This window comes from Microcoleus sp. Pol17C6, assembly GCF_036701145.1.
In the GTDB taxonomy this organism is placed as follows: domain Bacteria; phylum Cyanobacteriota; class Cyanobacteriia; order Cyanobacteriales; family Microcoleaceae; genus Microcoleus.
In genome coordinates this window covers 1-54,939 of record NZ_JAUBQH010000045.1, presented here as the reverse complement: position 1 = coordinate 54,939, position 54,939 = coordinate 1, and the positions used below count along the sequence as shown (strand labels likewise).

General features: G+C 46.6%; 40 protein-coding genes, 1 rRNA gene, 2 pseudogenes and 1 CRISPR repeat array. Of the genes and pseudogenes, 19 read left to right on the top strand and 24 right to left on the bottom strand.

Annotated features, from left to right (window positions below; genetic code table 11):
* Together QUA25_RS20675 and QUA25_RS20670 are read left to right on the top strand one after the other, a co-directional pair.
* Positions 1 to 332: ribosomal RNA gene (locus tag QUA25_RS20675) — 23S ribosomal RNA — on the top strand; the annotation flags it as partial.
* A gap of 261 nt (positions 333 to 593) precedes the next feature.
* On the top strand, positions 594 to 1,511 hold the full coding sequence (locus QUA25_RS20670; RefSeq protein ID WP_333040975.1) for a fructosamine kinase family protein: 918 nt from the start codon (positions 594 to 596) through the stop codon (positions 1,509 to 1,511).
* A 78-nt stretch (positions 1,512 to 1,589) separates the two neighbouring features.
* On the opposite strand, the gene QUA25_RS20665 is transcribed toward QUA25_RS20670, so the two are convergent.
* A complete protein-coding gene (locus QUA25_RS20665; RefSeq protein WP_333040974.1) occupies positions 1,590 to 3,290 on the bottom strand; it encodes an ABC-F family ATP-binding cassette domain-containing protein in 1,701 nt (566 codons plus the stop codon).
* A gap of 144 nt (positions 3,291 to 3,434) precedes the next feature.
* On the opposite strand from QUA25_RS20665, the gene QUA25_RS20660 reads away from it, so the two are divergent.
* Entirely contained in the window at positions 3,435 to 3,563 is a 129-nt protein-coding gene (locus QUA25_RS20660) for a hypothetical protein (RefSeq protein WP_333040973.1), read from the top strand.
* Positions 3,563 to 3,876: pseudogene (locus tag QUA25_RS29550) on the top strand (element excision factor XisH family protein). The gene QUA25_RS20660 and the pseudogene QUA25_RS29550 overlap by 1 nt, the downstream one beginning before the upstream one ends.
* A gap of 719 nt (positions 3,877 to 4,595) precedes the next feature.
* Positions 4,596 to 5,916: a CRISPR direct-repeat array (repeat unit 36 nt; unit sequence GTGATCAACGCCTAACGGCATCAAAGGTTATTTCAG).
* Positions 5,917 to 6,134: 218 nt separating this feature from the next.
* Here the strand turns inward: QUA25_RS29550 and cas5 are convergent.
* From cas5 to QUA25_RS20615, 7 genes are all read right to left on the bottom strand, one after another.
* Positions 6,135 to 6,779 carry a type I-MYXAN CRISPR-associated protein Cas5/Cmx5/DevS gene (cas5, locus tag QUA25_RS20645; protein WP_333040969.1) on the bottom strand — a complete coding sequence of 215 codons (645 nt, stop codon included), beginning with the start codon at positions 6,777 to 6,779 and terminating at the stop codon, positions 6,135 to 6,137.
* Positions 6,776 to 7,723, bottom strand: coding sequence for a DevR family CRISPR-associated autoregulator (locus QUA25_RS20640; protein WP_333040967.1), 948 nt, complete (start codon positions 7,721 to 7,723; stop codon positions 6,776 to 6,778). Before QUA25_RS20640 ends, cas5 begins: the two co-directional genes overlap by 4 nt.
* A 43-nt stretch (positions 7,724 to 7,766) precedes the next feature.
* Complete coding sequence (cas8a1, locus tag QUA25_RS20635; RefSeq protein ID WP_333040966.1) at positions 7,767 to 9,458, bottom strand: type I-MYXAN CRISPR-associated Cas8a1/Cmx1; 1,692 nt, start codon at positions 9,456 to 9,458, stop codon at positions 7,767 to 7,769.
* Positions 9,439 to 11,913: a CRISPR-associated helicase Cas3' gene (cas3, locus tag QUA25_RS20630; RefSeq protein WP_333040964.1), complete on the bottom strand. Its 2,475-nt coding sequence runs from the start codon at positions 11,911 to 11,913 to the stop codon at positions 9,439 to 9,441. The genes cas8a1 and cas3 overlap by 20 nt, the downstream gene beginning before the upstream one ends.
* On the bottom strand, positions 11,910 to 12,551 hold the full coding sequence (cas6, locus tag QUA25_RS20625; RefSeq protein WP_333040963.1) for a type I-MYXAN CRISPR-associated protein Cas6/Cmx6: 642 nt from the start codon (positions 12,549 to 12,551) through the stop codon (positions 11,910 to 11,912). The genes cas3 and cas6 overlap by 4 nt, the downstream gene beginning before the upstream one ends.
* A 340-nt stretch (positions 12,552 to 12,891) precedes the next feature.
* A complete protein-coding gene (gene rph, locus QUA25_RS20620) occupies positions 12,892 to 13,605 on the bottom strand; it encodes a ribonuclease PH (protein ID WP_333040962.1) in 714 nt (237 codons plus the stop codon).
* Positions 13,606 to 13,728: 123 nt separating this feature from the next.
* The gene (locus tag QUA25_RS20615) at positions 13,729 to 14,295 is read right to left on the bottom strand and encodes a nucleoside monophosphate kinase (RefSeq protein ID WP_333040961.1); all 567 of its coding nucleotides are present in this window, start codon (positions 14,293 to 14,295) and stop codon (positions 13,729 to 13,731) included.
* 363 nt (positions 14,296 to 14,658) lie between these two features.
* Here QUA25_RS20615 and QUA25_RS20610 point away from each other — a divergent pair, with 363 nt between their 5' ends.
* Positions 14,659 to 15,186 carry a P-loop NTPase family protein gene (locus tag QUA25_RS20610; RefSeq protein ID WP_333040960.1) on the top strand — a complete coding sequence of 176 codons (528 nt, stop codon included), beginning with the start codon at positions 14,659 to 14,661 and terminating at the stop codon, positions 15,184 to 15,186.
* 128 nt (positions 15,187 to 15,314) lie between these two features.
* Here the strand turns inward: QUA25_RS20610 and QUA25_RS20605 are convergent, their stop codons facing one another.
* Both QUA25_RS20605 and QUA25_RS20600 read right to left on the bottom strand, forming a co-directional pair.
* Entirely contained in the window at positions 15,315 to 15,578 is a 264-nt protein-coding gene (locus QUA25_RS20605) for a hypothetical protein (protein WP_333040959.1), read from the bottom strand.
* A 317-nt stretch (positions 15,579 to 15,895) separates the two neighbouring features.
* Complete coding sequence (locus tag QUA25_RS20600) at positions 15,896 to 17,395, bottom strand: GUN4 domain-containing protein (RefSeq protein WP_333040958.1); 1,500 nt, start codon at positions 17,393 to 17,395, stop codon at positions 15,896 to 15,898.
* Positions 17,396 to 18,004: 609 nt separating this feature from the next.
* Here QUA25_RS20600 and QUA25_RS20595 point away from each other — a divergent pair.
* Complete coding sequence (locus tag QUA25_RS20595) at positions 18,005 to 19,456, top strand: hypothetical protein (protein ID WP_333040957.1); 1,452 nt, start codon at positions 18,005 to 18,007, stop codon at positions 19,454 to 19,456.
* On the opposite strand, the pseudogene QUA25_RS20590 reads toward QUA25_RS20595, so the two are convergent.
* Positions 19,456 to 19,576, bottom strand: a pseudogene (locus QUA25_RS20590) (IS5/IS1182 family transposase); the annotation flags it as partial. The gene QUA25_RS20595 and the pseudogene QUA25_RS20590 overlap by 1 nt on opposite strands.
* Before the next feature lie 286 nt (positions 19,577 to 19,862).
* Positions 19,863 to 20,030 carry a hypothetical protein gene (locus tag QUA25_RS20585; protein WP_333040956.1) on the bottom strand — a complete coding sequence of 56 codons (168 nt, stop codon included), beginning with the start codon at positions 20,028 to 20,030 and terminating at the stop codon, positions 19,863 to 19,865.
* A gap of 413 nt (positions 20,031 to 20,443) precedes the next feature.
* Between QUA25_RS20585 and QUA25_RS20580 the strand changes: the two genes are divergently transcribed.
* The 8 genes from QUA25_RS20580 to QUA25_RS20545 all read left to right on the top strand — a co-directional run bounded on the left by QUA25_RS20580 (position 20,444) and on the right by QUA25_RS20545 (position 32,994).
* Complete coding sequence (locus QUA25_RS20580) at positions 20,444 to 23,269, top strand: ATP-binding protein (protein WP_333040955.1); 2,826 nt, start codon at positions 20,444 to 20,446, stop codon at positions 23,267 to 23,269.
* Positions 23,266 to 24,657, top strand: coding sequence for a response regulator (locus tag QUA25_RS20575; RefSeq protein ID WP_333040954.1), 1,392 nt, complete (start codon positions 23,266 to 23,268; stop codon positions 24,655 to 24,657). Before QUA25_RS20580 ends, QUA25_RS20575 begins: the two co-directional genes overlap by 4 nt.
* 711 nt (positions 24,658 to 25,368) lie before the next feature.
* Positions 25,369 to 25,836: a ribosome maturation factor RimP gene (gene rimP / locus QUA25_RS20570; protein WP_333040953.1), complete on the top strand. Its 468-nt coding sequence runs from the start codon at positions 25,369 to 25,371 to the stop codon at positions 25,834 to 25,836.
* Between the two features lie 270 nt (positions 25,837 to 26,106).
* A complete protein-coding gene (nusA, locus tag QUA25_RS20565) occupies positions 26,107 to 27,396 on the top strand; it encodes a transcription termination factor NusA (protein ID WP_333040951.1) in 1,290 nt (429 codons plus the stop codon).
* Positions 27,397 to 27,490: 94 nt separating this feature from the next.
* Positions 27,491 to 27,805, top strand: a complete 315-nt coding sequence (locus QUA25_RS20560) for a YlxR family protein (RefSeq protein WP_333040950.1) — start codon at positions 27,491 to 27,493, stop codon at positions 27,803 to 27,805.
* A gap of 382 nt (positions 27,806 to 28,187) precedes the next feature.
* Entirely contained in the window at positions 28,188 to 31,382 is a 3,195-nt protein-coding gene (gene infB, locus QUA25_RS20555; RefSeq protein ID WP_333040949.1) for a translation initiation factor IF-2, read from the top strand.
* 405 nt (positions 31,383 to 31,787) lie between these two features.
* Positions 31,788 to 32,534 (top strand): low-complexity tail membrane protein, encoded by a 747-nt coding sequence (locus tag QUA25_RS20550; protein ID WP_333040947.1) that lies wholly within the window; start codon positions 31,788 to 31,790, stop codon positions 32,532 to 32,534.
* 235 nt (positions 32,535 to 32,769) lie between these two features.
* Positions 32,770 to 32,994, top strand: coding sequence for a hypothetical protein (locus QUA25_RS20545; RefSeq protein ID WP_333040946.1), 225 nt, complete (start codon positions 32,770 to 32,772; stop codon positions 32,992 to 32,994).
* Positions 32,995 to 33,409: 415 nt separating this feature from the next.
* On the opposite strand, the gene epsE is transcribed toward QUA25_RS20545, so the two are convergent.
* The 7 genes from epsE to QUA25_RS20510 all read right to left on the bottom strand — a co-directional run bounded on the left by epsE (position 33,410) and on the right by QUA25_RS20510 (position 41,842).
* Positions 33,410 to 34,678 (bottom strand): exopolysaccharide biosynthesis GT4 family glycosyltransferase EpsE, encoded by a 1,269-nt coding sequence (gene epsE / locus QUA25_RS20540; RefSeq protein WP_333040945.1) that lies wholly within the window; start codon positions 34,676 to 34,678, stop codon positions 33,410 to 33,412.
* A gap of 388 nt (positions 34,679 to 35,066) precedes the next feature.
* Positions 35,067 to 36,284: a DegT/DnrJ/EryC1/StrS family aminotransferase gene (locus tag QUA25_RS20535; protein ID WP_333040944.1), complete on the bottom strand. Its 1,218-nt coding sequence runs from the start codon at positions 36,282 to 36,284 to the stop codon at positions 35,067 to 35,069.
* A 623-nt stretch (positions 36,285 to 36,907) separates the two neighbouring features.
* Complete coding sequence (locus QUA25_RS20530) at positions 36,908 to 37,483, bottom strand: alpha/beta hydrolase (RefSeq protein WP_333040943.1); 576 nt, start codon at positions 37,481 to 37,483, stop codon at positions 36,908 to 36,910.
* Between the two features lie 692 nt (positions 37,484 to 38,175).
* The gene (locus QUA25_RS20525; RefSeq protein WP_242723760.1) at positions 38,176 to 38,484 is read right to left on the bottom strand and encodes a DUF3493 domain-containing protein; all 309 of its coding nucleotides are present in this window, start codon (positions 38,482 to 38,484) and stop codon (positions 38,176 to 38,178) included.
* A 169-nt stretch (positions 38,485 to 38,653) separates the two neighbouring features.
* A complete protein-coding gene (locus tag QUA25_RS20520) occupies positions 38,654 to 39,886 on the bottom strand; it encodes a DUF445 family protein (RefSeq protein WP_333040941.1) in 1,233 nt (410 codons plus the stop codon).
* 84 nt (positions 39,887 to 39,970) lie between these two features.
* Positions 39,971 to 40,678 (bottom strand): bifunctional demethylmenaquinone methyltransferase/2-methoxy-6-polyprenyl-1,4-benzoquinol methylase UbiE, encoded by a 708-nt coding sequence (ubiE, locus tag QUA25_RS20515; RefSeq protein WP_333040940.1) that lies wholly within the window; start codon positions 40,676 to 40,678, stop codon positions 39,971 to 39,973.
* A gap of 219 nt (positions 40,679 to 40,897) precedes the next feature.
* Complete coding sequence (locus QUA25_RS20510; RefSeq protein WP_333040938.1) at positions 40,898 to 41,842, bottom strand: response regulator; 945 nt, start codon at positions 41,840 to 41,842, stop codon at positions 40,898 to 40,900.
* A 156-nt stretch (positions 41,843 to 41,998) separates the two neighbouring features.
* On the opposite strand from QUA25_RS20510, the gene QUA25_RS20505 reads away from it, so the two are divergent.
* Positions 41,999 to 43,093 carry a RuBisCO accumulation factor 1 gene (locus QUA25_RS20505; RefSeq protein ID WP_333040936.1) on the top strand — a complete coding sequence of 365 codons (1,095 nt, stop codon included), beginning with the start codon at positions 41,999 to 42,001 and terminating at the stop codon, positions 43,091 to 43,093.
* Positions 43,094 to 43,172: 79 nt separating this feature from the next.
* On the opposite strand, the gene QUA25_RS20500 is transcribed toward QUA25_RS20505, so the two are convergent.
* Complete coding sequence (locus QUA25_RS20500) at positions 43,173 to 44,174, bottom strand: DUF4349 domain-containing protein (protein WP_333040935.1); 1,002 nt, start codon at positions 44,172 to 44,174, stop codon at positions 43,173 to 43,175.
* A gap of 283 nt (positions 44,175 to 44,457) precedes the next feature.
* Here QUA25_RS20500 and QUA25_RS20495 point away from each other — a divergent pair, with 283 nt between their 5' ends.
* On the top strand, positions 44,458 to 46,920 hold the full coding sequence (locus QUA25_RS20495) for an ATP-dependent helicase (RefSeq protein ID WP_333040934.1): 2,463 nt from the start codon (positions 44,458 to 44,460) through the stop codon (positions 46,918 to 46,920).
* Positions 46,921 to 47,093: 173 nt separating this feature from the next.
* On the opposite strand, the gene QUA25_RS20490 is transcribed toward QUA25_RS20495, so the two are convergent.
* A complete protein-coding gene (locus QUA25_RS20490; protein WP_333040933.1) occupies positions 47,094 to 48,821 on the bottom strand; it encodes a pseudouridine synthase in 1,728 nt (575 codons plus the stop codon).
* 296 nt (positions 48,822 to 49,117) lie between these two features.
* On the opposite strand from QUA25_RS20490, the gene QUA25_RS20485 reads away from it, so the two are divergent.
* Complete coding sequence (locus QUA25_RS20485) at positions 49,118 to 50,800, top strand: tetratricopeptide repeat protein (RefSeq protein ID WP_333040931.1); 1,683 nt, start codon at positions 49,118 to 49,120, stop codon at positions 50,798 to 50,800.
* A 324-nt stretch (positions 50,801 to 51,124) separates the two neighbouring features.
* Positions 51,125 to 52,336 carry a transposase gene (locus QUA25_RS20480; RefSeq protein ID WP_333040929.1) on the top strand — a complete coding sequence of 404 codons (1,212 nt, stop codon included), beginning with the start codon at positions 51,125 to 51,127 and terminating at the stop codon, positions 52,334 to 52,336.
* 11 nt (positions 52,337 to 52,347) lie between these two features.
* On the opposite strand, the gene QUA25_RS20475 is transcribed toward QUA25_RS20480, so the two are convergent.
* Together QUA25_RS20475 and QUA25_RS20470 are read right to left on the bottom strand one after the other, a co-directional pair.
* Positions 52,348 to 53,412, bottom strand: coding sequence for an aldo/keto reductase (locus QUA25_RS20475; protein WP_333040928.1), 1,065 nt, complete (start codon positions 53,410 to 53,412; stop codon positions 52,348 to 52,350).
* Between the two features lie 164 nt (positions 53,413 to 53,576).
* The gene (locus QUA25_RS20470; RefSeq protein WP_333040976.1) at positions 53,577 to 54,278 is read right to left on the bottom strand and encodes an MBL fold metallo-hydrolase; all 702 of its coding nucleotides are present in this window, start codon (positions 54,276 to 54,278) and stop codon (positions 53,577 to 53,579) included.
* On the opposite strand from QUA25_RS20470, the gene QUA25_RS20465 reads away from it, so the two are divergent.
* On the top strand, positions 54,168 to 54,521 hold the full coding sequence (locus QUA25_RS20465) for a hypothetical protein (protein WP_333040979.1): 354 nt from the start codon (positions 54,168 to 54,170) through the stop codon (positions 54,519 to 54,521). The two genes, QUA25_RS20470 and QUA25_RS20465, sit on opposite strands and share 111 nt — an antisense overlap.
* Before the next feature lie 112 nt (positions 54,522 to 54,633).
* On the opposite strand, the gene QUA25_RS20460 is transcribed toward QUA25_RS20465, so the two are convergent.
* On the bottom strand, positions 54,634 to 54,843 hold the full coding sequence (locus QUA25_RS20460) for a hypothetical protein (RefSeq protein WP_333040926.1): 210 nt from the start codon (positions 54,841 to 54,843) through the stop codon (positions 54,634 to 54,636).
* Positions 54,844 to 54,939 lie beyond the last annotated feature (96 nt).

Here is a 54,939-nt window from a genome sequence, read left to right as displayed (position 1 = left end):
CGGTACGTGAGCTGGGTTCAGAACGTCGTGAGACAGTTCGGTCCATATCCGGTGCAGGCGCAAGAAGATTGAGAGGATTCCTCCCTAGTACGAGAGGACCGGGAGGGACGCACCGCTGGTGTACCTGTTATCGTGCCAACGGTAAACGCAGGGTAGCCAAGTGCGGAGTGGATAACCGCTGAAAGCATCTAAGTGGGAAGCCCACCTCAAGATGAGTCTTCTCATGGAGTTATCCAGTAAGGTCACGGGCAGAACACCCGTTGATAGGCGTTAAGTGGAAGTCCTGAGAGGGATGAAGCTGAGGCGTACTAATAGACCGAGGGCTTGACCTCTGTTTCCACATGGTAATCATGATGACTTAATTCTGTGCAGTCTTCAGCGTTTTTCTCCCTGACAACTTTTTGCTTATTAAACGCCCATGTGGCGAAGATATTTGACCCGTCACTGCATCTCGAAAATATTTCGATGCTTGCGATTATATTTGACATTACACAGCCTCTTCTGAGCTTCAGATAGGGGCTTTGTTGTTTTTGCTGATTAAGTTGCCATACCTGTTAAACTAATTTCGATCGCCCTCAACACGATTTGATGCTATGTGGGACAAAATTGCCGCACAGATCTGTGAAACAACCGGAGAAACATTTTCTCTCGACAATCGACGTTCTGTCAGCGGTGGCTGCATCAATCAAGGCTATTGTATCAGCAGCAGTTCCCGCGCTTACTTCGCGAAAATCAATCAAGCTTCCCAAGTGCCGATGTTTGAAGCTGAAGCGCTGGGTTTGCAGCAAATGGGGGAAACCCAGACGATTCGAGTACCTCAGCCGATTTGCTGGGGAACTGAGGGGAATTCAGCTTATATTGTGCTGGAATGGCTGGATTTGGGAGGACGCGGGGGCGATCGAGCTTGGGAAGAAATGGGGCGAAAACTCGCCGCAATGCACAAATACACCCCCCCCAACCCCCCCTTGCTAAGGGGGAAAGAAGAGCCTAATTCGGGCTTGTGGAGGGGAGTTTTTGGGTGGGATATTAATAATACGATCGGCTCAACTATACAAATTAATAATTGGACAGCAAACTGGGCAGAATTTTGGGCAGAACATCGGATTGGTTATCAGTTAAAATTGGCTAGGCGTCGGGGCGGTCATTTTCCACAAGGGGAACGTTTATTAGAGATGATTCCTGAATTGTTAGCTGGTTATGAACCTCAACCCTCGCTAGTGCACGGAGATTTGTGGGGGGGAAATGCGGGGGTGACATCTGCGGGGGAACCGGTGATTTTTGACCCGGCGGCATATTTTGGAGATAGAGAAGTTGATCTTGCGATGACTGAGCTATTTGGTGGATTTCCGGCGCAGTTTTACCGGGGATATAATCAGGTTTGGCCTTTGGATTCAGGGTATGAAGAACGCAAAACTCTTTATAATCTGTATCACATTTTAAATCATTTTAATTTGTTTGGTGGGAGTTACGACTCCCAGGCGAATCAAATGATTAATCGAATTTTGGGTTAGTTAATAATCTTTTTTTTTAAAAGTGCAGCTACACGCAGATAAACGCGGATTTAAGGTTTATCTGCGAGGGATGCAAGTTTATTTTTGCTTAGCGGCAGCTTTTTTCTTTGCCTCTTTTTCGGCTTTTTTAGCCGCTTTTTCTGCTTCAATTTTTGCTAACTTGGCTAGCTCTTTTTCTTCAGCTATTTTATCGAGATAGTAGTGGTAATCTCCCAAATAAGGGCGAAACTCTCCGTCCCGAATCTCGACTATTTTGTTAGCAACTTGGGAGATGAAATAGCGATCGTGCGAAACGATAATTACCGTACCGTCATAATTCTGAATCGCTTCTTCCATCATCTCTTTCGCCGGAATGTCGAGGTGATTGGTCGGTTCGTCCAAAATTAGCAAATTCACGGGAGTCAACAGCATTTTTGCTAAAGCCAGACGGGCTTTTTCTCCGCCGCTCAAAGCGCCGACTTGTTTGAATACTGTTTCGCCGGTAAACAAGAACCGCCCCAACAAAGTCCGAACTTCTTCATTTTTCCAGTCCGGTACTTCGTCGTGAATGGTTTCCATCACGGTTTTATTCAAATCTAAGGCTTCTGCCTGATTCTGTTCAAAGTAACCGGGGATGACGTTGTGACCTCCCAATTTGACTGTACCTTCAGAAGGCTTTTCTAAACCCATAATCAGGCGCAGCAGGGTTGATTTGCCCGCGCCGTTGGGGCCGAGGAAGGCAATACGATCGCCCCTTTCAATTAACAAGTCGGCTCCCAAGAATAGGATTTTTTCGCCGTAGGTATGCACCAAATCTTCAATTATTGCTACTTCGCGGCCGCTGCGGGGTGCGGGGGGAAAGCGGAAATGCAAAGTTTTTAATCCGCCTGTGGGGGCTTCGATGCGTTCGATTTTGTCTAACTGTTTCTCCCGGCTTTTGGCTTGGGTGCTGCGAGTGGCGCTGGCGCGGAATTTTTCTACGAATGCTTGCTGTTTTTCGAGTTCTTTTTGCTGGCTTTCGTAGGCGCTGAGTTGGGCTTCTCTGGCTTCTGCTTTTTGCAGCAGGTAGGAGGAGTAGTTGCCAAGGTAAGTGCTGGAAACACCGCGTTCAGTTTCGACGATTTGAGTGCAGAGCCGATCGAGAAATTCTCGGTCATGGGATACGATTACCATTGGGGTTGTCAGCCCTTTGAGGTAAACTTCCAGCCATTCGATGGTTTCTAAGTCTAGGTGGTTGGTAGGTTCGTCTAGTAGGAGGATGTCGGGTTTTTGGAGGAGAATTTTGCCCAAACTCATCCGCATTTGCCAGCCGCCGCTGAAGGCGCTGACTAATCGATCGCCGTCTTCGGGTTCAAATCCGATTTCGGGCAGAATTTTCTCGATTTGGGCTTCTAAACCGTAGCCGTTTAAGCCTTCAAATTGCCGTTGCAGCCGATCCATTTTGTGGATCAGTTCGTCGAGATTTTCTGGGGAGGAGTTTTCCAAGTCTCGATGGACTTGCATTAGGGATTCATGGACTTCGTTGGCTTCGCTGAAGGCACGCCAAAATTCTTCTTTGACGGTGCGAGTCGGATCTACTTCAAATTCTTGGGAGAGGTAGGCGATGTGCAAGCTGGCGGGGCGAATAACTTCGCCGGCGGTGGGTTCGATTTCGCCGGCGATGATTTTGAGTTGGGTGGATTTACCGGCACCGTTAACGCCGACTAAGCCGATGCGATCGCCCGGTTTGACTTCCCAGGTGACATCTTTGAGTACGACGCCTGTGGGGTAAATTTTACTGATGTGTTCGAGTCGCAGCATTGTTGTGGGGACTGGGGAAGGGCAGGTTTAGCGGCGGATGGGATGCCGGCGCTGAGGTCGAGTTAATCTTAACAAATTTTAATTATATTTAGCGTATTGCCAGATTTTGATTTGGTAGGAGTTACGCGAAGAAACGGGGTTTCTATGAAAAATCGCAGATTCTGGGCTAGAGATATAGGAAGAAACCCGGTTTCTGGCCTCGATGTGGATTCAGGACTATTTGGGTGGGGCGATTGGGCGATCGTGTTGTTTCAGATTGAATTTCTCGAATAATGGTTGAGACTTCTGCACATTATAATAGTCAGTGTCAACCTCGATCGCAAAAGAGAGCGATCCTGCCAGCAAGAGACATTTATCATCAAGTTGTCAAACAGGCTCTGATTAAGGCTGGCTGGACAACTACCCAAGATCCGTATCCCTTGGCTTGGGCGAAGATAAACCTATCGATCTTGGTGCCGAACAGCTATTAGCTGCTGAGAACAACTATCGCAAGATAGCCGTTGAAGTTAAAAGTTTTATCCGAGAGTCTAGAATTGCCGATTTAGAGAAAGCTTTGGGTCAATATACTCTTTACTATGACATCTGAAAACGGACGTAATCAGAAAGACAACTGTATCTTGCAATTCTACTAACTGCTTTAACAGAGCTTTTTCAATGATCAAAATTTATTCAGATATGGCTAGAAAATAGTTGTCTCAATTGGGTTGTTTTTCACGCCAAAATAGAGGAAATATTACAAGGAATAGCTTAAATAATTTTCGCCAACTTGTTAATAAATTAAGAAAAAACAACTTAAGGAATTACTCAGGTTAGGGTATGGCTCGATAATTCCATTAGGCCAAAAATTCGTCAAAAACAATTTGCCTAGTATTTTTGAAATTATCAGCCACCTTTCGACCAGTTTTATAAACTTTGTTAAGAATATTTACAGCTACAAATAGTCCGGTTTTACTGTGAGTTTTTTCCACGAGAACTTTGACTAATTCTAAACTTGTAAAAATTCATCCTTGACAAGCCCTGGTAATATGAGGAAAAAGTCGATGTTCTCTGGGAGTATAGCAAGTCTATTTGAGTCGTGAAGGTAGAACAACCTGAAACGCTTGTGATGATTGAATCGATTGTTGACGAATCAAATGGTTTTGCTATATATTTAGATGTATAAGGAGGGTAATGAGCAATTTTGATCTCAATTACTATTTCATTAACTAATTTTTGGAAATCTTATTTGAAAATATAATTATTAGCATTATAACTACCACCATCACATTTTGTCAAGATAGAATTGTCTTGACGAGCGCGGTTGATGTGATCGACGCCTAACGGCATCAAAGGTTATTTCAGAGAACTTGCGTGGGGGAAAGTGCGATCGCTTGGGCGTGATCAACGCCTAACGGCATCAAAGGTTATTTCAGGCCCAAGGGTGAAGTCCTGAAAGTACGGTTTGCTTGGTGATCAACGCCTAACGGCATCAAAGGTTATTTCAGATTGATGTAAAGGTTGCGATCGCCTTAACAGCTTTTCTTAGTGATCAACGCCTAACGGCATCAAAGGTTATTTCAGGCCTTCAACGTTGCAGACATTTCCTTCTCTGTTTTGTGATCAACGCCTAACGGCATCAAAGGTTATTTCAGGGCAATCTTTCTTGTATTGCTCGTATCCGTAAGCGTGATCAACGCCTAACGGCATCAAAGGTTATTTCAGAGTGCGTAACTTACTTGGATAGTAGATTCAGCGCAGTGATCAACGCCTAACGGCATCAAAGGTTATTTCAGATCAGATCCCAAATACCGAGAACCCAAGCCTTAGTGATCAACGCCTAACGGCATCAAAGGTTATTTCAGAACTTGCGGCATCGGCGTTACCCAAGAAGTCACCAAGTGATCAACGCCTAACGGCATCAAAGGTTATTTCAGCGGCCGCTGAGATTGCTGCATGAGTAATTGCCATGTGATCAACGCCTAACGGCATCAAAGGTTATTTCAGACAACGGCAAAGCGGCCGACAAACTGGATGGAGAGTGATCAACGCCTAACGGCATCAAAGGTTATTTCAGCAAGGTTTTTGCCCTTCCTCTCCCCAAGTTTCGATGTGATCAACGCATAACGGCCTCAAAGGTTATTTCAGATGGTTACAGACCGCAATACAACACGCGGCATACCTTGTGATCAACGCCTAACGGCATCAAAAGTTATTTCAGATTGGGTTTCAGGTTTTCCGTCCTTGAAAGTCTGGTGATCAACGCCTAACGGCATCCAAGGTTATTTCAGTGAAGAAGTGGCTTGCCCTTGCATTACTTCTGCCGAGTGATCAACGCCTAACGGCATCCAAGGTTATTTCATAATCATGCAGCACGAAGCTGAGAATTGCGGGCTGAAGTGATCAACGCCTAACGGCATCAAAGGTTATTTCAGCGTCTTTTTTGACCAAGCGTTGATGAAAGTACGGTTCGTGATCAACGCCTAACGGCATCAAAGGTTATTTCAGCAACTGCCTTCCTTTCTATATGGGCCTATTAGTCCGTGATCAACGCCTAACGGCATCAAAGGTTATTTCAGGACGAATTTAGTTTGTGGCCCAACGGAGTGCTCGAGTGATCAACGCCTAACGGCATCAAAGGTTATTTCAGGCCGATCGCCCAACCCCTTAAAGAATAAACCGTCGAAACTATTTTTGCAAGCACCTTGCCCGACTAAATCCTTAAAACCTCCTTCCAACATCAAAGCAGTTCGATCGCAGTGATCAACGCCTAACGGCATCAAAGGTTATTAGTAGGCCGATCGCCTAACCCCTTCCACAATAGACCCTCCCAGCCATTTTTGCAAGCACCTTGCCACACTAAATCCATTACTCAGGCCCGATCGAACTCCAGCAATCAACCCCAGCCAACAAATCCGCCAGCAAAAAATCCCCAGCATCAGCCAAAACATAGCGCTGCCACCTAGTCTTTTTAGAACCCGCATGATCCACCCAGCAAGGCAAAGCCAAATACCCATTTCGATCTAAAATCAACCACTGACAAATATCAGCTTCAAACTCATCCCGCCACAGCAAAACAGAATTAATTAAATCCCGACTTTCCCCCAGCGAAACCCCACCAAATCTACTCACCGACTCCGGGCGCAAAATTGCCTCCCGCAATCTTTCCAACAGCTTGGGATTGCCAACATCCCCGCCAAAATCCACCCAAATTCCCAAATCAATACCAGTCAGCAACACCTGAAAATCCGGCCGCGCATTGCCTGCGGCAAACTCCTCCTTCGCAACTTTCACCCGCCGAACAGTCCGCAGCAAAGTCGAACTTTTGGGAGCAGACAAAAGGGCGATCGCAATCTTACAGCCACAGTGAGAATAGCGGTTAATTTCCCCCACCATTGACAGCAGCATTCCGTACACCGTAGCCGGCGGCGGCACCGGATAACTTTCCGCATATTCCCGCGCATAAGACTGCCGCCAACAAGCAATTGGCACTTCAATTCGCAACCCGATCATGCAGCCTCCCGATCGATATCCGACAAAATCACAGACTGCAAATCCCTCACCGCCGGCTTAATCCCCCGAAAAACTTTCACACCCAATTGCTCCAATTCTTCCACCTCCGGCTCCACAGAAATTGCACCGCCAATCCACACCTCATTCGGGTCAATATCTCCAGCCTCAATGCGGCGCACCAAATCCGATATTGAAATCTCCCCTTTGCGATTTTCCTCAAAGCAGTAAAGAATCCGGGGAGCAAAATCGTGAGTCCACCTGAGCACAATACTTTCAGGAGAAAAATCGTAAAGAAACCGAGCGTGATTTCCCGCAACACCTCCGAGAGAAGCCAAAGCATCCAAAACAGAAATCACCCGATTCGCAACCTTCAAACGGTGCGGAGTCATCGCAAAACCGTACTGATAGCGAGTAGCGTGAGCCTCCGTTTGATGAATAGATTTCCGGTCTTTTTTGCCGCTAGTCGAGCCAAAAAACAAATCGCCAGTATCCGCAGTCAAAGAAATCGCGCGAGTCACTTCTAGCACCCCCCTGCGAGCAATACTTTCCCCTTTTTTCAGTTTAGCTTTAGCCTTGCCGCCTTTAGCAGTTGGTTTGGTGTCGCTCGACTCTGGAACCCCATCATTATTGATATCTTCCGTTGCCGCTTTCGCATCCATGTAACCCAAAACATCATCATCAATGTAGATTTCAGGATCGAAAACACCTTCTTGAACGCGATAATTTTCATTTTTATCATCATCCCATTTGCGGTTGACATCTTCTCCTAAAAACTGCCACTGATAGCGAATTGCCCACCGAATAGCCTCAGCAGATACAGTAGTCCGCAGCGAATTTTTCCATGCTAAGCGCTGCAAAGTTGTGACGTTACGTTGGTTTTCACCCCTGTTGTTAGCAGCTATGCCGTAATTGGTCAAAATGTTGCCAAACAAATGATAAGTCATGGTATTTCCTCAGTTACAGATATAGTGTGTGTGTAAGTTCTGCCTAACGTAAATTGCGAAGGGATGATGGCAAAGGTACGCTTTCACCATCACCATCATCATCATCATCATCGTCATCTTCTTCTTCCTCATCCCCATCATCCTCATCTAAATCAACATCAGAATCTTCAGCCTGCACCCGATTGCTGCTTGGCAATTCAGGCGGCGATTCAGGAGATTTCCTGCCTTTGTAACTGACAAGGGAAAGCAAAACTAAATTTCTTGCCATTTCCCAATCATCTAATACTAAATTCCACAATTCTGCTTGATATTCTTGCTGCACTCGCGAAAAGCCTGCTTTCGACCAAAATTCCGTGATGAAAGAACAGAATGCGGAAAAGTTTTTGCAGCGAATCATTTTCGATCGCACTTTTTCCCGCTCATCTGATATCCGCTTTTCACCTAAATTTTTCCCGTGTTCTTCGCTAGCATTTTGGCGCTTGGCTTCAGCATTTCCTTGCTTAAAAGAACCAGCGTAAATTCCTCTCAAAGCATCGTGACAAGCCTCAACAAACCGCCCGTGGGATGCTTCTTTCCACTCCGCATATTCTACCATATCTCGAAATCCTTTACTTTCATAACACACTCGATCGAACAATTCTTTGCTAGTTATTTTCGCCGCCAATTCTCCGTACCAAGGAAGGTGTTTAATCAAAGCATCAGCGATTAAACCTTTAGCCAAGCTGGGGACAATGGCACTGCCCGAATCTCCGTAAACTACATACTTATCCTTGAAAGCATTTTGCGCTTTCTGATAAGCGGCACAGATTTTTGCATCCGCAGTTACGGAATACTTGTCCGTCGGAGATTTTTGCTTTTGATTCCACGGCGTTTTCCCAAAAATCACAGCGCGACAGCGGCTAACTTTGTAAGTTTTTGCAATCTCTACTGCGGATTCGTAAGTCACTAAAAAACGCAGCGCTGCATCTCCAATCCCGGAAGCATGAAAATTTTTGTACGCTTGATGGCGTTTGGCGTAACTCATTCTAGTTTCAGCAAACTGTTTGAGATTCAAGATTTCAGGAATTATCAAAGCTGCAGATGCTTTTTCTCCTTTTGCGAAGGATCGAATTTTGAAATAACAGCAAACTACGGGCGCGTAAAGCAAGACTAAAGCATCTAAAGCGTTTTGTTCGATGCTCGTTTTGCCTGTAAAAGCAGTGTGTTTGACTGTAGCGCCTGGATTCAGCCAGCCCGCTACTGCCAAGGGTTTCTCTAGCAGGAAACCCGCGCGATCGCACAAATTTTTAGCAAACTTTTGATGGCTGTATTCAGTTAGCGACTTGTAACTTACTATTAGCGGCAACTCGCCCTCATCAATCTCAAAAGATTGAGATTTTATGCCGTCGCTTTTAGAAAGTATCCCTTGCTGCAAAAAAGTATTCAACAATCCTTGATGCCGCGCCACTCTCGACTCCGCCAAGAGATTTCCCGAATCGATTGCCCGGAATCCAATCAATCCGTCATTCAGCAAAAACGACTGTTGAATCAACCATTCAATCGCCTCTAAATGACTCCCTTGAATATTCAGCACGACTTCATATTCGCCAAGCTCCCATTTCAGTTTATCATAACTAATTCCCTCCCGATTAAATTGCTTTAAAGTCATCCACAAACCAGCCAAACCCGCCGCGTGCATATCCGTATAATGCGGGCTGTGCAAGTTAAGAACAATTTCAACATTTGTACTGTTCACAAGCTCCCGTTACCTCACTGTAAATCACGGCATCTGTTGGGGCGATCGGATAAAATTTTTGAAATTTTTTCCAATCTGTGAGTTGAGAAATAGGACGGGGAAGCCGCACCGGAACTGCCCATTTTAGTGCTTCCTCAGCCAAAGCCTTATTTTTACTGATGCCTTTTTTCGCCCTTTTTTCCTCTGCAATTTTCTCAATATTTTGCCTATCTTCTGCTAAAATCACATTAATGGTATTACCAGGCTCTCGCAAAGATTCGCGACTGGTACACCACAAGCCGTCAAGCCATGCAGAGTCATATTCGGCGATCGGTTCGCCGGTGATTTTGAGAGCCGCATTCATTAAATCAGTCTGGGAAATCTCCCCCAAGTCTGCAAGTTCTCGAACGAATTCTTGACCAGATTTTACCTGCTCTTTCGTATAGGGTTTTTCCGTGTCAGGCGCATAAAAGATAGCTTGGCAAATTCGTCCCGATGCGAGTACCAAATTGCCAGCCACATCAAACTCAACTTGCCTGTTAAGCCGCCCCAGCCGCTGAATCAGCGCCGCAAAAATTGCAAATGGCGTTATCAGCAAATCGGCACTCAAATCGAGGGACATTTCGCAGATTTGATTGGTAACAGCCAGCACACCTTTAGTTTGCTGCGAAAAAGCTGACATGACTTGAAAATGGCGATCGACCCGATCTTTGTACCGATATCGAGCGTGGTAAACTAAAGGCAAAAAATCTAAATTCGGGTACTTAACTAACTCATTCACCGCAAAATTGTAAGTGTCAACGCAACTTTTTACAGAATTGTTGACCCACAAAACCTTTTGATTGGCTGCTAAAGCAGCCGCGACATCCACCATGACATCGGTGGAACTTTCAATTACTTGAAATTGATAGCGCGGCAAATCCTCCAAATCTTTGGGACCTTCTATCTCGGTCATCTCTTCGCCCAACTCCGCCACGGTAGCGTAGATTTTTGCCAATTGTTCCTGAGTGAAACTAGCGCTCATCAGCAAAATCGGGGCGCCTTTAAACGTCTGGATAAATCTCAGCAAAGCGCTAAACAATTTGTCATCGTAAGCGTGAACTTCATCAAAAACAAAAGCACCTTGGGCGATCGCAATCCACGCATAAATCGGCTTGCGGTTGTTCTGCATCAATCCCAAAACTGAATCTACCGTGCCGACGATGAGTTTGGCAATCCAAGCTTTGAAACTTTGCAGTCTCGACTCATTTTCAACGTGGTCGTCATTTTCATTAATCAAAGCTTGGTACACCTCTAAATCGATGTTCGATCGAGAGTGCATTAAAGCTGTTTCAGCTTCAGTCAAAGTGCCGTAATCCAAAAAGCCCTGAGTAGCCGTCCCCGTAGTAGGATAAAGCACAAACAGCTTTCTATTAATTGCCCAATTTAATCCCCACAAATAAGCAGCAATTGTTTTACCAGTTCCGCAACCAGCTTTAACTAAAGTAATTCTACTTTTGGTCGCAGCCACAGACTTTTGAAAACCCCGCGGGTGCTTTTTATTGAGCCGGGAATCGATAACCTGCTTTAAATCTTCCCGGCTCAATACTTGCTCCAAAACTTGCCTCAACCATTGCCGCTGATTTGCGATTTCGGGCACCGCAGAACCTGCGATATCCGCTGCAATGACAGTCGCTTTCACTGCGGCAATGAACCGCTGGCGATCGCTATTTCGCCCCACAGTTTTTGCCATTGCTTCGCATTCGTCCGTTACTGCCTCAACAGCATATTTTAGTTCCTCCTGCGTCCAATTTGATTTTTTGACATTGGGTAGTTGTGGCGGCAATTTTAACTGGCTGCCAGTCCCAATTTTGAGCAGCGCCCTAAAATCATCTCGGACGGGTTTTGAATCTGGTTTAGAAGGAATTTTGTGCTGGCAAAATACATAAAGCGGGGCATTGCCGCAGCCCTTAGTTTTGACAAATTTCTCTGTAGGCTCGACTTTGAGATGGTGTCCGATCGCCCCCCAAACAGCCACCAACAAATCGACATCTTCGGAACTTTCCAGCCACTGCCTAAGTTCGGGAACTTGCAGCACCAAAATCCCGCTCAAAATTTCGTGACGGATTATCTGTTCGACTTGATTTCTCTCGTTAGTTGGCAATTTTGGTTTAATCGTTTGCAACCATTCAGGCTCGTTTATTTTGAAATGCACTGACTCGGTTGCCATCAATCCCAAAAAGTGCTGGTTGGCTTTCCCCCAATCGTGAATGTAGCATCCCATCAAAGTTGTTTTCAGCAGCAATTTCGCCCATTCATCGCCCAAACCTAATTGACGCAACATAATCGGCAGCAATCGGTTGAGAATGATTTCAGCAGAACAGTACACCGCAGCAGTATGTCCGGGCAAAAAGTGAGCTGACTGAATTTCTTTAGGCAGCCGTGAAAAATCCTTGGGCAAAGACTTAGCAAAAAGTCGGGGAAAATTCACTTTCATTTAGCCTCCCAGTGAGGCACAAAAAAGCCACCTCCCATGTGTCCTTTGCCGCCAATACCGTTATGCTGCACCAACAAAGAATCTTCATCAGTAAGCCCGGATATTTTCACCGAATAACCTACTTTTGTATCGCCCTTAACTTTGATAGTTTTTCTGGCGATTTCGCCGTATTGATTGAGGGGAATTTCAGCATTGCCCGATCGCACTCCCAGCGCTTTCAGTTGCCGATTCACCGCCGCTAAAAAATAATCCTGCTGTTCGTAGCCAGAAATCACCACAACCCGAGCAAACAAGTCAGCAGCAGGCTTTAAGGGCAATATTGTCGGCACTCCCAGCACGACTTGGTGGATGCCCACAGACAATTGCCGGCCACCGAGTTTAAAGAAATGGTGCGCGTTTTCTGCAGCCACCCTGATCCGCATTCGCGACGATCGCCCGATCTCGCGCTTGAGAGTAATTTTCCCCTGTCTGTCTGGATATCCCGCCACCGTCAGCAGCCGAATTGTGCGATCGGCCCGCAACATCGGCACTACTTCACAAATCGCTGCAAACAGCCCGTAACCGTGGTCTGCTGGGAGTTCTAAGCCATTTACTCTGAAAGAAATGTCTGTCGAACTTGTTACTCGGAGTGCAGACATTTGATTTTTTAGAGAGGTAGTATTCACTAGCCTGCTCGGGAATAATTTAGTTAATCGCCTGACGGCATCAAAGGTTTTGGGGAGTTGAAAGCAATGGCTGTTCGCGTCCCTGCATTAATCACGTAGATTTTACTACTCGGAGGGCAGAGTGATCAACGCCCCGTATATTTTTCTAGATTTAGCATTTACCGCAACTTTTGTCAAGTGTAATGTAAATAAATCTGTAGGGGTGGCTTTCACCAAAAATATTTCCGGTTGCCATCAAGACCGGAAAACCCGTCCCCACCCAACGGTAAATTCAAACAGACATCTCCAACAATTGGGTTTAAAATCAATCGGTCTAAAGAGCTTGCCGCTGAGCCTCCAACAATTCCTGAATCCCAGTTTCTGCCAAATCCAAAATTTGATTTAACTGACTCCGGCTAAAACTTCCCTCTTCCGCAGTTCCCTGAATTTCGATGATATTCAAATCTCCATTCATTACCACATTACAATCAATTTCAGCGGCGACATCTTCAAGATAATTCAAATCTAAAAATGGCTGGCCTTCCAAAAGCCCCACAGATACGGCCGCCACTTGGCGAATCAAGGGCGATCGCACCAAATCACCTTTTTGCACCAACTTATTCAAAGCATCAGCCACAGCCACAAACCCGCCAGTAATTGAAGTCGTGCGAGTCCCCGCGTCAGCTTGCAAAACATCCGCATCCACAAGTATGGTGCGTTCCCCCAATAGTTGCATATCCAAGCACGATCGCAAACTGCGCCCAATCAACCGCTGAATCTCTTGAGTTCGTCCCGATAATTTCATAAATTCCCGCTCTTGTCGCTGCGGGGTAGAACCAGGCAACATTCGGTATTCCGCTGTCAGCCAACCTTGCCCGGTATTCTCCAGAAATCTCGGCACTCCCGGCTTGATTGTAACGCTGCAAAGTACCTGAGTATCGCCACTTTTTGCTAGCACGGAACCGCTAGCAAATTTAGTAAACTGTCGATCGAAACTAATCGGACGAAGTTGATTTGGTTGTCTGCCATCTGGACGCTGGAAAGACATAATATTTAGGTGATTGGTAATGGGTAATTGGGCATTAAAAATTTAAAATTGGTGATTAATCTTCCGGCTTTGTTGATTCGGTAAATATGCAGTCATTCAATCTACAATCTAAAATCTAAAATCCTATGACGATTGGCCCTTATCCTCGATCAATTGAAGAATATCCTGCTGGACTTTTTCAGGGGATTGATCGCCATCCACAGTTAACAGTTTGTTGCGGTATTCGTAATACTCTAAAAGAGGAATAGTGCGTTCGTGGAACAAATCGAGGCGACGCTGTAATATTTCAGGGTGGTCATCCGATCGATCGCGCTCGATCGACCTGCTCAGCAAAACCTCGATCGGCACTTTCAGCCAAACTGCCCAATCTAGCTCCTGAGCCAAATCCTCTAATAAAAAATCCAACTCCTCAGCTTGAAAAGCCGTTCGCGGATAGCCCTCCAACACCCAGCCATTAAAGACATCCCACAGCAGCAGCCGGCGGCGAAAGAATTCAATCATAGTTGCGTCGGGAACTAATTCCCCTCTTTCTACATAAGACACCGCCAGCTTGCCTAAATCTGTGTCTTCTGCGATCGCCTCCCGTAGAATGTCCCCCACAGCCAGCAAAGGAAGGCTCAAATTGCTGCACAGTAGTTCAGCCTGAGTTCCCTTTCCCGCTCCTGGCCCTCCCAGAATCACCACTCTCACAGTCCCTGCTCCTAGTGCCGCGACATTCAAATTTTACGCGATGTGTGTACATTTTCTTAAAAGCCCTGGACGCAGCAACACTCTCATCACCTTGGTTTTTCACCCTATAACTGTATAACTGTATAAATGTCAAGCTCCACGCCGTATTTTGCTAAAAAACCCGTTTTTGCGTAAGTGCTAATAGAGTTCAAAAATCGCACAAACGACTGCGAATGCCACTGCCGCGAGCTTTTGACAACTTGTATATATAGTGTTCGATCCGATGTGCACTCGGCCCCGTACACTATATATTGTCAAGCAGGCTTCAGCCACGCCAAGGTCGGAGCTGCACTCAAGACTTAGTTGCTGATTAAATATTGCCCTATGGTTGCTCAGTTACAAACCCCTAAACTAAATTTAAACCACAGCTTGCCCTACACAGTTCAAGGGCTGGTGCAAGTCTTTACAGGCCCGCACCGCTGCTTTTTTACCAGTGTCATGGCTCAAGCCCTCAGAATTGCAGGACAGGGAGCTCCCGTGCTAGCTGTGCAGTTCCTCAAAGGGGGAATTAATCAAGGGCATCAGCATCCGGTGCGGCTGGGGCAAAATTTAGATTGGGTGCGCTGCGATTTGTCACGCTCGATTGAGAATGCTGATTTAGATGAGCTGGAGACGCGATCGATCGAACAATTGTGGCAATATGTTCAAAATGCGGTGCGCGAAGGTCGTTATTCCTTAGTTATTCTCGATGAATTGAGTTTAGCTGTTAATTTGGGCTTGATTCCCGAAGCCGAAGTGGTGGCATTGATTGACAGCAAGCCGCATCATTTGGATATGATTTTTACCGGGCCATCCATGCCCCAAAGAATTTTGGATGTTGCCGACCAAATTACTGAAATTCGCCGCAGTTAAGGACAATGATTCAAGTTGCGATCGCCTGTTTAGCGGTCGCATTTTTTATGTCAAAAAATAGTATCTAAAAAAAGAGGCGATCGCTTAGCTCAAAGAGCGATCGCACGCTGATCAATTTACCAGCGACGTTACGCTTGAACTACCGGATCGAACACAACACTCAATCGATCCGCCGGCACCATCCGCTTGAGAATTTTCAAGTGACCGTCTGCATCAGACCAACTGCGAAACTCACCCACAACCACCTTTTCCACATTTGGAAGCGAGCGAACTATAGTCCACGGCTTGAGACGTTTTTCTTGCAACATACTAAATAAATCTCCTTGGTAAATTGGAGCAAAAGCCACTCCCCATGGTTGGACACCGCCGAGGACTGGCTTTTGACTTTGCAAACTTGCCCTTCTCTAAGAACATAGCACAAAAAAAAAGGTTTGTGATTATATCTTATTTGTCGCTTTTTTTAGAGCTATTTTCTACACAACAGATGATTAAACTCAAAACTTGTTAACACTTTAATTCCCAACTCAAAACTATAGCAGTTCTCAATAAAGTGAGGTATTCCCGATGCCCGATGCCCGATGCCCGATGCCCGCTTATCAAGCGTGCACCTCATGTTACTGAGAAAGGCTATATTTCATGACTAACACTTCGACTTCGCTTGGGGTGCAGTCTGACTAATAAATTTTGCCTTCTACCTTCTACCTTCCTTCTACAAATCCCGCCGCGACAGCAGAAACCAGATCCCACCCAAACCCAAAACACCGCACAAAACCCCGCCTTCCCACCCAAAAACAGTCCCCCCCGGCAAATGTCCAGGCTTTGCTTTAGAAGTAAAATTCAGCTCCGAATAGTATACCCACTGGCTGTTAACCCGCCAGCCCACGCGATCGCCAAACTTCTCCCAAACTGTAGCATCATAAACACCAGGCTTTCCCCCCAACTTGAGCCACAAACCCTTTTGCACAGAAAAACCGAATCTGCGGTGACTGTGCCGCACCCAAAGTTGATCGATAGTCTGCAAATCCTTAGCTGGAAACTTCCTAATATCTTCCTCACTCAAATAACCCCGTGAATTTTGCTGCATCACCTCCAGCATTTTCACAGAAGTTTCCTCATCAGCACCACGCCAATTTTTAGCAGCTAGCAGCCTTGCCAAGTGAGAATAATCAATACCTTTTTCCGACTCTAAATTCACAGAAACTAGCGGAGTATCAGTCACCGGTTGAGTCGGAACCGAAGGACTGATGACCGTTGTCGGCTGCGACTTTTCCATGACGGGGACAACAACAACAGGAGGTTTTAAAGCATCCAAAACTTCCACAGCCGATTTGTAGCGATCTTTAACATATTCCTGAATCAACTTATCCAAAACCTGACCTAAATCCTCGCTAATTTGTGTTCCTTTTGGCAAAGCCTCCCTCCAAAGCCACCGGCCTTCAAGCGGATCGTAAAGGTCATCGTGAATGTCCCCGTAGATATCCAGATAAGGCATAACAGAAGTCAGCAAGCGAATGCAAGTCACCCCCAAACTATAAAGGTCGCTAGCAGGAACCGCCCTACCGTGACGCTGTTCTAGAGCCGCGTAGCCGGGAGTTCCCAACTTCGTTCCTGTTTTGGTCGGAGCAGCAGCTACTACTTGTTTGGAAACCCCAAAATCTATCAGCACTAACTTACGATCGCGAGATCTGCGGATCACATTCTCAGGCTTAATATCGCGGTGAATTACATTTCTGTCGTGAACAAACTTCAATAAAGGCAGCAAATCTAACAGCAGTTCGCAAGTTTTAATTTCGCTATAAGCACCGTACTTATCTAACTCATCCTTTAAATTATTGCCATCAATAAACTCTTGGACTAAATACAATCGCCCATCTTCCTCAAAATAAGAAATTAACTGAGGAATTTGCGGGTGCTTCAGTTCGTATAACCGCCTTGCCTCTTGCTCAAACAGTCGAACATATTTTTTAAAATGACCGGGCTTCCGCTGAAACTCTTGAGGAGGTGACAACTGTTTGATTACGCACAATTCCTCAAATTTTCCATGATTAACAGCTCGGAAAGTCCTGCCAAATCCCCCATCGCGCAGCGGTTCAGTTGCTCCATAAAGGTCTTTTAGCAGCAGCTTGGAACCACAATTAAGACAATACTTTGTGCCTGGTGGGTTCTGACGCTTGTCTCTTGGGCAATCGAGATTAAGGCAGTATGTCATATATTAAAAAAATGCGAACAAAATTATACTCAGGGTTTTATATTATTCAAGAGTCCGATCGCGAGCTGGTTTTTGTAGAGGCGAGACCTCGAACCTTACGGAGGCGGCAGCCACCCTCGCCATCAGAGGGGGCGCTCTCACCAGACTGCCCCTGAGCAAGTATAACTCTCTTGAGGGTTTGACCTCAAACTCGAAGTCCATATCTAACCTTAGACTCCGATCCGTGCAATACATTTGATTTAGCGGTCAAAGAGCCTCCAGATCAAACAGAAATAGTAATTTATTACCAGCCCCGTGAGCTCTGCAACGCCAAAAAAACTGAGGATTCCGCCTGAGATATAATTTTATTGCCAGAGAGAAGCACACTAACGGGAGCCACAGCTTCCGTCAAGTTCGATCGGCTTTAATATTTTAGCAGCATAATTTATTACCTAACCAGGCGGAATCAACAATCCAAAACTCCCCAACAAACGCACGTTAAAATAAAGACTAGCTTCCGCGATCGCAATCCGAGCGCGACCAGACAATTAGCCAGTTTTTCCTGTTTGTTTTTTTCAGCTATTACCACTTACATCTATTTCGTTCGGTCTACTTAATTAGGAATCGCCAGTGACACCAAAACTACAGCCCTCTCCAACTCCAAACACCCGAAAAAAATTACCAAAAGTACCTTGGTTCGAGCGGTTCATGGCACTGGTCGCCCTGGGAAATTTAAGCCTAGTAATATTTGACATAACTTACGTGCCCGGACGAGATTTCTACTTCCGGCAACTGCCAGTTCTTACTCAAGTATACGACCCATTTAAAGGTATTAAACCCCACCGAGACACCCAGCAATATCTGGAAACCTTAGAAGAATTAAAAATTCAAGTAGTGGAAACAGGGTTGCCTTCTCCCCAAGTAGCAGCCAAATTGCAGGAAATAAACAATCTGAGCGCGAAAATGATCGACGAAGATCCCTTTCGAGTAGCATCAAAAAGCGGCACTCTAGAAAAAATAAAAGACCGGATGCGCGATCGCGTCCCGAATCCGCAAGACTCCGCTAAACAATCATTCCAAAGATTCTGGAGCCCTGACTATTTAAACAAACAAGGCTGGCAAAAAGAAATCAAGTGGTTTGACACTAAAATCAAGCCATTAATCGCCACCAACTATTACCGCGAGATCGGAGAAAATGGCGAATTTATCGATAACTTCTGGCAAATCGACCTGCCATTTATTGTCATATTCGCGATCGAATTTCTAGCCCGTACCTACTTGATCGGCCGCCGCCACCGCAGCGTCACTTGGCGAGCAGCCATGCTCTGGCGATGGTACGACATCTTCCTACTGCTTCCATTCTGGCGCCTGTTGCGAGTATTACCCGTCACAATTCGCATCCACCAAGCCAAAATGCCTGATCTCCAACCCATACGCACCCAAATCAGCCGAGGTTTCGTCGCCAACTTCGCCCAAGAATTGACCGAAGTTGTAGTAATTCAACTGATCAACCAGATGCAACAATCAATTACCACAGGCGAACTCGCCCGTCAACTATTTCAATCTCAAAAACACCGCTATCTAGACATCAACAATATCAATGAAATAGAAGCGATCGCCACCCATCTCGTGCAAATAACCGTCTACAAAGTCCTCCCCCAAATCCAGCCAGACCTAGAAGCCCTTCTCCGGTACAATATTGAAAGCTTGCTCAAACAATCCCCCCTCTATCAAGGATGGAAGCAAGTACCCGGCCTGGGAAACCTGCCCGAACAGCTAGCACAGCAATTAGTTGCAGAACTCTCAAAATTAGTCACCCTCGGCCCCCAAGATGCCTACGAAGCCTTCAAAATCGCCAGCGAAGACCCCATAAGCATCAAACTCTCAAGCCAGCTAGTCCAACATTTCGGGCAAGCTTTAGGAACCGAACTGCAACAGCAGCAAACCTGGCAAGAAATACAACTGCTGCTGTGCGACTTCCTAGAAGAGTTCAAAATCAACTACATTCAGCGGTTGAGCGAAGAAGACTTCGAGAAAATTTTAGAACAAGCCAAAGAACTGCAACGGATAGCCCCGCGTTAGGGCAAGTCTCCCCATGCGATGCCCCCTCGGTAGCGGTACAACACCGCTTCCACGAACAACCAATTGTAAGCAGACTGTCCCACTCACATCACCTTCACTTCCGCGCAACAAATCTTTGATCCTTTCCCACTGTTAATCCCGTAGGGCATAACGGCGATTTGTCCTGCCTATCGAATCGTTCTAGTCGGCTGTATCTCTCCTTTACCTTCCTTTACATTAACTGATGACAAACCCTAGCCTCTCGGATTTGAAGAACCTTAAAATCCTTGCCAGCCATCAAAATTCTATCATTGGGGATTCAGCTTAGATAGTTTGCCAGAATTAAAAGAATAGCCCTAACCATCTTCTATGTCATAATCCCCTCTGCTCCACCGCTCTACTTATTTTTTTCGTCCCCAATTAGCAATTAGCAATTACCCTGCTGTAACTCCTGCAAATGAAACTGGCTTGAATTGTAAAGTTTCATGTGCGATCGACCTTCTCTACGAGAGTCATCCGCAGGATTGTGTATCACATCTTCAGCGCGGTAGTGAGTTAGACCGCCGTTAGGATTCTCAGCGGGCTGGCGTGTCATGTTTTTACCGAGAAAGGTCAATTTTTTTAGACGTATATTATATCAATTTATATGTAAGTTTGATGAGATTATACTTTTTATACTGAATCTGTAAAGTAAAGTTAAAAATTACTACAAATAGGTTTAAACCAAGTAATCTATTAGATATGAGTGCTAACTGGTTTTCTAAAGGCTAAAAAATTTGACAAATGCTAGTAAAAAATAAGGCACGTCAGTATTTTTAGTCAGATCTTATTCTACTCTTTTCATAAAAAATAAGTAAGTAGCCATCCTTGTTTAAGCAAGTTACTGTCTCAAACTTTTCACTAACTATTAGAGATTGCTTTTCAATAATATATATTTCCTCAGCCTCATTTCACTCAATCCACTGAGATTTTTCCGCAAACTCGTTACCCCAGGAGTAACACCAATCAATGTCACAGACCTCTGCAAGCACTTTCCTGTCAAACCGTTCTAAAAAAAAGGTGTCCCTGCGCCTAATTTTAGTATTTCCATTCGTTCTGCAAATATTTGCCGCTGTCGGGCTGACAGGCTGGCTATCCTTACGCAACGGGCAAAAAGCAGTCAACGAAGTTGCTAGCCAGTTGCGAAGTGAAATTACAGCCCGTATCCAGCAGCAGCTCAACACATACCTAGATACAGCCCCTCGCGTCAATCAACTGAATGCCAATGCCATTCGACTAGGATACTTAAATCCCGACGAATTGGAGAGTACGGAGCGCTATTTGTGGGAGCAAATTCAAGCTTTTCCTTCTCTGCCCAATATGGGTTTTGCAACTAAAACTGGAGAATTCATTGCCATTGAACGCCAAGAGAATGGCAAAGTAGTTTTTAAAATAGCAGACAAAGAGCATCGCCATGAACTTCATATTTATGAATCTGATAGCAAAGGCAATCAAGCGAAGCTTTTAACAGTCTCCCGCAACTACAATATACTTAGCCGTTCATGGTATAAAGACAGTGTACGCTTAGGCAAGCCTACATGGAGCGAAATTTTTTCGCTTGTAGGTCAGAAAACGCTCTCGCTTCCTGCCGGACATCCAGTTTATGACGAAAGTGGCGAGCTGCGCGGGGTATTCGTTGCTAATTTTCTAATCTCTTTCCTCAGTGACTTCCTGCACAGCTTAAACATCGGTCGATCGGGACAGACATTCATTATGGAGCGTTCTGGACTCCTAGTAGCCAGTTCAACTCTCAAAGAAGCATTTATCACCAACAATGACAAGCTCGATCGCCTGAATGCTTTAGACAGCACAGATGATCTAATTCGGCTGACAACAGCGCATTTAAAAGAACGCTTTGGCAACCTCACTAAAATTAGCAGATCTCAGCAATTGGATTTTACGATCGCCGGCCAGCGACAATTCCTCCAAGTTATGCCCTTTCAAGATAGCCGAGGATTGGACTGGCTGATCGTCGTCGTAGTTCCTGAAAGCGATTTCATGGATCAAATTAACGCCAATACCCAGACTACCATTTTGTTGTGTTTGGGAGCCTTGGCGCTGGCTACCGTTTTGGGAATCTTAACCGCACGCTGGATTACCAGCCCCCTTCTCCGTTTGAGTGCAGCTTCTAGGGCGATCGCCAGTGGCGACTTAGAGAAAAATGTGCAGGTAAAAGGCGTAGAAGAACTAGAAGTTCTGGGTCAGTCTTTCAACCTTATGGCACAACAGTTGCGCGAATCCTTTGAGGCGCTAGCCAAGACCAATTCCGAGCTAGAAATCCGAGTAGAAGAACGCACCGCCGAACTCAGGGAAGCCAAACAAATCGCTGATACTGCCAACCAAGCTAAAAGTGAATTTTTAGCGAATATGAGTCACGAATTGAGAACGCCACTAAATGGAATTTTAGGATACGCTCAAATCCTAGAACGCTCAACAACGATGGCTCCGAAAGATATCCAAGGTATCAGTATTATTCACCAGTGTGGTTCCCACCTGTTAACCCTGATCAATGACATCTTAGACCTCGCTAAAATTGAAGCTCAGAAATTGGAACTGTACGCGAAAGATTTCCATTTTCCTTCCTTTTTGCAGGGAGTCGCGGAAATCTGCCGCATCCGAGCCGAACAAAAAGGAATTGCTTTTGTTTATCAACCCAGTTCGGAAATTCCTGCTGGCATCTACGCTGACGAGAAACGCTTGCGACAGGTACTAATTAACTTACTGAGCAATGCAATTAAGTTTACAGACTCGGGACGAGTGACTTTTAAGATAGAACATCTGGAAAAGCACACAGGTGAAAAGGTACAAAGCTATGAGCAAAAGCCAGCCTCACCAATTCACAAAATTCGGTTTCAAATTGAAGATACTGGCGTTGGTATGACACTAGAACAATTAAAAAAAATATTTTTGCCTTTTGAACAAGTAGGAGACAGTAAGCGTCAGGCGGAAGGAACCGGACTCGGTTTAACAATTAGCCAGAAAATTGTCGAAATGATGGGTAGTACCATTCAAGTAAAAAGTCAGTCAGGAGTCGGCAGTGTTTTTTGGGTAGATTTGAATTTACCGGAAGCGGCAGACTGGGCAAATACAGCCACGATTGCCAAGCAAAGAAAGCTGGTTGGCTACCAAGGTAGAAAGCAGAAAGTTTTGGTTGTGGATGACAAATGGGAAAATCTCTCAGTTATTGTCAATCTCCTGGAACCCCTCGGCTTTGAAGTAACCCAAGCTAAAAACGGTCAAGAAGGTTTAGAAAAAGTAGAAGAGTTTAAGTTCGATTTGATTATCACTGACTTAGTGATGCCAGTCTTAGATGGCTTTGAGATGATGCGCCGTATCCGAAATTTGTCACACTATAAAGACGTGGCAATCCTTGCTTCATCGGCCAGTGTATTTGCTACCGACCAACATAAAAGCTTGGAGGGGGGAGCAAAGGATTTTCTCGGTAAGCCTGTGCAGGCAGAAGAGCTATTTGAGATGTTGCAAAAGTATTTAAAACTTGAATGGATATATGAGGAACAAAAGAATGAAAAAATCAGCACTATTCCTTTTTCATCAGATACTCAATCACTTTCTGAATCGACCTCTGTAGTAGCGCCCCCGCCCGGAGAAATTGAACTCCTACTTGAACTGGCGATGAGAGGCAACGTGAAAGGAATTGTGAAGCGCAGTGAACACCTAGAGAAATTGGATCAGAAATTTGTGTCCTTTGCTGTTGAGCTGCGCCATTTAGCCCAAGGCTATCAAGTCAAAAAAATAAAAGAGTTTATTACATCCCACAGAATAGAAAAAGAATGAAGGCAGCAAATATGGAAACAAGTAGCATCTTAATCGTCGATGATAATCCTAGCAATCTGGACGTGCTTTCTGAAGCTTTAGCGGGTTCGGGATGGGAGATATTGGTAGCAACTGATGGTGAAAGTGCCATCGAACAGGCTGAATATACTCAGCCTGATTTGATTCTTTTAGATGTGATGATGCCAGGAATTGACGGGTTTGAAACCTGCCATCGCCTGAAGGCAAGTCCGTTGACGAACGAAATTTCGGTAATTTTTATGACGGCTCTGTCTGACATAGGAGATAAGGTCAAAGGCTTTAATCTAGGGGCTGTAGATTACATTACTAAGCCCTTTGAACAAAAGGAGGTTTTAGCTCGCGTCAATCTCCATTTAACACTACGTTCTTTGACTAAAACTCTCGCCGCCCAAAATCTGCTTCTCAAACGGGAAATTGAAGACAGGCTCGCAGCAGAAGCAGCGTTGCATCAGCTCGCGCAGCAGTTAGAAAAACGGGTGGAAGAACGAACCTCTGAACTTTCTCAAGCTTTGGATAATCTTAAAAAAGCTCAAGTGCAAATCGTTCAAAGTGAAAAGATGGCTTGCCTTGGTCAACTTGTAGCTGGGGTAGCTCATGAAATTAACAATCCAGTTAGTTTTATCTCCAATAATATCCCTATTGCCAAGGAATATATTGCCGATTTGATCGGAATGACTCGGCTGTGCCAGCACAATGTTACTTCGACATCAGAATTTGAGGATAAGTCCCAGGAGAGTGAGTTAGATTTTATTGTTGAAGATTTGCCAAAAATTCTTGATTCAATGGCGGTCGGAACAGAGCGACTTTACAATCTTTCTATGTCACTGCGTAATTTTTCTCGCTTGGATACATCGGCACTAACGCCAGTGAATATTCACGATGGGCTAGATAGTACCTTATTAATTTTAGGGCATCGACTGAAACCTAAAGGAAGTTTCCCAGGAATTGCAGTGATTAAAGAGTATGGGGAATTGCCGCTAGTAGAGTGTTATCCGGGGCAACTCAATCAGGTGTTTATGAATATATTGGCGAATGGAATTGATGCTTTAGAAGAGTCTACGATTAGTTGTCCGCTGTGCGGGGAAAACAAACAGAGCAATGAGACTCCACAGATTCGGATCTGCACTGAAATGCTTCAGGATGACAGAGTGGTGATTCGGATTGCTGATAATGGGGTTGGCATAACTCAGGAAGTAATGCAGCATTTATTCACGCCGATGTTTACTACTAAATCTGTAGGTAAAGGGACAGGTTTAGGTTTGTCTATTAGCCGTGAGATCGTAGAACGAAAACATGGTGGTAAGCTGACTTGCATTTCCTCGCCCGAATGGGGGGTAGAGTTTGTAATTGAGCTTCCAATCCAGCATTAGTAAGGGGACTTTTTTAGGGTAAATCTTAGTTTTGCTGTTTTGTCAATATACCGTTAATCATGGGATCGCTCATGTCGAATCTACCAATCACCCTCACTGTCAAACTCTTCGCCACCTATCAAGAAGCAGAGGGCTTGTCCGAACTAAAATGAGAATTTCCCCAAGAAACTCCCGTATCGCAAGTCCTAGAACGCCTGAGTGACCATCGCCAACAGTTTTAGGGACGATCGCACCGGCTTCGGTATCAACCAGGAATTTGCCCTCGCCCCACCCCGCTCCAAAACGGTGATCGAGTCGTCCTTATTTCCCCTGTCAGCTCTCCTCTTCTGCCCTCGGACAGTCCGCCGATGCCGATTCGGTTTGTCACCGGGCGGGCGATCGAGCTAAACTGAGAACAGAGGCCTCCCTTCGATCAGAAGAAGTCCTCAAACTTCTTGGAAGAAATTGTTTTACCTAGGAGTGGGTCAAGCCCACTTTTTTTGTTGCATTAGTCGCAGGAAAAGAGCTCGGGGCGTCTGACTTGCAAGTTGAGGACTGATTTAGTAAGGGTACCCCCCGCTTGAGATCCCCTGCTGGGATGTTGGGTAAGTCCCAAAGTTGAAGACGAAAGTCGCAGCCACCTAATCAAACCACCTCAAAGCCAAGCAATCTCAACACCAAATTTTTCCTTGCCCCTGTCCGAGTTTAGGAGTTTTAACTTAAGTATTCGATATGACTCATCCCCTAATCCCACAAATCATTGACTTAGCTACCCCCGTTGCGGAAACACTGGGATTGGAAGTAGTGGGAGCAGTGTTTCACACCAACCAAAATCCTCCCGTGTTGCGGGTAGACATCCGCAACCTCCAACAAGACACTGGTTTAGCCGACTGCGAGCGCATGAGCACAGCCCTCGATGCTGAGTTAGAGGCAGCCGACATCATACCCGATGCCTACGTGCTAGAGATTTCCAGTCCCGGAATATCCCGATTGCTCAGCAGCGATCGAGAATTTATTACCTTTAAAGGTTTCCCCGTGACAGCCAAAACCACCGAACCGGACTCGCGAATCAAAGAGTGGAAAGGACTACTCCTGGGCCGGGATGAAACAGCGGTTTATCTCAATCAAAAAGGGCGACAGGTTAAAATTCCCCGCCCTCAGATTGTCAAAGTTGAACTAGACGAAGGAAAGGAGATGTAAAGGGAAATTTTGAGTTTTGAGTTTTGAGTTTTGAGTTTTGCGATTGCCTCGCAGCAAGCTGAAAACGCTTGGCTGCGAGTTAATTTTTAACAATCACATCTGTAGCAGCGGGTTGAAGAGGAACAACAAATAAATTGTTACTGCACCTAGCTTCCCTAATCCTATCCAGTAACTCATCACTCCTCTGTCATCACTTTTTCTTGAAAATTTCCAAGTACCAATTACCGATTACCAGTTACTTATTACCACAGCAAAAAAGGAGAGTTTTATATGTCAATGGTTCCCCTGCCCGGACTAAAAGAAATGGTCGAAGGTATTAGCAAAGAACGCAATTTACCCAAACACGCCGTCCAAGCAGCCTTGCGAGAAGCCCTGCTCAAAGGATACGAACGCTACCGCCGTACACAAAAACTCGATCACTTCAGCGAAGAATACTTCGACAACTTTGATGTAGAACTCGACGCAGAACAAGAAGGTTTCCGCGTTTTAGCCAACAAAACTATTGTCGAAGAAGTCATCAATCCCGATCACGAAATCTCACTTACGGAAGTGCAAGAAGTAGCCACGGAAGCTCAGCCTGGGAGCATCGTACTCGTAGACGTAACACCAAATCAAAAAGAATTTGGTCGCATGGCCGCCATCCAGACCAAACAAGTTCTCGCTCAAAAACTGCGCGACCAACAGCGCAAAATGATTCAAGAAGAGTTTAAAGATTTAGAAGAAACTGTTCTTCAAGCAAGGGTGCTCAGGTTTGAGAGGCAGTCGGTAATTTTAGCAGTTACCAGCAGTTTCGGTCAGCCAGAAGTAGATGCCGAACTCCCGAAGCGCGAACAGTTGCCCAACGACAATTATCGGGCCAACGCTACATTCAAGGTTTATCTCAAAAAAGTAGGCGAAGGCTCTACTAGAGGGCCACAGTTACTTGTTTCTAGAGCCGACGCAGGTTTGGTGGTTTACCTGTTTGCTAACGAAGTACCAGAAATAGAAGACGGGGTGGTGAGGATTGTCGCCGTAGCTAGGGAGGCAAATCCGCCCTCCCGGCACGTCGGCCCCCGGACTAAAATAGCAGTTGATACTCTCGATCGCGACGTAGACCCGGTAGGAGCCTGCATCGGAGCGCGGGGATCGCGGATTCAGGTAGTAGTCAACGAATTGCGCGGCGAAAAAATCGACGTGATCCGCTGGTCTCCAGACCCAGCAACTTATATTGCTAACGCTCTGAGTCCCGCTAGAGTAGATGAAGTGCGTTTGGTTGCTCCAGAAGGCAGGAGAGCTCACATTTTGGTCGCTGAAGACCAACTGAGTCTTGCCATTGGCAAAGAAGGTCAGAATGTCCGCCTCGCAGCTCGCCTGACAGGTTGGAAAATCGATATCAAAGATATTGCTAAGTACGATCGCGCCGCCGAAGACAGCAAATTGGCCGCAGAAGCAACTAGGCTCGAAGAACTAGCAGGCGACTACGACGCAGACGAAGCGGGCGACTACGACAGCGACGAGGAAACCGCAGAATTTGAGGAAGAGGAGGCAGCCACCACCGAGGAAACCGAAGCCGCAGTCTAAAAACTGTGACATTTACAAGATTTTCTCTCTTGGGGAGACTAGGAGGACTTGTCCCCTACTCCCCCCTCTCCCCCTACTTCCCCTCTCACAAGAAATGAAACCGAACTACCGGTGCTGTGCAAGTTGTCGAAAAATAGCTCCTAAGGAAGCTTTTTGGCGAGTAGTCAGGCTCTATCCTTCTCATCAGGTACAATTAGATCGTGGCATGGGCCGTTCTGCTTACCTTTGTCGGGAAGCAGAATGCCTCAAAGCAGCTCAGAAAAAAAATCGACTTGGGCGATCGCTCAAAGCGCCTGTGTCTGACGAACTGTACCAAACACTTTGGCAGCGTTTAGCCACATCTGACTGTACATCTTACTCTGGCTCACCCGGACGAAAAACCGACAATAGTTCGGCATCGACTGTATAAACCCTCTTGGCAGCCCTACCAGTAATTACCGGTAGCGCCAGCTATAAAACCCCAATCCGATCTGCCCACCAGTCTGGAAAGATTTGTGTCAGATTAGATAAGGGTAGGGTACTAGCAGAGGTATCCTCAAGGTGGAAAGGCAAACTTTGAAGCTTGAGAGAGTGGGTTTTGCCAAAACTCAGACTTCGGAGTTCCAAGTTCCCAAACAGACTTGAGAATTCTTCAACCGCAGACTTCAGCGAGTTGCATCTTTTAGATAAAATTGCTGAGCGAGTACCAAAACCCCGATTCCTGACACTGAATCAATCACAGCGAATGATGTCGTCATTAGAACAAAAAATCACAATGTAAAAACTGGTTGGCACAAAAGAGGGCAGAGTGGATGAACAACGGCAAAGTAAGAATTTACGAATTATCACGGGAACTAAATTTGGATAATAAAGACATCTTGGCAGTATGCGAGCGGCTCAATATTTCAGTCAAGAGCCACAGCAGCACAATTACAGAATCCGAAGCAGAGCGCATTCGCAAAACGGCGGAAAAATACGTAGCCAGTAGCCACTCTTCCCCCGGCAAGCCAGCTCCACCCGAAAGAGCAGCAGCGCCATCTAGAGAATCTGGCCCTCACCCTAACGACCAACAAAAAAAGCAGCAAATTTTAGAAATACGCAGTCCAAAAGTACGACCGGCTGGTGCAAACTCCCAGCCTGCAGGCAACGAGGAGAACAAAAATCAGCCGGCGGCAACCGTGGCAACTCCTCCCAAGTCGCCTGCAGCTCAACAACTCCAGCCTCCAGCTAAACCGAATATCAATCGACCTGTACTGTCGAAGCCAAATGTCGCAGTCTCGGCGGCTCCGTCAGAAATAGTGTCGGAAACAGTCTCGGAAACAGTCTCGGAAAATGTAGGTGCGATCGCCCCGGAAACAACCGCCCAGGCTCAGGCACCTGCGGCACCTCAACCGCCGTCGGAAAAGGCTCCCGAACGCACCAAGCAACCGCCGATCGCCCCCCCTGCGCCGTCGGCCAAACTCACGTCGCCGCCAGTCAGAGGGGCATCAGAGTCGGCTAGCCGTACCCCACAAAATCTGGGGAATAAGCCGGTACTCAAACTTGCAAAAACCGAGCAAGAGCAATCAGAACAGTCAGAAACTCTGGAAGCGCCGGCTAAACCGAGCCGGCCCAGCAGACCGACACCGGGAGCTCCTACCGAATCTCGCGACGCGCAAAGACCGCGCCGGGAAGGCGCTGGTGGCCCAGTAAAAACTCCACTGGCCGCTCGACCCCAGCCCGGTGGCCCGCGCCGGAGCCTTGCCCCCGCAACGTCAGCTACCGGGCTGCGTAGCCGCGGCGGTGACACCGGAGCCCTAGGGGATGACACGGATGACAATGAAGAAGATAATACGCCGTTGCTGGAGATTCCTCTCCTCGAAAGGCCCTCCCTCCCTCGTCCTGCCAAAAAGACATCGGTCATTTGGGAAGAAGATGATGACGAAAACTCAGATGCTGCAAAAGCTGCTAAGGCTGTTAAGGCAAAACGTTCTCGCCTCAAACCCATAGACGAGGATGACGATGACTTAGAAAACGGCTTGGATATGCCAGCACCGGTCACGGTCAGCCTGTCCCTAGCCCGCCCAGCTAAAGCGAAGTCACAAGCAGCACCCAAGTCAACACCAACTCCGGGCGCACCCGGAAGCAGTGGAAAAAATAAAAGACCGGGCCCTTCTCACGATAAAAGTTCTTCTTCTGGTTCTAGTGGGGGACGCGGCAACCGGGGCAAAACAGCCGAAGCTAAGGTAGAACGTCCAGAAAAGCTGCTGCTGAGCAGGCCGATGACCGTTCAGGAACTAGCAATTACTTTGGCAGTTCCCGAAACCGAAATTATTAAGCGGCTGTTCTCTAAAGGTATTGCGGTCAACATTACCGAAACCTTGGACATTTCAGCGGTGAGAATGGTAGCCGAAGAAATGGGCGTAGAGGTGGAAACCCCAGAAAAAGTAGCCCCAGCTATCAAAGTGATCGAGATGCTGGACGAAGCGGATTTGGAATACCTCGAACGCCGTCCCCCAGTGGTAACGATTATGGGACACGTGGATCACGGCAAAACTACCTTGCTCGACTCGATCCGCAAAACCAAGGTGGCTCAGGGAGAAGCTGGGGGCATTACCCAGCACATCGGTGCTTACCACGTGGATGTGGTACACGAAGGCAAGAGCCAGCAGGTGGTATTTTTGGATACGCCCGGTCACGAAGCCTTTACAGCGATGCGGGCTCGGGGAACACGGGTTACGGACATCGCCATCTTGGTGGTGGCGGCGGACGACGGCGTGCGACCCCAGACAATTGAAGCGATCAGCCACGCGAAAGCGGCGAAAGTGCCAATTGTCGTGGCTATCAATAAAGTTGACAAGGAGGGTGCTCAGCCGGAACGGGTGAAGCAAGAGCTTACTGAGTACGGCTTGGTGGCAGATGACTGGGGCGGCGATATCACGATGGTTCCAGTTAGCGCGATCCGAGGCGAAAACCTGGATACGCTGTTGGAAATGATTCTGACAGTGGCGGAAATGGAAGACCTCAACGCCAACCCGCACCGACCGGCTAAGGGTACTGTGATTGAAGCTCACCTCGACAAGGCAAGGGGGCCTGTGGCAACTCTGCTGGTCCAGAACGGCACTCTGCGAGTGGGCGATATTGTGGTCGCAGGCTCGGCTTTGGGCAAGGTGCGGGCAATGATCGATGACCGGGGCGAACGCGTAGAGCAAGCAACTCCATCCTTCGCGGTGGAAGTGCTAGGGCTGCGGGAAGTTCCTCGCGCTGGAGACGAGTTTGATGTCTTCGCAAACGAAAAAGAAGCTGCGGCGATCGCCTCTGGAAGAGCTACCTCCCGACGAGATTCACGCCTGCTGCAAGGCGGCCGGATCAGCCTCAGCGGCTTCTCTCAACAAGCTAAGGAAGGCGTTCTCAAGGAACTCAACTTGATCTTGAAGGCAGATGTCCAAGGCTCCCTCGAAGCAATTGTCGGCGCTCTGACTCAACTTCCTCAAAAAGAAGTTCAACTCCGACTGCTGCTATCTGCTCCTGGGGAAATTACAGAAACGGATATTGACCTCGCAGCAGCCAGTAATGCTGTAATTATCGGGTTCAATACTACTCTGGCCACCGACGCTCGCCTCGCGGCTGACCAAGCGGGGGTAGACGTGCGGGAATACAGCATCATCTACAACCTCTTGGATGACATTCAAGGGGCGATGGAAGGTCTGCTGGAACCCGAACTGGTCGAAGAACCTTTGGGTCAAGTCGAAGTGCGCGCTGTCTTCGCGATCGGTCGCGGGGCTGTGGCTGGATGTATGGTACTCTCTGGCAAAGTCATCCGTAACTGTAAGGTGCGGGTGCGCCGGGGTAACAATGTCGTTTACGAAGGTGTCCTCGACTCCCTAAAACGGATGAAGGAAGATGCCAAGGAAGTCAATGCTGGCTTTGAATGCGGCATTTCCTTGAGCGGCTTTAGCGACTGGGCGGATGGCGATATTATCGAAGCCTACCGGATGGTTACTAAACGCCGGACTCTCTCTCAATAGTTTTGAGTTATGAGTGTTGAGGGGGAAGAGAATTTTTGAGCGATCGCAACCAAATTGCCGATCGCTCGCAACTCTTCTCTTCACTCAATACTCCCAAACTCATCACTCGCAACTTTTGTTTTTAACTTATAGCAGAAGGAAGAAGGTTTTAGTTATCGAGGAGAGAAGGAAGAAGTAATAAAAGCAAAGATGTCCGCAATTAACAACGTCCTCATCGTCTTGGCTGTTGCTAAAAATTCAAAATTTAAAACTCCAATAAAACTTACGCACAGCAATCGAGTTTCCTCCCAAAATGCTTGGTGTTAGCGCTAGATATGTAGTCTTCGCACCGGGTTTATTGGTTAAGAGTGCGTCCTAGACTATCAAAACTCAAAATTAAAAACTCATAACTCATAATTATTGAAAGTGCGTTCTTTTTGGTCAGATCCTTTTTTGTGGATTCACCTTTCTGGGGTGGCTACACTGCCGATTTTCCTGGGACTGTGCTTGCTGGGACTCGCAGTGGGTTCTCCCCTGCTCCCTGTCTGGTTAGAAATATTTTTAGTGGCTGTAGCAGGTATTATTCCTGTGCTGTGGATGCAGTGGTTCCGCCCTTTTTACATTTTTAGTATTTTAGTGGTGGCGGTAAAACCGCAGAATTTAACTTCTGTGCAGCAGCGGATTCTGACTCGGTTTAAAACTAAGTTAAATCAAGGACTCGCTCTTTTTGTCGCTGTTTTGCTGGCAGTAATTTTGTGGCAGCTTTACCGATGGGCCCCCCTGGCGGCTTCGGTGGCTCCCTTTCCTCCTTCCTGGCGGTGGGCTGGATTGTTGTTGGCAGCTTCTGCTTTTTTATCTAGCAATTTGTTTTTCCAGGTGTCTGCTAGTGTCATGGCGGTTTTGCTGACGCCGGAATCAGAATTTGCCGCGACAAAGCCTCATGTTTTAGAAAAAATTCGGCAGGATTTTACGATCGCGCCTTGGCAAGTCGATCGACTTTTGCCGGCTTTGGCAGCCGAGACAACTGCCACTGTGGCTGCACCCGTAGAGTCAATTGGGCCAGCATCCGCCATAGGGAATTCGTCAGTCGGCAGTCTTGTCAACCCACAACCTGCTGACAGCAACGGCCTTAAATCTCTACCCGAACAGTCGAGCGAAAAAAAGTTAAATTAAAAATTAAGAGGGGGACAATTGTAGTTTAAGCTACTTTAATTTGTACAGATGTATGCTGTGAAAAAAATAGGTAAGGCCCCTCTTCGGATAGAGATTATTAATAGTCTTAATATTTAATTTTTAATCGCAGGTTGTGGATATTTTATATTGGCTATCTGGAGAGAAGAATCTATAATAGAGAGTGTCAAGGTCAGCTTTCAATCCTTACAGGGGATTAAAACAGAGGTATAACAATATGGCGAATTATCTACCGCTCGCGCAAGAACCTCAAGCCGCCGAGCCGATTGAGCTGTGCGAAGATTCTGAAATCTGGGGCAGTCTCAAATCAGCGATCGGCGCAAGTTCAGGATTTCAACGCTGGCAGCTAGAACTCAATTTTGAGCGTCAGCAGCAAAATGCCACCATCGATCAGCAGGTTCGTTCCTATCTGCGGGAAACTTTAGAAACTTTGGCTTATTGAGAGCAGCCAAGCCAAATGCTGTAACCGATAGTACCTTCCCATCGCCCCATGTTTAAAACCAACTTGAAACACGGCGTTAATTTCACGATTTTTCAGAACAAAGGGCGTTTTAGAATGAATCATAGATATCCTAGCTCCTTCTATTCAGGAGCTAGGACGTTATCGATACCTACTCAAAAAAATCACCGTGTTCCATCTTAAAAAAATGAGCTGAGTTCCTTAAGGGGGCGACAACGCCTATCTTACCTTGATAGTAAAAGCATTGAATCCCCTGAACCTCAACAAAGATAGCGGATTCTAGACAGGCTTATTGACTCATAAGATCGTCCGAGATAGGCTTGAACCTGATTCTCTACGATCGCCACTCTCTTTTATTGACTCATGCCCGCACAGATATTTTCGCTTGACCATTTACTCAAAACCTTGACGCAGCAATGCTTTCAACCTGCTTTTCACCCCGTGAAGTGAGTTCCTCCAAGGATTGAAGTAATATCTGAGCACTACGCCGATGGTGGAATTTAGCAGCAATCTTCTGTCGTGATTTTTGAATCAGGCTCAATGTTAATTCTTTGTCCTTTAGCAATTTTGCTATGGCCTCTGCCATTTTTTCGGGATTTTCCGGCGGGACTAGCATACCGTCAACACCGTTATCTATCAGTTCCGCCATTCCACCCACCTGCGTCACTACTACAGGAGTTTGCATAGCCATTGCTTCCATAACAGCTACAGAAATTCCCTCTTTCAAGCTGGGTAAAACAAAAATATCAGCCTCTTGATAACCTTGGCGATTTCGTTCTTCTGAGACAGAACCAAGCAGCTCAACATAATCAGACATTGATTGCTCTTGAATAAATTTCTCGAGTTCTTTACGGTAGCCATTACCCGAGTTTGCATCTTCCCCAGCAATCTGCAAGCGGACATCAAACCCTTGTTGTCGAAGCAACTTAATTGACTCAATCAGGTACTTTTGTCCTTTGGCTATATTGAGACGGCCACAAGTGTAAATTAGGCATTGACTGCCTTCCTGCCAAGGAGTATAGGGAGTTTCACGCTTAATTTCATCGAGATTTACACCGACTGGTGACACCCTCACATCCTTTGGCAAGAAGCCTGCCAGGTCATTTTTAACCGAGTTGAGGAGTTGTTCAGACATTACAGAAGCAAAAGCAGAATATTTCCATTTTTGTTCTTGATTGGGCCCAAAATCTTCTAACTGACCGAGAAGAGCCAGACTATAAGTTATGTCCGAAAGTATGGAGGCAAATAGGGCAATATTAGCAGCATTGCTACAGGAATGAACGTGGACGTGAGACCAGCCCTGGGTTCGGGCAAGCCAAGCTAGCTTAGCCCCCATAACAACCAATACCAAATAGTAAAGTCTTTGAGAAAAGGATATATTTTTAGTATTAGCAATTACACTGAGACAGCGCCACCAGGCAATCGGGCCAGCTTTGATGAGCTCTATGGGAACATTCACAAAATCTTTGATCTCAAATGGTATCAAATAATCAGTCATACTTTGCGCTTTCTCAGCCCAAGTATGTACAACTTGAGTGGGCGGACGGCGGGTTGATATCATGTGAGGTTCCATACCAAGATCGAGCATTGCTTGATATTCTCGCCATATCCAAGTATGAGTTTGTCCGGGAAATTCAGGGATAAAGTAGCCAATCTGTTTATTCATTATTGATTATTTTCCTTAGCAACTTGACAAATTGAAATATGCTAAACCATCAGTTATTTGTTCCTGAGCAAAGATGATTTTTAGCTGGCTGAACCCACGCCCTGCCATTTTTTTGGGAGAGGTAGTCCGTGATTTCAATAACTAGCTATACAAAATCTAGGTTCACAGGATTTGGACTCACATTCGGCACCCCAAAGAGTTCATGTCTCAGAATTTTTAAGAGCTACAAATATAGTTTTGGGGATACCCAAAAGTCTAGATGTAGGAACAAAAGACTCCAACCCCACTACATTGAAAGGGTGTAGAATTTTAGGTTACTGAATGTGAGCAGTTCTTCAATAGATGGTGACTAGCCGGAGAGGTTTCACATTGTTGTCTAGCTAATAGTCTAGGTGGCTTGGCCGGCTGTCAATTCTAATTGAGTCCGATCTTTGCCGATCGCCAAACATTTTTTAACAGCAGCAATTACATCTTCCACATCTGCATCTGTTAGTTTGGCCGAAATCGGCAAGCTAATTGTATGCAGTCCGATGTAGCTAGCATTCGGATAGTCTTCCGGCTGCCATCCAAACATTTGTTGATAGATAGGATGTTCCGGCATACTCATGTAATGTACGCCGACACCGATATTTTCAGCATTTATAGCGTTGAGAAACTCGTCGCGGCTGATTCCTGCTTTGGCTTCATCTACCAGAATGGTGTAGAGGTGATAAGCATGAATTGTATCCGGTTCGGGACTGGCGGGCAAAGTAATCGGCAGATCCGCAAATGCTTCGTTGTAGCGCTGCCAAATCTGCTCCCGCCGCTGCCAATAAGGAGCAACTCGTTTCATTTGATGAATGCCGATCGCAGCTTGCAAATCCATCATATTGTATTTAAAACCGACCTCCACCACTTGGTAGTGCTTGTAACCCGAGTCTCCGAAGCGCTTCCAAGCATCTTTGCTCATACCGTGCAGCGCTAAAATTTTGAGCCTGTCGGCGTCTTCTTGACGGCCGGCCAGAATCATTCCTCCTTCGCCCGTCGTAATGTTTTTGGTAACATAAAAGCTGAAGCATCCGAAGTCGCCAAATGTGCCTGCTTTCCGCCCCTTGTACTCTGTTTCGATCGCGTGAGCGCAGTCTTCAATTAACTTCAAGTTGTGACGGCGAGCAATCTCGCAAAGCGCATCCATGTCACAGGGACGGCCTGCAAAATGAACCGGCAAAATTGCTTTTGTTTTTGGAGTTATTTTAGCTTCTACTTGAGCCGGGTCAATATTCATTGTCACCGGATCTACATCCGCCAGTACCGGTGTTGCCCCGGCGTGGATGATCGCATTAACTGTAGCGCAAAAAGTCATCGGAGTAGTAATGACTTCATCCCCCGGTTCTAACGAAGCAGCGAGGATGCTCAAGTGCAGTGCCGCCGTACAGGAATTGACTGAAATCGCGTACTGGGAACCCTTGTAAGCTTTGAAGTCATTTTCAAAACTCATGACTTTAGGGCCTGTACCTAACCAACCTGTTTTCATGGTTGACACCACTTCTTGAATTTCAGCATCTTCGATCGCCGGAGCGCCGAAAACCAAAAAACGGTCTTTTGAACGAATAGGATTGTTGTTCATTTTTCTAGTGTTACCCAGTAAATAGAGTCGAGCGAGTGAAAGTGTAGACCCCTAAAAAGTAAGATTTTATTGGGATTGGAGGTGCTGTTAATTAATCCACTCTCTCACCTTTTTTTAGTCAAGAGTTTTGGGGATGCCTTGCGCAATGGCATTTGTTATAGCACGAGCTTACTAATGACCAGCCGTTTTTCCGCAAGCGCCTGATTCTGACAGCGTTTCTCTATATTAATATAGATAATCTCCCATGTCCACCCGATCGGATTTCATTTTATGGGCGATACACAAGCTCTTGCGTGCATTTTGTGTTTTAAATACTTTATTCAAAAAAAACAAGACTACTTCGGGATATTTTTTTTGTCAACTGTCGAAAATCTATCCCCATATAGATTTTACAGCGAAGTTATCTAATTTTTGATTTTTGATTTTTGATTTTTGATTTTTGCATTAGGAATGACTGATTTCCGTCTGGTTTGAAGCTTGCCTGGAGTTAGATTGTGTTTTTAACTCGTGTCAAAATTAGGCAAATTTTGCACAAAAAAAAGTAACTTCCCTGTAATTGATGCAGGTTCAGCAATATTCTGCGATCGCTCGAAGCAATCAACCGTCCTTGACCAAATCCACTACTACAATCTAGGCAGACGAATCTTGTTCAAAATGTCTTGCAGCCGTTCTGAAACGCCGCCCAATTGTTCTGACAAAGCTACAAGTTTGCCGTAAGCTTCAACTAAACGATCGCCCTCAACGTAAACTTCTGGAGTAGGATAATTCTTCATAGCTTCCAGCAGTGTAATCTCGTTATCATTAGTGGCCGATAGCACCAAAGCCTCGCGCAAAGCTTCTCGATTTGCATCCCCAGAAGGAGTGCGAATTACCTGACCCACTTCATCGAGAATTATTTCCCCAACCTTACTGTTAAGCGTGCGATCCAAAAAGCTTTGACTGACTTTCACCGGTCTCATCAGACTGTTGCGAACCGCTTCCGGGTCTTTTTTTGCCTTTCCCAGCAGCATTTCTAACGCGGGGGACATTTGCCCAGTTTCTGCAAAAATTTCTAATTCGCTGACAGGTAAAGTCATTCGGATCGCACTGTATTTGAGCACTACCTTTTCGGCAGCCGCCGCAGCATTGCTGTAAAAGACAATTCCCGCGCCTGCTGCTAAAAATAATGTCCACCGCCCTTTGAAAAAGGATCGACCCATAGTAAAATCTCCCAACATCTTTTTCTACTTCGACTTTGACACATTTCATTACTTACTGCACAGGCTAAGGTCTTCGGGAAATACCAAATTATTTGATCGCCCCCGCACTTATACCATTTTAGATTTTAGATTTTAGAATTGCGAATGAGTGATGACGATCGTGGTTTCGATCACAAGTCTACAGTTGGATGATTTTTGGGAACTGGTATTACCTATATCGGATGCTAGGCAAAAAACTCGGTTCAAGGCACTTGTAGCGGCCTCTCTGTACGCGGTACACACCCTACTGATAACACTCAATCATTCAGTTTTGCGACCACGATTCAACAGTCAACAGTCAATACTCAACAGTCAACTGTCAAGCATCACCGACGGTGCAACCGAAATTGATATGATTCTCTCTCCCAAGCTCCCGATCCTAGCAAAATGCCGAACGCCAGCTATTCTATCAGTGAAGGCTGGCGCTGGGCTTAAATTTATTTAATATATTTAGGGTCTTTATGAAAGCTGACCCCAATTGAACGAATTACAAGCGGTTTATGATTAGGGCCTTTAAATTTGCTGACCCCAATTGAAGCCACACTATTATAATTACAGGGATCGCTGGCAAACCACGATTTCATAATAATTTCTTTATATTTCTAACTTTTCCTTGCCTCAGATAGATTTTTGTCTCCATTTGTAAACTTTTGTTACTTCGACTTCGGGGATCGGCCCTCGGCGCGCTGCTCCCAGCGAAACAGGAACACCATCAGGGCCACAACTCCGACTTGGAGGGCAAAATTAGGCAAAGCAGAGCCAATTTCCCGGCCAGAGGCAATTTTAGCGAGGAAAACCAAGCCGCCGATAAAGCCCGAAGCGCCACAAGCTATGTAAACAAACTGTCGCAGAGGCCGGTAGGGAGTGGCCATTTCTGCGGTTAAACGCTCGTATTGTTGGCGGCTGAGGTTGCGCGGGTTTTTGGGGATGTTTGTGCGATCGTCCGAATTGGGGGCTGGCATAGATTTAGGAAATAGGTAAATTAGGATTGGGCCACAAAAACCCGGTTTCTACCAAAAACCTTCTGGCTTAGGTGGCAACTACTGCCGAAAAACCTGGTTTTTGGTACTGGGTGCGCCAGAGAGAGCGAATATTAGACTACAACAAATATCTCACAACTGCCGAAATAAATCACCGTTGAATCCAAACCACAACTGTCTGCAAACAGCCGACAAAAACACCCAAAATCCCTCCTAAATTTACAATTCCCTGCAACTCGCTTTGGACAATTCCCTGAATAGCTAACTCCAACTCTTCAGGAGAAGTACCTTTTACTCGATCGACAATCACCTGGTCAATATTCAAAATCGGGATAGCCTGAGCTACAATATTTTCTAAATCCCGCTCTAAATAGCGCTCTAAAACCAAAGCCAGTTCTTGGCTGACAATTCCGAGGGAAGCGCTCATCACCGCTGAAGTTTGCAATCGATTGAGAAGCAACCGCGAAATATTTTCCCAATCAATAGATTTGCTCAACCCCTCAAGTACCTCTGTACCCCGCTGCTGAACGTAGCTGCGAACGCTGTCGCGCATAGTTTTTCGCAACTGTCTCACAGTCGAAACCGGTAAATTTTGCATCGACAAATTTTGCAGCCATTCCTGAATTCGCCCGCGAATCCCCAAAGAAATAGTTAACTCTGCTAAGCGCTGATTTGTCGCTTCTCTGTCATCAAGACAAAAAGTCCGCAGCCGAGTTAAAGTATTCCGCAAACCAAACAAATTTGCTACTACCCAATAAGTGCCGCTGGTTTTTTCTCGAAACCCTTCATCGATGATCGAAATATTGCGATCCGTCAAAAAGTCAATTAAAGCCTGCCTCAGCACTTCCGGGGGTATTACTACCTGCAACAACCACTCAGCAAGCTGAGCCGCCTGAGCTTCCGTTAGCTGAATCTCCAGCAAAACTTGATCGAAAATTTGATTAAGCTGAGCTTCTAAAAAATCTTCCCGGCGCGCCAAAACTTTGAGAATTCGCGGCATAGATTCCCCCAGCAAATCTCGCAGAATGTTTGCGAGAATTTTAGCGGTTTTTTGCTCGGCGTCAGCTTTTACCTGATCCAGCGCCAACTGCAACAGCCAGAGAATTATCGACTGCATCCGCTCGGTTTGCAGGAGGCGGCGCGCCAAGTTTTGCAGTTCCTCCGGCGTCAGCAGGGAACCCATAATTGTGTCGGAAATTCGCTTTGCTAAACGCTCTTGGTTGCGGGGGATCAAACCGGGAGTGAAAGGCAACTGCCGCCCTTTGATGTAAATAGCTCGATAGGGGCGGAACAGCATTTTGATAGCTATATCGTTAGTGAAATAGCCAATAATTCCTCCCACTACAGGTGGGGCCAACAACAGCCAAATTTCAGACGCATTCATAGAGGATTAAAATAGGGTAAGGTGCACAGGGCTCGGTGCACCCTATAGTTAGATAGCTGATCTAGACTGCAAGCATTTTTTATTTTAAATTGCTTTGCCCAGTACCAATACTCCCATCATAGCTCCGGCAATGGGGTAGTGGGTGGCGGAGGCAAATCCGGCTTGGCGGGCGATCGCGACTTGCTGCTGGCCGATCGGGAATTTTTCTAAACTAGGATTAATGTAAGCATATTCTTGAGTCATGCCAAATTGCTGAGCAATGGGCACTACGAGAGTGTCTAGATAAAACTGCTGAAAGCTCCGCATTAGGGAATTGCTGGGGCGGTGGAGGTCGAGAATAGCTGCTTTGGCACCGGGTTTGAGTACGCGGTGCAATTCCTGAAGACTGCGGGGGATGTCAGTCACGTTACGCAGGCCGTAACCCATTGTGGCGCAGTCGAAGTAATTGTCAGCAAAAGGCAAGTCTAGGGCGTCAGCTTCTACCCAGGAGATGGGACTTATAGGGGTGAGAAAAGGTCGATCGCGCCTCGCAGCCACGGCTAATTGTTCGGCGGAAAAATCTACTCCAAATACGCAACCGGTCGGCCCTGCTTGTTTAGCCAGCAGCAAAGCTAGATCCCCGCTACCGCAGCACAAGTCTAAACAAGTATTTCCGGGGCCGGCACTGCTCCATTTCACCGCCATTTGCTTCCAAATCCGGTGTTGCCCAAAGCTCAACCAGTCGTTCAATTGGTTGTAAACTGGTGCAATTCGATTAAATATAGTTTTAATTTGTTCGGCGTTATTAGTCATCGGTCATTTGTCATTGGTGATTGATAATTTGTAAAGTCAGCCGGAAAAAATAATTAATCCGTGCATTCATGTCATGCTGTCGCCAGTCATTAATGCTTTTTTATTTGTTAGCGAGCGCTGAGCTTTTGTCGAAACTCATTGGTTTGCTATCATTTTAAACTCAAGACTTAGAGGCGACTAAGGACTAAGGACTAATGACTGATGACTCATGACTGATGACTAATGACCCTGAAAACTCGTCAATACCAAAGCAACTTCTTGAGCGGCGAGGTGAACTGTTGTGAGTTCGTCGGGGCGCAGAGAACAAGGCTGCTTCCACTGCATGGAAATCAGGGCGATCGATCGACCTTTGTGAATCACCGGGATGGTCAGGTGAGCTTGAATGCCGGATTTCTGATAGTGCGGCAGACTCGCTAGGTTTGTGTCGAGTCCAATATTCACAGCACCCTGAATAGTTTGAGAGGTAATTGCTTCTCGAACCAGAGGATCATCTGCCAGCCAATTTTCCACAGGTGAACCAGTGGTGTGACAGCCTTGGAGTGGCATTAAAACATTTCCGTCCACCAGTTGTAAAATGCAATAGTCCGCCAAAAAATTATCACTTATAGCAGTAGCAATTGGGTCTAAACTTGCTTCCAAACTCGGATAATCCACAGCCGTTTGCATGATTGTTGCTAACAGTTGTATTTGATTTTGGGCGCGATCCAATTCCTCAGTCCGCTGCTTGAGAATTTCATAAGTCTCGGCAGCCTTTTGCACCACCATTTTCAGTTCGTTCGGGTCCCAAGGCTTGGTGATATACTTGTAAACCTGTCCTGAGTTAATCGCATCCACCAAGTCTTCAATGTCCGTAAAACCAGTCAAGATAATTCTGACAGTATTCGGAAACTGGGGCACGGTTTTGCTCAAAAACTCCGTTCCCTTCATTTCGGGCATCCGCTGGTCGGAAATGATGACGGCGACCTCGCCTTCGATGCCGAGGACTTCCAAGGCGCGAATTCCGCTCTCAGCTTTGAGCACGTTAAAATCTCGTCGGAAAGTGCGGTAGAGTAAATCCAGATTGTCTGGTTCGTCGTCTACTACCAGCATTTTGGGCTTTTTCGGTCTGTGTAGGGTCATGAGCTGGCGTTTAATTTGATCTAGCTCTGAAATGGCATTATCCATAACAATACGATAAACTCCCCTTTGTAAATTTAGGCGAGCAACTATTCTGTAACAATAGTCTCATAACTCACTTACTATTAATCTATCGCTCTGCCGCGACACGAGCCTTGCCGGTATCCAACCACACATAACTTAGCGCTAGTTTTTGATTCAATTATGACTGATACACCGCAAGATTCATCCCCTCCTGCATCTGCATCCTCCACAACTGCTGTGGATGCCGAAAAGTTAATTCGATCGCTCCGCCGAAAAGAAGGCACTTGGGTAGAGTGGGGACAGGCCTGCACTGCACTGCTAAAAGCTGGCTACAACTCTCAAAGGATTTTTGAAGAAACAGGTTTTGAGCCAATTCAGCAAAATCAAGTGAGCGTCGCAGCCCAAGTCTACACCAGCATGGTAAATGCTGGGGCTTCCGAGGAAGTTCGATCGCACTTTTTGGGCAAAGGTAGCGATATCTTATACGAGTTTCGGATTCTCTCTCAAGTAGAGCGGGCCGGGGCGGCTGCTTTGATGCTAACCCACAATTTGGATGTTGACGATGCTCGCCAAGTTGCTAAAGCCATCAAGGAGTTTTCGCACTTCGGGAGTCTCCCCCAAGGGTTCACAGACACTCCCGGCGATGCTATGGCTTACCAATGCTGGCAATTGGCGAGACAGAAAAGCGATTTGCAAGAGCGATCGCGCTTAATTGCTCGCGGTTTAAAATTAGCTAGCAGCCAAACCGCTAGGGCGCAAATAGAGCAATTGCTCGTCGATTTTACCGTAGTTCCGAGACGGGAAGCGCCCCGATTGCCCGTCTACCGGCTCGATACCGAGGAACAATTGCCGCGCGTTGTCCCGGTTGTGGGCAAATTGCCGCTTTCTACTACAGATTTGGTGGCAGTGCCTTTGCCGGAGGAAATCGAGCCGTTCCGAATGGTAAAATTTTCCGGAGCGGGAGCTTGGGTGGCGATTCCCGGATGGCAGGTAATTTTGAACGCTGAAGATCCGGTGGCGGTTTTGGGAATGAGCGATCGATTGCCGGTACCGCTGCAAGGCAAAGTTGAAGAAGTTTTGATTATTGCCGATCGAGCCCAAAGACAGTGGGATGCTGAGAGTTATTTCCTCGCCGATAACGGGGGCAATTTAGAATTGTACTGGTTTGAACAATCCCCAGATATTCCTATTTTGGGGCGAGTTGTTCTGGTGATGCGTCCCAAAAAGATAGTGGATGAAGACTATACCAAAGATGGATGGCAAATTGATGATTAGTCAGTTGACTGTTGACTGTTGACTGTTGACTGTTGACTGGAAAGCTAATAACAACTAACAACTAACAACTGACTACTGACTACTGAGGCGGTTTCGGCTCTTGAATTGTCGGAACAGAATGCTGTTTCTTAAATCGATTAAAGCCGTAAACCGCAGCCGCAATTAACAGCAAATAAGGACTGTAAGCCAATAGCCAAATACCTAAACTAAACAAACCGAGCGTCAATTCACCCACAGAATGAGTCGCTTTCCCCCAAGTTTCCTGTACCCGCAAGCCTAGAGAAGGTTCCTGAGTTTGTTGAGCCGATACTGCTGCTTCTAGAGTTAAGCTAATAGTCGAATAAGCTACTTGATTTCGCAAACTTTTTAACTGAGCGTCAATGCGTTCGATCGACTCCCGAATATTGCTCAACTCCTGAGCAGCTTTGAGCACGTCGCCGACAGAGCCCGATCGCTCCATAATTTTTAACACCATTTCCTCGGATTTGCGGAGGTTCCGCAGCCTAGCCTCGCTGTCAACTAATTGATCGGTAACATCCTCAGCCGTCAGAGAACGGTTCTCTACAGTTCCGAGTTTTGCCAAAGCCTCTAAAGTCGTTTCTAAACGTTCTTGAGGCACGCGAATCTCCACAGACGCCGTTTGGCGGACACTCGAATCCGGCGGCTTTTGATTTTGGAAACCCAAGATATCGCCTTGCTGTTTTTCGACAATATTGGTAACAGATTTAGTGCTGGCGTCAATAGATTTGACAACTACACTGAGTTCGGCTTTTTTAATCAGTTGGGGACGGGTTGCGGTCGTTTCTGCTGCTTTTTTTGATGAACCAGAAGCTTTTAGCCTTTGGGCTGCTGGCTCGGGTGCGGCTGGTGGTGGTGGAGCCGATGTGGGAACTTGGTTTTCACGGATGCTAGATGAAGCTTCGCCGCCTGTAGCGTTGGGCAGTGGAGATCCGCAGCTAGGCAAAGCAATGGTTGAAGATAAAGTTAAGAATAACGCCACAGCAAAACGAGTTGTGCTTTTGTTAGCTGGGTTTGGGTTTGGCTTGGGCGGGGGCGAATTGGTTTTGAGGTGAGTTTCCATTTGGGTGATTCCTATAAAAAAGGCTTGGGTATTGAATTTTATGCTGGTTTCAATTTAAGCTTCAATAGATAGTGTTAGTTTAGCCGATACCGAAATGGAAACGGTAGAGGTTGAATACTTGGGGATTTCTAACCGCAGATGTAGGTCGATCGATGTTGGCGCAATGACGGTTTGGGTTCTGCGCAGAGGCATCGCAACTAAAGCACGTCGGTTTCTGATACCGTTTGAAAATGCTGAACCCCACAAATATTTTTCTAATCTAAAATCTAAAATCTAAAATCGCATGACAGATGAATTTGATACTGATTTTATGCGATCGACAGCCCAGATCGATCGCCCGGATGTAGCCTCAACGCTTTCCGAATCAGGGTTTGCCGGAGTTTTGCGAGAACAAGCTTGCCTTAAAATTCGCGAAAGCTTGCGTGCGGGGCAGCAGGACATGGCGGATTGGCAAGGCGGCCCCCTTGCTGTTTCGGCGGTTCCGGGGGCCGGGAAGTCTACGGGAATGGCTGCTGCGTCGGCAATTGCGATCGCCCGCAACCAGCTTCACAGCCGCCGCCAGTTAATTGTCGTGACATTTACGCGATCGGCTGCTGCTAATATTAAAGCTAAAATTCGGGAAAGATTGGCAGAATTGTCTTTATCTCAAGGCGGTTTTGCGGTGCACACTTTGCACGGTTTAGCTTTGAATATTGCGATGCGCCATCCTGATTTGTCGGGTTTAAATTTAGAAAATTCAACTTTAGTTACTCCCACTCAAAGTCACCGATTAATTCGTACCTGTGTAGAACTTTGGATTGCCGAAAATCCCCGCCGATATCAAGTTTTGTTGGAAGGACAGCAATTCGACGGAGAGGAAACGGAGAGGCTGCGGCGACAATCGGTTTTGCGGACAGAAATTTTGCCGCAGGTAGCTAAAACTGTGATTCACGAGGCGAAATCTTCTGGTTTATTTCCCGAACAGTTGTTAGAAATGAACGCTCTTGATACAGGGGACGGTTATGAGATTTTAGCAGTAGCTGGGGGTTTATATCAAAAATATCAGGCTTTGTTGAGGAGTCGGGAATTCATCGATTACGACGAGATGATTTTAGCAGCTTTGCGGGTGTTGGAAAATCCGAGGGCGAGGGCGATGGAGCAAAAGCAAGTATTTGCCGTTTTCGAGGACGAAGCACAGGATTCGACACCTTTGCAGACTCGGCTTTTGGAAACATTGGCGATCGATCCCGATCATCCTACTTTACCTCCCAATTTTATCAGAGTTGGCGACCCAAATCAAGCGATTAATTCTACTTTCACTCCTGCCGACCCGATTTATTTTAACCAATTTTGCGATCGGTGCGAAGTAGAGAATAAGTTAGCGACAATGGACGGCGCAGGCCGCAGCACCCAGGTGATTATCGATGCGGCTAACTTTATGTTGCAATGGGTAAATAGCTCGAAATTAGCGGGAACAGAACAGCCTTTTCGCGACCAAACTATTAAGCCAGTACCCAGCCATGACCCGCAGCAGAATGCAAATCCGGCTCCCATTGGTCGCGGCTTAGAATTGCATACTCCCCGCGATATTTACCATACAATTGAGTTAATTGGCAAGCGGGTAATTGAGTTGGTAGAGGAATTTTTACCCACCGATTTTGAATTTGGCAGGGATGGCAAAGATATCGATTCAGGGGGAGAAGCGAGTGAGGGGGAAAATAGTGCCAAATTGCCGTTAGAAAATCTGAAATCGATGGCTATTTTGGTGCGCGAAAACAAACAAGGTAAGTTTATCAAAGAAGTGCTGGAAAATCCTAAAAAACACGGATTAAGCTTTGATTTGCGGAAATACGGGATTAAAATTGAGGATGTGGGAGAGCGGGACAGACATTCTCAAGTACCTTGGGAAATTTTAACACTGCTGCAATTCCTCGATCGCCCGCACTCTCCAGACTACCTGAAAGCAGCCTTAAAGATTTTGAGCGATCGGCAACTGATCCCCAAACAAGACTACAATGCTTTTGCGACTAGCCCCGAGCAATTTCTTTACCCAGGCCCGCTAGACCCCCAGCAGTCAGATCCCGTTCGCAAATGCCGCTATTTTTGCTGCGGTTTGCTGCAAGCTAGTTTAGAACTGCCACCCTACCAAATCATTTCATTCTTAGCCTTAGCGCTGCAATACGACCAAACAGAATTAGCCACCGCCGACAAATTAGCAGAACGAGTAGCAATCCAAACAGCCGGCAACAATTCCATGCGGAATATTTTGGATGTACTCAGTGAAATTGTCAGTTCCGAAAGATTTGAACCTGTGGATGCAGACGACAAAATAGAAGAACGCTATACCAGCAAAGGTCAACTAACAATTATTACCATGCACAAAGCCAAAGGATTGGATTGGGATTGCGTATTTTTGCCGTTTCTGCACGAACAAACCATCCCCGGAAATTTGCGAGTTTTGCCGCAAACCCGATTTTTAGGAGATTTCACTTTAGCAGAGGTAGCGAGAGCGCAGATTCGAGCAAGTTTGCACGAAAAATATCCTTTACCAAATCTAGGCGAAGCCTGGGAACAAGCAGGTTATTTGAAAACAGCAGAAGAATTTCGACTGCTGTATGTGGCGATGACGCGAGCAAAAAGCTTGCTGTGGATGGCGGCGGAGAAGAAAGGGCCTTTTACTTGGAACAAACCGGAGAATTTGCAGGAGCAAAAACCTTGTCCGCTAATGCCTGTTTTGAAGCAGAGATTTCCGAGTAATGCCATATAAAATAAATAAGAAGTAATCAGTAATAAGTAGCTCGTTCCCTGCTCTACTCATGGGTGACAAGTTAAGCTGAAGTCCCCCCATTTGTTGCTCCGATTACTCAACAATAAATATGGCCTGCCTCTATCTGTAATTCCTACTGCTCAACTATCCTTCGTTGCCCGATCGCCCTTAGCTCAAAATGGTGTTTCTGCCTTTAAGTATAACCTTTCTCCCAACTGCGGATGCTCAAAAGAAAGTTCCCGCGCGTGTAAGTGTAGCCGCTTCGCAGCAGCCCGACATCCGTAAAGCCGATCGCCCAAAATCGGTATTCCTAACCCTCGAACATCCGCTGCATGAACCCTCAATTGATGAGTGCGTCCCGTCAGCGGCAAAAACTCGACGCGATCGCAATTTCCCTCCCTCGCCATTACCTGAAAGCGAGTAACGCTGGGTTTTCCGCACTCCCAATTGACTTGCTGGTAAGGGCGATTTTCTGGATCGCCCCAAAGTGGGAGATCGATCGTCCCCGCCTCAATTTTTACACTACCCGAAAGCAGCACTTCATAAACTTTGTGAACCTGCTTTGTTTCAAATTGCTGCCTGAGTTGACTGCTGGTTTCTTTGTCCCGCGCCAATAGCAAAATACCTGATGTTTCCCAATCTAAACGATGCACCGCATTCAAATCAAAACTATCCGGTAATAAGTTACGCAAACGACTAAAAACACTATCTTGATTTTGCAGATAACGACCCGGAACTGACAACAATCCAGAGGGTTTATTAACCGCAATCAACCATTTGTCTTCATAAATAATCGGTAGCATTTGCGTAACGGGCAAGATGCCCGTTCCACAAGAAAAATTATTGCTTGTGGGGTGGGCTTCTAGCCCGCCCGTAAAACCCTCATCCATATTAGAAACAATCGGATTTTGAGCCAATCCTGACAGCAAAAAACCCATCAACGGCTGACACCGATCGCTACAAGCGCCATAAAATTCTCCCTGAATCTTATCCCCCGATGGCGGCCCCCACCAAAACTCAGCCATTGCCAGCGGTTTCAGGTTGTGTACTGCCGCGTAGTGGAGCAATTTTGGCGCGCAACAGTCGCCGGTGCCAGTGGGAATAGAATTGGTTGGCATCAATGAGGAGAGCGAGATAGATTTTCCCAAAAAATTCACCAGAGTGTAAGCCGCGTGCATTTGCGTTTGAAGTTCGCGGGAAAGTTCTTTTCGCTGCTGTTTCAGCGCCCGCATCCGCCCATCTGCTGCTTCAATTAATTGTTTTAGCGGGTGCAATGTTTCATCCCGCTGCCGTTTTAATTGCCTGCGTTCCATTTTCTCCAAACGGCTTTCTTGATTCAGTTGTTCCAGGGCAACTTCTAGTGTTTCTGCTGCGAGAGTTTGACACAGTAACTGGCGTTTTTCATCTCGCTGCAGCTTGCAATTGCGGTGGCGATCGCTCAAAACTTGCAATTGCACTTCAAACTCCCGAAATAAGGCTTCATACTCTTGTCGCTGCGGGAGTTGATTCAGTGCAATAAGTTCCTGTTTCATCGCCTCCAATTGAGTTAACGTGCGGGCTTCCTCAAAAGCAACTCGATCTCGTCCCGGAATCGGCGGCACCCAGCCCTCAACAATGCTGCAACCGTTCAGCAGCCCGGAAAATGCTTTGAGTATCCGCTGTTCCCCCGAAGGCATCTCCACCAGTAATATGCCGTACATCTTGCCTTCGCGATCGTAGGCACCGTCAGCCGCAAGGTACTGCATAAAACCGCGGGCGAGCTCCTCGGACATTCGAGTGCGGGGCAGTCTCAGCAGCTCGTCGCTTTGAGGACAACGGCCTTCGTACCAATAATTCGGGTGCGAGTCGATCGACTCCCAATCGCAGTCAGTGAAATCTAAAAGCGTGTGCAACTCTAGCATCTTAAATTTGGTTTTAAACCTGAATTAGGGCATATGTGCTTGTGTCCTCGATGCTTTCGGTCAATCGAAAATCGCAAATCGAAAATCGAAAATCGACTGACCGTATCTTACAGGGGTGTACCAAAAGTGGGAAGGGTGCATAATTTTATACCTACTCGAATTAAGTAAAAAGGATTTGTCGCACCAAGCCTGATATGCTAAATTTGTTTCAAAACAGCAGCGATATTAAGAAAAGCATAAGTTAATATATAAGACCGCAAGCTTGTTATCCCACTAAATTTTTATGTGAAAGGCGTATGCCAGACCTCTCGACTTCGGCTACAGAAAACTCCTCAAACCCCCAACCTGCTCTGCTGCCGCCGATTTTAAGAATTTTTGCAGCATTTCCAGACTACGATCGGGGCAATAGATTGTACGCCGCAGGAAGGTACGAAGCGGCAGTTCTTTGCTACGGAAAAGCCGTTCAAATTAAGCCGGACTGGGCCCGGGCGTGGCTGAATCTGGGCAAAGCTTACAAGCAACTGCATTCCTACGCAGAAACCGTAGCCTGCGCCGATCGAGCTACAGCAATTAATCCCGAAGAATACTGGGCTTGGATGCTGCGCGGCACAGGGCTGTTAAGTTTGCAAAATCACTCAGAAGCGATCGCGGCTTTCGACACCGCAATTCAAATCAATTCAGAAAAGCACGAAGCTTGGTATCAGCGGGGCAGAGTTTTAGAGGAATTGCAGCAGTGGGATGCAGCCGCAACCTGTTACAAAAAAGCAACCCAACTTCATCCGAATTTGCCCGCCATGTGGTATCGGCAAGGCAACGTGTTGGTTCAAGCGGAGCGCTATCCTGAAGCCGTGGCGGCTTTCGAGCGGGCGCTGAAACTCGTCCCGACTAATTGGGAAGCTTGGCTGAACCGAGGTTTGGCTCTAATGAAAGCCGAACGCTACGCTGAAGCTGTAACTTCTTACGATCGCGCCATTCAACTGCAACCACAAAATAGTCTGGCTTGGTTCAATCGGGGCATTGCTTCCGCAAAACTGCACAAATATGCAGAAGCGGTGACTGCATACGATCGCGTACTGCAAATGCAGCCCAACGACTGCGAAGCTTGGTTTTATAAAGGAATGGCCCTCAAACACCAGTGGGCGGATGCGGCAATTGCTTGTTTCGATCGGGCAATTCAAATTAATTCTTTTTATCCCGAAGCATGGATCGGGCGCGGTCAAACACTGTCTGAATCGAGAGATTTTGAAGGGGCGATCGCAGCTTTTGACCAAGCCGTTCAAATTAATCCGAATTTTCCCGAAGCTTGGCTGGGTAGAGGCATCGCCCTAGCAGGATTGGAACGCTACAAAGAGGCAATTATCGCTTACAGCAATGCCCTACAAATTGAAGGTAATTTTCTAGAAGCTTGGAACTTGCGAGGCGAAGCTCTGGAAAAATTACAGCAATACGAAGAAGCGATATCCTGTTTTGATAAAGTAATCTCTCTGACTTCAGAAGCAGAAATTACATCAAAAGTAGGGTTGCAGCAAGGCGCAGCGCTGGAAAAATTGCAGCGTTACGAAGAAGCCGTCGCAGCTTACAACCGCGTACTAAAAATCGTGCCAGACAATTTTGAAGCTTGGTTGAAACGTGGCAACGCTTTGTCAAAATTGCAGCAGTACGAACAAGCTCTAGCATCATACGATCGAGCAATTACTGTCTGGCCGGACAACTATCAAGGCTGGGTACAGCGAGGTCTGATCCTAGGGGAAATGCAGAATTATTCCCAAGCACTCGTCGCTTTTGACCAAGTGATTCAACTCAAGCCAGACAACTGGGAAGCTTGGGCGCAGCGGGGTGACGTTTTGCAAAAATTGCAGCGAACTCAAGATGCTATTAGCTCTTACGGAGTCGCCCTCGAAATCAAACCCGATTACTACGAAGCTCTAGTCAGTCGAGAAGAATTGAGGCTCAAGGGCGCGATGTCAGGAAAGTGGTAAGGGGAAATTGACAGATAGTTTTGATTTTTGAAATTGCTTTGTTCCTCGTAATACTGCGCTGGGGTAAAGCTTGAACTATTTAAGTTAAAACTAAAAAACTTCCCTCTTCTCTCTGCTCCCTAGAAACAATCCAAAAGAGCCGGAGACAACCTCTCCTCTAGCCTTGGTGGGTTATCAAGAAATTGGGTTTAAAACCCCGTCCTTCGCTCGACGGCTTTCTCCTAATGTAGGGGATACGACACGTACTTGTAAAGCTTTGTGAACAAGTTTAGCGATGTTAAGCTAGCGTTGCTAGCATAAGAGTATCGTGATCGGGTCGAAGTCATGCTAGTTTTTGAATTCAAAGCATACGGTAAAAAGCAGCAATTAGATGCTATAGATGAAGCAATTAGAACAGTGCAGTTCATCCGCAACAAAGCATTGCGCTTTTGGATGGACAACCAAAAAGTCGATAAATACGACTTAAATAAGTACAGCGCTGTTTTAGCTAAAGAATTTTCGTTTTGCGATGACTTGAACAGCATGGCTCGGCAATCTAGCTCAGAAAGAGCGTGGTCGGCAATCTCCCGATTCTACGATAACTGTAAAAAGAAAATTCCGGGAAAAAAGGGATTTCCGCAGTTCCAGAAAGACAACCGCTCGGTCGAATATAAGACAACCGGATGGCGTCTGGCAACCGACCGGAAATCTCTCACTTTTACCGACAAGAAAGGAATCGGGAAACTCAAACTAAAAGGGACGCGCGACTTACATTTTTATCAGCTCCGTCAAATCAAGCGAGTACGCTTAGTAAAGCGAGCAGACGGATATTTCGTCCAGTTTTGCGTCCAAGTTGACCGCTCTCAAAAGATTGAGGTCACAGGCAATGCGATTGGATTAGACGTGGGGCTCAAAGAGTTCTACACAGACTCAAATGGCGTTGCCGTCGAAAATCCGCGATTTCTGGGCAAGGGAGAGTACAGATTAAAAAAAGCTCAAAGACGAGTTTTAAAACGAGTCAAGGGTTCGCAAAACAGAAGAAAAGCTAGAGTGATTCTAGGAAAGCGCCACCTCAAAATAAGTAGACAGCGTAAAGATTTTGCCGTGAAATTGGCAAGATGCGTCATCCAGTCAAACGACTGTGTAGCCTACGAAGATTTGAGGATTAAAAATATGGTGAAGAATCACTGTTTAGCCAAATCGATTAACGACGCATCTTGGTATATGTTCCGAACATGGATGGAATATTTCGGCAAAGTATTCGGAAGGATTACGATTGCCGTGCCACCCAATGGAACAAGTCAAGAATGTTCTAGCTGCGGGACAGTTGTTAAGAAAAGTCTATCAACGCGAACCCACGCTTGTCAGTGCGGATGCACCCTTGATAGAGATTGGAACGCCGCTAGAAATATCCTGAGTCGGGGATTAAGTACGGTGGGGCACACCGGAACTTGGATCTTAGATCCGAACGCTTGTGGAGAATTGACCGCTACCGATGTTGAAGCAATTCTGCATCGGCAAGTCGATTCTGCGAAACAAGAATCCCCTCGGCTTTAGCCAGGGGAGTGTCAACCTAGCCACGATGGGTTCATGGCGGTACTATCAAATTGGTTGGTAGTTTTATACAGTTCGTATTGCCCTTTTGCCGCCGCCTCGCGAGTGCGATTAAGCATTGCTGTAACTTGTGCTCGATCCATCGGCTTAAAGGTGCGAGCGGCCTCAAAGGCTTGATCGAGGATTTGCATACTATCAATGCCAGTAATCACAACTGAAGTAGGCAGATTCATCGCATAGTGGAGACATTCGATCGGGCTTACTGTATTGCTTCTAAGCACGTAGGGGTCGCCCATAGATTTCATCCCCAATACACCTATTTGGTTCTTCACCAGCACCGGCAGAACTTGTTGCTCAAAACTTCTAAAATGAGCGTCCATCACGTTCAGCGGCATCTGTACCGCGTCAAAACGGAAATTGTTTTGAGCGGCAATTTCCATCACTCGCAGGTGAACCAAAGGGTCTTTGTGTCCTGTAAACCCGATGTAACGAATCTTGCCCGCCTTCTGCGCTTCTACTACCGCCTCCATAGCCCCGCCGGGAGCAAAAATGCGATCGGGGTCTTCCATCCGAATAATTTCGTGATGCTGCATTAGGTCAATGCGATCGGTCTGCAACGCCTTCAGTGACTCATCAATCTGCATCATCGCAGCGCCCTTAGTGCGGCCGTCAATTTTGGTCATCAGAAACACCTTTTGCCGATAGCCATCCTTGAGCGCTGCACCCATCCAGCGGTGGCTGCGTCCGTTGTGATAGTCCCAAGAATTGTCCATGAAATTAATGCCGCGGTCGATCGCACTGCGAATGAGCTTAATAGCTTCTTGCTCCTCTCGAAGGCGTCCGATATGGTGTCCCCCCAAGCCAATTGCAGACACTCGCTCTCCTGTGCGTCCCAGCGTCCTGTAACTCATCTCCCCGCTTTGGATTTGACCTTGGGCAACTGGACTTTCAGCGTCTAGTTGGGTCGGTTCATCTTGAGCTAACACAGGTTTCAACAACCCTTCGGAAGCTGCCAGCCCTGCTGCAACCAAACCCGAAGCAGAAGTTACTTTTAACATATTGCGTCTGCTGAGATTCATAAATGCCTTCTTCAAGAAACTACTAGGACTCACTCACCGCTTCGCTGCACTAAAGAGTTTTGAGTTGTAAATTTAAGATGTCTCAAAATCCAGACAGCAGTCCGGGTGCAACTTCTCCAATCGCCTACTTTACCTAATCAATAGTAATGATGAAATTTCTAGTTTTAAGAGCTACTAGACCCGTCAACGAAGGCTTTTAACTCAATAGCATCGTGACTGCAAAACAGGCGCACATCTTTACTATGTTCCACCGATAATGCGTGCAGCCGGCCTTGATTGAGCAACCGAGCCTTGCGATCGACCTCCATCATCCATTGGTAGGCGCGCAAAGCGGGCGTGCAGCGCCGGTTAGTGGCATCCATCTCGTGTCGGTAGAAATAGGCATCGCCTGCGTGCAGGAGCCAGCCATCGGGTGTATCAATGGCAATGCCAGCATGACCCCGCGTGTGCCCCACCAACGGGATTAGCAAAATTTCCGGCGGCAACCCGTCGAGGTCGCGGACAGCTTCAAAACCGAACCAAGGTTCGCCACCCGCCGAATAGTATTTCCAGCGTTTGACTTCATCCCACTGCCCCGGACGATAGCGCCTTTTTGTGATGAAACCGTGCCGATCCTGTGCGGCATCGATTTCAGCCTGCATGACGTGTACCGTTGCTTCCGGGAAATCCTCTAGACCACCGGCATGATCGAAATCGAGGTGGGTTAGCACAATATGGCGCACATCGCTTGGTGAAAATCCGAGCTGTTCAATTTGATGGATTGCCGTGTACTTGCGATCGAACTGGATGTTATTAAAGTGGACGAAAAACGGGCTGAGCCGGGAGTAAGGCGACTCGATATCCCGCAATCCGAAACCGGTATCGATCAGAACAAGTCCCTGATTCGTTTCAACGAGCAGACAGTGGCAGACGAGGTGAGCCGTCAAACCCCGACTGAAGCCATCGAAAAGCGCCCCTCCAATGGGACACATACAGCCACAATTGAGATGATGAATTTGCATAAATGTGCTGCACTAAATTACTTAGGCGAGAACCATTTATTCCTCAGTTCGCATCCAATGCCGATGCTGCATAATGCCATCGATGAACGCCTGAGAAAACTGTGCTAAATCGTCACTACTCGGAGAAGTAAACACGCTTTTATCGGCAGCAATCTTGCCATTATCTGCGATGTTTACGTCCTTTAAATCTGCACATAAGAATAGATAAGACGGGCGCGAATTATTTGTTAGCAGATCCCGGTTCAGTAAGCTGGCGGTGCATTTCGGCATTAACGGTATCAGGCAAAACCTTGCTCGCGCTGGCCAGAATCTTTGTCTTGAGTGAACCGGCGATAATGTCGTCCTTACCCGCCATCAGCGCCTCGAAGCCCTGCTTGGCAACTTCGGCCGCGTCGTCTTTCTTGTCTGCGCCCGCCTTCGTGTCGTCCATTCCCGCCCGATGGAAGAAGTTGGTAAGCTGATACGCAGCTAGATTGTATAATATAAATATAAAATAAGCGCTCATTAGTTAGAATGTATGCCAGCC

Coding starts and splice junctions, on each gene's coding strand:
- rph (WP_333040962.1), bottom strand. CDS start 13,605: ATGTCTTTCCAGCGTCCAGATGGCAGACAACCAAATCAACTTCGTCCG.
- QUA25_RS20480 (WP_333040929.1), top strand. CDS start 51,125: ATGCTAGTTTTTGAATTCAAAGCATACGGTAAAAAGCAGCAATTAGAT.
- ubiE (WP_333040940.1), bottom strand. CDS start 40,678: ATGACTAATAACGCCGAACAAATTAAAACTATATTTAATCGAATTGCA.
- QUA25_RS20600 (WP_333040958.1), bottom strand. CDS start 17,395: ATGACATACTGCCTTAATCTCGATTGCCCAAGAGACAAGCGTCAGAAC.
- QUA25_RS20670 (WP_333040975.1), top strand. CDS start 594: ATGTGGGACAAAATTGCCGCACAGATCTGTGAAACAACCGGAGAAACA.
- QUA25_RS20530 (WP_333040943.1), bottom strand. CDS start 37,483: ATGGGTCGATCCTTTTTCAAAGGGCGGTGGACATTATTTTTAGCAGCA.
- QUA25_RS20460 (WP_333040926.1), bottom strand. CDS start 54,843: ATGGACGACACGAAGGCGGGCGCAGACAAGAAAGACGACGCGGCCGAA.
- QUA25_RS20580 (WP_333040955.1), top strand. CDS start 20,444: ATGTCACAGACCTCTGCAAGCACTTTCCTGTCAAACCGTTCTAAAAAA.
- nusA (WP_333040951.1), top strand. CDS start 26,107: ATGTCAATGGTTCCCCTGCCCGGACTAAAAGAAATGGTCGAAGGTATT.
- cas5 (WP_333040969.1), bottom strand. CDS start 6,779: ATGATCGGGTTGCGAATTGAAGTGCCAATTGCTTGTTGGCGGCAGTCT.
- QUA25_RS20485 (WP_333040931.1), top strand. CDS start 49,118: ATGCCAGACCTCTCGACTTCGGCTACAGAAAACTCCTCAAACCCCCAA.
- QUA25_RS20505 (WP_333040936.1), top strand. CDS start 41,999: ATGACTGATACACCGCAAGATTCATCCCCTCCTGCATCTGCATCCTCC.
- QUA25_RS20610 (WP_333040960.1), top strand. CDS start 14,659: ATGGTTGCTCAGTTACAAACCCCTAAACTAAATTTAAACCACAGCTTG.
- QUA25_RS20490 (WP_333040933.1), bottom strand. CDS start 48,821: ATGCTAGAGTTGCACACGCTTTTAGATTTCACTGACTGCGATTGGGAG.
- QUA25_RS20560 (WP_333040950.1), top strand. CDS start 27,491: ATGAAACCGAACTACCGGTGCTGTGCAAGTTGTCGAAAAATAGCTCCT.
- QUA25_RS20520 (WP_333040941.1), bottom strand. CDS start 39,886: ATGAATGCGTCTGAAATTTGGCTGTTGTTGGCCCCACCTGTAGTGGGA.
- QUA25_RS20465 (WP_333040979.1), top strand. CDS start 54,168: ATGGATTGCCGTGTACTTGCGATCGAACTGGATGTTATTAAAGTGGAC.
- QUA25_RS20575 (WP_333040954.1), top strand. CDS start 23,266: ATGAAGGCAGCAAATATGGAAACAAGTAGCATCTTAATCGTCGATGAT.
- QUA25_RS20525 (WP_242723760.1), bottom strand. CDS start 38,484: ATGCCAGCCCCCAATTCGGACGATCGCACAAACATCCCCAAAAACCCG.
- rimP (WP_333040953.1), top strand. CDS start 25,369: ATGACTCATCCCCTAATCCCACAAATCATTGACTTAGCTACCCCCGTT.
- QUA25_RS20500 (WP_333040935.1), bottom strand. CDS start 44,174: ATGGAAACTCACCTCAAAACCAATTCGCCCCCGCCCAAGCCAAACCCA.
- QUA25_RS20640 (WP_333040967.1), bottom strand. CDS start 7,723: ATGACTTATCATTTGTTTGGCAACATTTTGACCAATTACGGCATAGCT.
- cas6 (WP_333040963.1), bottom strand. CDS start 12,551: ATGTCTGCACTCCGAGTAACAAGTTCGACAGACATTTCTTTCAGAGTA.
- QUA25_RS20495 (WP_333040934.1), top strand. CDS start 44,458: ATGACAGATGAATTTGATACTGATTTTATGCGATCGACAGCCCAGATC.
- QUA25_RS20475 (WP_333040928.1), bottom strand. CDS start 53,412: ATGAATCTCAGCAGACGCAATATGTTAAAAGTAACTTCTGCTTCGGGT.
- QUA25_RS20665 (WP_333040974.1), bottom strand. CDS start 3,290: ATGCTGCGACTCGAACACATCAGTAAAATTTACCCCACAGGCGTCGTA.
- QUA25_RS20510 (WP_333040938.1), bottom strand. CDS start 41,842: ATGGATAATGCCATTTCAGAGCTAGATCAAATTAAACGCCAGCTCATG.
- QUA25_RS20535 (WP_333040944.1), bottom strand. CDS start 36,284: ATGAACAACAATCCTATTCGTTCAAAAGACCGTTTTTTGGTTTTCGGC.
- cas3 (WP_333040964.1), bottom strand. CDS start 11,913: ATGAAAGTGAATTTTCCCCGACTTTTTGCTAAGTCTTTGCCCAAGGAT.
- QUA25_RS20545 (WP_333040946.1), top strand. CDS start 32,770: ATGGCGAATTATCTACCGCTCGCGCAAGAACCTCAAGCCGCCGAGCCG.
- QUA25_RS20585 (WP_333040956.1), bottom strand. CDS start 20,030: ATGACACGCCAGCCCGCTGAGAATCCTAACGGCGGTCTAACTCACTAC.
- infB (WP_333040949.1), top strand. CDS start 28,188: ATGAACAACGGCAAAGTAAGAATTTACGAATTATCACGGGAACTAAAT.
- epsE (WP_333040945.1), bottom strand. CDS start 34,678: ATGAATAAACAGATTGGCTACTTTATCCCTGAATTTCCCGGACAAACT.
- QUA25_RS20660 (WP_333040973.1), top strand. CDS start 3,435: ATGAAAAATCGCAGATTCTGGGCTAGAGATATAGGAAGAAACCCGGTT.